54 protein-coding genes (1 of these 54 only partly in view) are annotated in these 55,380 nt (G+C 71.6%); 28 read left to right on the top strand and 26 right to left on the bottom strand.

Annotated elements, in window-relative coordinates:
* The 3 genes from pta to pyk all read left to right on the top strand — a co-directional run.
* Window positions 1-1,468: the 3' portion of a phosphate acetyltransferase gene (gene pta / locus G6W55_RS25820; protein ID WP_175523212.1), read on the top strand. It extends 623 nt beyond the left edge of the window; only the last 1,468 of its 2,091 coding nucleotides appear in the window; the start codon falls outside the window, past its left edge; it ends in the stop codon at window positions 1,466-1,468.
* Entirely contained in the window at window positions 1,465-2,676 is a 1,212-nt protein-coding gene (locus G6W55_RS25815; RefSeq protein ID WP_175523211.1) for an acetate kinase, read from the top strand. Before pta ends, G6W55_RS25815 begins: the two co-directional genes overlap by 4 nt.
* An 89-nt stretch (window positions 2,677-2,765) precedes the next feature.
* Window positions 2,766-4,196: a pyruvate kinase gene (gene pyk / locus G6W55_RS25810; protein WP_030784765.1), complete on the top strand. Its 1,431-nt coding sequence runs from the start codon at window positions 2,766-2,768 to the stop codon at window positions 4,194-4,196.
* A 156-nt stretch (window positions 4,197-4,352) separates the two neighbouring features.
* Here pyk and G6W55_RS25805 read toward each other — a convergent pair whose 3' ends face one another.
* The 4 genes from G6W55_RS25805 to G6W55_RS25790 all read right to left on the bottom strand — a co-directional run bounded on the left by G6W55_RS25805 (window position 4,353) and on the right by G6W55_RS25790 (window position 8,753).
* Window positions 4,353-5,759: a hypothetical protein gene (locus G6W55_RS25805; RefSeq protein WP_175523210.1), complete on the bottom strand. Its 1,407-nt coding sequence runs from the start codon at window positions 5,757-5,759 to the stop codon at window positions 4,353-4,355.
* A complete protein-coding gene (locus G6W55_RS25800) occupies window positions 5,749-6,375 on the bottom strand; it encodes a DUF6114 domain-containing protein (protein ID WP_175523209.1) in 627 nt (208 codons plus the stop codon). Before G6W55_RS25800 ends, G6W55_RS25805 begins: the two co-directional genes overlap by 11 nt.
* A 115-nt stretch (window positions 6,376-6,490) precedes the next feature.
* The gene (locus G6W55_RS25795) at window positions 6,491-7,126 is read right to left on the bottom strand and encodes a DUF6230 family protein (protein ID WP_175523208.1); all 636 of its coding nucleotides are present in this window, start codon (window positions 7,124-7,126) and stop codon (window positions 6,491-6,493) included.
* Window positions 7,127-7,775: 649 nt separating this feature from the next.
* The gene (locus G6W55_RS25790; protein ID WP_175523207.1) at window positions 7,776-8,753 is read right to left on the bottom strand and encodes a tetratricopeptide repeat protein; all 978 of its coding nucleotides are present in this window, start codon (window positions 8,751-8,753) and stop codon (window positions 7,776-7,778) included.
* A gap of 263 nt (window positions 8,754-9,016) precedes the next feature.
* On the opposite strand from G6W55_RS25790, the gene G6W55_RS25785 reads away from it, so the two are divergent.
* On the top strand, window positions 9,017-9,634 hold the full coding sequence (locus G6W55_RS25785; RefSeq protein ID WP_175523206.1) for a TetR/AcrR family transcriptional regulator: 618 nt from the start codon (window positions 9,017-9,019) through the stop codon (window positions 9,632-9,634).
* Window positions 9,635-9,701: 67 nt separating this feature from the next.
* Here the strand turns inward: G6W55_RS25785 and G6W55_RS25780 are convergent, their stop codons facing one another.
* Entirely contained in the window at window positions 9,702-11,402 is a 1,701-nt protein-coding gene (locus G6W55_RS25780; protein ID WP_175523205.1) for a methylmalonyl-CoA mutase, read from the bottom strand.
* 142 nt (window positions 11,403-11,544) lie between these two features.
* Here G6W55_RS25780 and G6W55_RS25775 point away from each other — a divergent pair, with 142 nt between their 5' ends.
* Complete coding sequence (locus G6W55_RS25775; RefSeq protein WP_175523204.1) at window positions 11,545-12,027, top strand: hypothetical protein; 483 nt, start codon at window positions 11,545-11,547, stop codon at window positions 12,025-12,027.
* 18 nt (window positions 12,028-12,045) lie between these two features.
* Here the strand turns inward: G6W55_RS25775 and G6W55_RS25770 are convergent, their stop codons facing one another.
* The 3 genes from G6W55_RS25770 to G6W55_RS25760 all read right to left on the bottom strand — a co-directional run bounded on the left by G6W55_RS25770 (window position 12,046) and on the right by G6W55_RS25760 (window position 14,184).
* Window positions 12,046-12,390, bottom strand: a complete 345-nt coding sequence (locus tag G6W55_RS25770) for a DUF3817 domain-containing protein (RefSeq protein ID WP_175523203.1) — start codon at window positions 12,388-12,390, stop codon at window positions 12,046-12,048.
* Between the two features lie 70 nt (window positions 12,391-12,460).
* Window positions 12,461-12,934 carry a hypothetical protein gene (locus G6W55_RS25765; RefSeq protein WP_175523202.1) on the bottom strand — a complete coding sequence of 158 codons (474 nt, stop codon included), beginning with the start codon at window positions 12,932-12,934 and terminating at the stop codon, window positions 12,461-12,463.
* Window positions 12,868-14,184 carry a helix-turn-helix transcriptional regulator gene (locus tag G6W55_RS25760; protein WP_254876445.1) on the bottom strand — a complete coding sequence of 439 codons (1,317 nt, stop codon included), beginning with the start codon at window positions 14,182-14,184 and terminating at the stop codon, window positions 12,868-12,870. The genes G6W55_RS25765 and G6W55_RS25760 overlap by 67 nt, the downstream gene beginning before the upstream one ends.
* A gap of 147 nt (window positions 14,185-14,331) precedes the next feature.
* Between G6W55_RS25760 and G6W55_RS39620 the strand changes: the two genes are divergently transcribed.
* From G6W55_RS39620 to G6W55_RS25740, 4 genes are read left to right on the top strand one after another with little or no spacing between them, the layout of a single operon-like run.
* Window positions 14,332-14,901, top strand: coding sequence for an ATP-binding protein (locus G6W55_RS39620; protein ID WP_375372471.1), 570 nt, complete (start codon window positions 14,332-14,334; stop codon window positions 14,899-14,901).
* Between the two features lie 46 nt (window positions 14,902-14,947).
* Window positions 14,948-15,976, top strand: a complete 1,029-nt coding sequence (locus G6W55_RS25750; RefSeq protein ID WP_175523200.1) for a radical SAM protein — start codon at window positions 14,948-14,950, stop codon at window positions 15,974-15,976.
* Window positions 15,973-16,611 carry a thymidylate kinase gene (locus G6W55_RS25745; protein ID WP_175523199.1) on the top strand — a complete coding sequence of 213 codons (639 nt, stop codon included), beginning with the start codon at window positions 15,973-15,975 and terminating at the stop codon, window positions 16,609-16,611. The genes G6W55_RS25750 and G6W55_RS25745 overlap by 4 nt, the downstream gene beginning before the upstream one ends.
* Window positions 16,608-17,042 (top strand): NUDIX hydrolase, encoded by a 435-nt coding sequence (locus G6W55_RS25740; protein ID WP_175523198.1) that lies wholly within the window; start codon window positions 16,608-16,610, stop codon window positions 17,040-17,042. Before G6W55_RS25745 ends, G6W55_RS25740 begins: the two co-directional genes overlap by 4 nt.
* A gap of 16 nt (window positions 17,043-17,058) precedes the next feature.
* Here G6W55_RS25740 and G6W55_RS25735 read toward each other — a convergent pair whose 3' ends face one another.
* Both G6W55_RS25735 and G6W55_RS25730 read right to left on the bottom strand, forming a co-directional pair.
* Window positions 17,059-17,568, bottom strand: coding sequence for a MarR family winged helix-turn-helix transcriptional regulator (locus G6W55_RS25735; protein ID WP_030784727.1), 510 nt, complete (start codon window positions 17,566-17,568; stop codon window positions 17,059-17,061).
* 11 nt (window positions 17,569-17,579) lie between these two features.
* Entirely contained in the window at window positions 17,580-18,839 is a 1,260-nt protein-coding gene (locus G6W55_RS25730) for an MFS transporter (protein WP_175523197.1), read from the bottom strand.
* 100 nt (window positions 18,840-18,939) lie between these two features.
* Here G6W55_RS25730 and G6W55_RS25725 point away from each other — a divergent pair, with 100 nt between their 5' ends.
* Complete coding sequence (locus G6W55_RS25725) at window positions 18,940-19,932, top strand: DUF5937 family protein (RefSeq protein ID WP_175523196.1); 993 nt, start codon at window positions 18,940-18,942, stop codon at window positions 19,930-19,932.
* A 21-nt stretch (window positions 19,933-19,953) separates the two neighbouring features.
* Here the strand turns inward: G6W55_RS25725 and G6W55_RS25720 are convergent, their stop codons facing one another.
* The 3 genes from G6W55_RS25720 to G6W55_RS25710 form a co-directional block, all read right to left on the bottom strand.
* The gene (locus tag G6W55_RS25720) at window positions 19,954-20,946 is read right to left on the bottom strand and encodes a matrixin family metalloprotease (RefSeq protein WP_030784718.1); all 993 of its coding nucleotides are present in this window, start codon (window positions 20,944-20,946) and stop codon (window positions 19,954-19,956) included.
* A gap of 345 nt (window positions 20,947-21,291) precedes the next feature.
* Entirely contained in the window at window positions 21,292-21,585 is a 294-nt protein-coding gene (locus G6W55_RS25715; protein ID WP_175523195.1) for an MTH1187 family thiamine-binding protein, read from the bottom strand.
* Window positions 21,582-21,926 (bottom strand): DUF3817 domain-containing protein, encoded by a 345-nt coding sequence (locus tag G6W55_RS25710; protein ID WP_175523194.1) that lies wholly within the window; start codon window positions 21,924-21,926, stop codon window positions 21,582-21,584. Before G6W55_RS25710 ends, G6W55_RS25715 begins: the two co-directional genes overlap by 4 nt.
* 210 nt (window positions 21,927-22,136) lie before the next feature.
* Between G6W55_RS25710 and G6W55_RS25705 the strand changes: the two genes are divergently transcribed.
* From G6W55_RS25705 to G6W55_RS25690, 4 genes are all read left to right on the top strand, one after another.
* On the top strand, window positions 22,137-22,769 hold the full coding sequence (locus G6W55_RS25705; protein WP_030784710.1) for an AIM24 family protein: 633 nt from the start codon (window positions 22,137-22,139) through the stop codon (window positions 22,767-22,769).
* Between the two features lies 1 nt (window position 22,770).
* Complete coding sequence (locus G6W55_RS25700) at window positions 22,771-23,421, top strand: AIM24 family protein (RefSeq protein WP_175523193.1); 651 nt, start codon at window positions 22,771-22,773, stop codon at window positions 23,419-23,421.
* On the top strand, window positions 23,418-24,212 hold the full coding sequence (locus G6W55_RS25695; protein WP_175523192.1) for an AIM24 family protein: 795 nt from the start codon (window positions 23,418-23,420) through the stop codon (window positions 24,210-24,212). The genes G6W55_RS25700 and G6W55_RS25695 overlap by 4 nt, the downstream gene beginning before the upstream one ends.
* A 92-nt stretch (window positions 24,213-24,304) precedes the next feature.
* Window positions 24,305-24,781, top strand: coding sequence for a MarR family winged helix-turn-helix transcriptional regulator (locus G6W55_RS25690; protein ID WP_030784701.1), 477 nt, complete (start codon window positions 24,305-24,307; stop codon window positions 24,779-24,781).
* A gap of 27 nt (window positions 24,782-24,808) precedes the next feature.
* On the opposite strand, the gene G6W55_RS25685 is transcribed toward G6W55_RS25690, so the two are convergent.
* Window positions 24,809-26,200 carry a HAMP domain-containing sensor histidine kinase gene (locus tag G6W55_RS25685; RefSeq protein WP_175523191.1) on the bottom strand — a complete coding sequence of 464 codons (1,392 nt, stop codon included), beginning with the start codon at window positions 26,198-26,200 and terminating at the stop codon, window positions 24,809-24,811.
* Complete coding sequence (locus tag G6W55_RS25680) at window positions 26,197-26,874, bottom strand: response regulator transcription factor (protein ID WP_175523190.1); 678 nt, start codon at window positions 26,872-26,874, stop codon at window positions 26,197-26,199. Before G6W55_RS25680 ends, G6W55_RS25685 begins: the two co-directional genes overlap by 4 nt.
* Before the next feature lie 116 nt (window positions 26,875-26,990).
* On the opposite strand from G6W55_RS25680, the gene G6W55_RS25675 reads away from it, so the two are divergent.
* Window positions 26,991-27,587, top strand: coding sequence for a PepSY domain-containing protein (locus tag G6W55_RS25675; RefSeq protein ID WP_175523189.1), 597 nt, complete (start codon window positions 26,991-26,993; stop codon window positions 27,585-27,587).
* A gap of 13 nt (window positions 27,588-27,600) precedes the next feature.
* Here the strand turns inward: G6W55_RS25675 and meaB are convergent, their stop codons facing one another.
* Window positions 27,601-28,557 carry a methylmalonyl Co-A mutase-associated GTPase MeaB gene (gene meaB, locus G6W55_RS25670; RefSeq protein ID WP_175523188.1) on the bottom strand — a complete coding sequence of 319 codons (957 nt, stop codon included), beginning with the start codon at window positions 28,555-28,557 and terminating at the stop codon, window positions 27,601-27,603.
* A gap of 36 nt (window positions 28,558-28,593) precedes the next feature.
* Window positions 28,594-29,793: an acetyl-CoA C-acetyltransferase gene (locus tag G6W55_RS25665; RefSeq protein ID WP_030784688.1), complete on the bottom strand. Its 1,200-nt coding sequence runs from the start codon at window positions 29,791-29,793 to the stop codon at window positions 28,594-28,596.
* Between the two features lie 149 nt (window positions 29,794-29,942).
* Between G6W55_RS25665 and mce the strand changes: the two genes are divergently transcribed.
* The 7 genes from mce (at window position 29,943) to G6W55_RS25630 (ending at window position 39,846) form a co-directional block, all read left to right on the top strand.
* Window positions 29,943-30,383 (top strand): methylmalonyl-CoA epimerase, encoded by a 441-nt coding sequence (mce, locus tag G6W55_RS25660; protein ID WP_030784686.1) that lies wholly within the window; start codon window positions 29,943-29,945, stop codon window positions 30,381-30,383.
* Window positions 30,384-30,617: 234 nt separating this feature from the next.
* Complete coding sequence (scy, locus tag G6W55_RS25655) at window positions 30,618-34,499, top strand: polarized growth protein Scy (RefSeq protein WP_175523187.1); 3,882 nt, start codon at window positions 30,618-30,620, stop codon at window positions 34,497-34,499.
* 183 nt (window positions 34,500-34,682) lie between these two features.
* On the top strand, window positions 34,683-35,621 hold the full coding sequence (locus tag G6W55_RS25650) for a cellulose-binding protein (protein WP_030784683.1): 939 nt from the start codon (window positions 34,683-34,685) through the stop codon (window positions 35,619-35,621).
* A 125-nt stretch (window positions 35,622-35,746) separates the two neighbouring features.
* Window positions 35,747-36,709 (top strand): ABC transporter ATP-binding protein, encoded by a 963-nt coding sequence (locus G6W55_RS25645; protein ID WP_175523186.1) that lies wholly within the window; start codon window positions 35,747-35,749, stop codon window positions 36,707-36,709.
* A 3-nt stretch (window positions 36,710-36,712) separates the two neighbouring features.
* On the top strand, window positions 36,713-37,483 hold the full coding sequence (locus tag G6W55_RS25640; RefSeq protein ID WP_030784679.1) for an ABC transporter permease: 771 nt from the start codon (window positions 36,713-36,715) through the stop codon (window positions 37,481-37,483).
* Window positions 37,484-37,594: 111 nt separating this feature from the next.
* Window positions 37,595-38,956: an ABC transporter ATP-binding protein gene (locus G6W55_RS25635; protein ID WP_175523185.1), complete on the top strand. Its 1,362-nt coding sequence runs from the start codon at window positions 37,595-37,597 to the stop codon at window positions 38,954-38,956.
* A complete protein-coding gene (locus G6W55_RS25630; protein ID WP_175523184.1) occupies window positions 38,953-39,846 on the top strand; it encodes an ABC transporter permease in 894 nt (297 codons plus the stop codon). The genes G6W55_RS25635 and G6W55_RS25630 overlap by 4 nt, the downstream gene beginning before the upstream one ends.
* A 34-nt stretch (window positions 39,847-39,880) precedes the next feature.
* Here G6W55_RS25630 and G6W55_RS25625 read toward each other — a convergent pair whose 3' ends face one another.
* Complete coding sequence (locus G6W55_RS25625) at window positions 39,881-40,222, bottom strand: ATP/GTP-binding protein (protein ID WP_175523183.1); 342 nt, start codon at window positions 40,220-40,222, stop codon at window positions 39,881-39,883.
* 222 nt (window positions 40,223-40,444) lie between these two features.
* On the opposite strand from G6W55_RS25625, the gene G6W55_RS25620 reads away from it, so the two are divergent.
* Window positions 40,445-41,473, top strand: coding sequence for an LLM class flavin-dependent oxidoreductase (locus tag G6W55_RS25620; protein WP_175523182.1), 1,029 nt, complete (start codon window positions 40,445-40,447; stop codon window positions 41,471-41,473).
* Window positions 41,474-41,562: 89 nt separating this feature from the next.
* Here G6W55_RS25620 and G6W55_RS25615 read toward each other — a convergent pair whose 3' ends face one another.
* Window positions 41,563-41,955, bottom strand: coding sequence for an SCO5389 family protein (locus G6W55_RS25615; RefSeq protein WP_030784666.1), 393 nt, complete (start codon window positions 41,953-41,955; stop codon window positions 41,563-41,565).
* 313 nt (window positions 41,956-42,268) lie between these two features.
* Here G6W55_RS25615 and nucS point away from each other — a divergent pair, with 313 nt between their 5' ends.
* Window positions 42,269-42,940 (top strand): endonuclease NucS, encoded by a 672-nt coding sequence (nucS, locus tag G6W55_RS25610; RefSeq protein WP_175523181.1) that lies wholly within the window; start codon window positions 42,269-42,271, stop codon window positions 42,938-42,940.
* Between the two features lie 91 nt (window positions 42,941-43,031).
* On the opposite strand, the gene G6W55_RS25605 is transcribed toward nucS, so the two are convergent.
* Complete coding sequence (locus G6W55_RS25605) at window positions 43,032-45,548, bottom strand: ATP-binding protein (protein ID WP_175523180.1); 2,517 nt, start codon at window positions 45,546-45,548, stop codon at window positions 43,032-43,034.
* 235 nt (window positions 45,549-45,783) lie between these two features.
* A complete protein-coding gene (locus tag G6W55_RS25600) occupies window positions 45,784-46,107 on the bottom strand; it encodes an STAS domain-containing protein (protein WP_030784659.1) in 324 nt (107 codons plus the stop codon).
* A 443-nt stretch (window positions 46,108-46,550) separates the two neighbouring features.
* On the opposite strand from G6W55_RS25600, the gene G6W55_RS25595 reads away from it, so the two are divergent.
* Window positions 46,551-47,123, top strand: coding sequence for a cob(I)yrinic acid a,c-diamide adenosyltransferase (locus G6W55_RS25595; RefSeq protein ID WP_030784657.1), 573 nt, complete (start codon window positions 46,551-46,553; stop codon window positions 47,121-47,123).
* Between the two features lie 20 nt (window positions 47,124-47,143).
* On the opposite strand, the gene G6W55_RS25590 is transcribed toward G6W55_RS25595, so the two are convergent.
* Window positions 47,144-47,692, bottom strand: a complete 549-nt coding sequence (locus tag G6W55_RS25590; protein ID WP_175523179.1) for a hypothetical protein — start codon at window positions 47,690-47,692, stop codon at window positions 47,144-47,146.
* Window positions 47,693-47,845: 153 nt separating this feature from the next.
* On the opposite strand from G6W55_RS25590, the gene G6W55_RS25585 reads away from it, so the two are divergent.
* The 3 genes from G6W55_RS25585 (at window position 47,846) to G6W55_RS25575 (ending at window position 51,675) form a co-directional block, all read left to right on the top strand.
* Window positions 47,846-49,084 carry a sensor histidine kinase gene (locus G6W55_RS25585; RefSeq protein ID WP_175523178.1) on the top strand — a complete coding sequence of 413 codons (1,239 nt, stop codon included), beginning with the start codon at window positions 47,846-47,848 and terminating at the stop codon, window positions 49,082-49,084.
* Entirely contained in the window at window positions 49,081-49,731 is a 651-nt protein-coding gene (locus tag G6W55_RS25580; RefSeq protein WP_175523177.1) for a response regulator transcription factor, read from the top strand. The genes G6W55_RS25585 and G6W55_RS25580 overlap by 4 nt, the downstream gene beginning before the upstream one ends.
* 120 nt (window positions 49,732-49,851) lie before the next feature.
* Window positions 49,852-51,675: a glycoside hydrolase family 18 chitinase gene (locus tag G6W55_RS25575; protein ID WP_175523176.1), complete on the top strand. Its 1,824-nt coding sequence runs from the start codon at window positions 49,852-49,854 to the stop codon at window positions 51,673-51,675.
* 94 nt (window positions 51,676-51,769) lie between these two features.
* Here the strand turns inward: G6W55_RS25575 and G6W55_RS25570 are convergent, their stop codons facing one another.
* From G6W55_RS25570 to G6W55_RS25555, 4 genes are all read right to left on the bottom strand, one after another.
* On the bottom strand, window positions 51,770-52,216 hold the full coding sequence (locus G6W55_RS25570; protein WP_085210278.1) for a DUF2550 domain-containing protein: 447 nt from the start codon (window positions 52,214-52,216) through the stop codon (window positions 51,770-51,772).
* Window positions 52,217-52,357: 141 nt separating this feature from the next.
* The gene (locus G6W55_RS25565; RefSeq protein WP_030784643.1) at window positions 52,358-52,732 is read right to left on the bottom strand and encodes a F0F1 ATP synthase subunit epsilon; all 375 of its coding nucleotides are present in this window, start codon (window positions 52,730-52,732) and stop codon (window positions 52,358-52,360) included.
* A gap of 121 nt (window positions 52,733-52,853) precedes the next feature.
* A complete protein-coding gene (atpD, locus tag G6W55_RS25560; protein WP_030784641.1) occupies window positions 52,854-54,290 on the bottom strand; it encodes a F0F1 ATP synthase subunit beta in 1,437 nt (478 codons plus the stop codon).
* Complete coding sequence (locus G6W55_RS25555) at window positions 54,290-55,207, bottom strand: F0F1 ATP synthase subunit gamma (protein ID WP_175523175.1); 918 nt, start codon at window positions 55,205-55,207, stop codon at window positions 54,290-54,292. The genes atpD and G6W55_RS25555 overlap by 1 nt, the downstream gene beginning before the upstream one ends.
* Window positions 55,208-55,380: the final 173 nt, after the last annotated feature.

Below are 55,380 nucleotides of genomic sequence, written 5' to 3'. Positions count from 1 at the left end.
GCAGGTCGCGCAGGCGCTCGGCGCGAAGGTGCTGCTCGGCGACGACTCGGGGCTCGCCCGGGACGCGCTGGGCTTCGTCTTCGGCGGCGCGATGCTCCCGAACTTCCTGCACGCCCTGACGCCGGGCTGTCTGGTCGTCACCCCGGGCGACCGGGCCGACCTGGTGATCGGCGCGCTCGCCGCGCACAGCGCCGGCACCCCGCCGATAGCCGGGGTGGTGCTCACCCTGAACGAGGTGCCCTCCGACGAGGTCCTCACCCTGGCCGCCCGGCTCGCCCCGGGCACCCCGGTGATCTCGGTGCCGGGCCTCAGTTTCCCCACCGCCGAGCAGTTGTTCGCGCTGGAGGGCAAGCTGAACGCGGCCACCCCGCGCAAGGCGGAGACCGCGCTCGGGCTGTTCGAGCGGCATGTGGACACCGGCGGGCTGCTGAGCCGGGTCTCGGCGCCGAGCAGCGACCGGGTGACGCCGATGATGTTCGAGCACAAGCTCCTCGAACAGGCCCGCTCCGACCGGCGCCGGGTGGTGCTGCCCGAGGGCACCGAGGAGCGGGTGCTGCACGCCGCGGAGGTGCTGCTGCGGCGCGCCGTCTGCGACCTCACCCTGCTCGGTCCGGTCGACCAGATCCGCAAGAAGGCCGCCGACCTGGGCATCGACCTCGGCGACTGCCAGTTGATCGACCCGGCGACCAGCGGGCTGCGCGACTCCTTCGCCGAGAAGTACGCCGCCGTCCGCGCCCACAAGGGCGTCAGCGTCGAGCTGGCGTACGACGTGGTCTCGGACGTGAACTACTTCGGGACGCTCATGGTGCAGGAGGGTCTGGCCGACGGCATGGTCTCGGGGTCCGTGCACTCCACGGCCGCGACCATCCGGCCCGCCTTCGAGATCATCAAGACCAAGCCGGACGCCGACATCGTCTCCTCGGTGTTCTTCATGTGCCTCGCGGACAAGGTGCTGGTCTACGGCGACTGCGCGGTGAACCCGGACCCGGACGCCGAGCAGCTCGCCGACATCGCCATCCAGTCCGCCGCCACCGCCGAGCAGTTCGGGGTCGAGCCGCGGATCGCGATGCTGTCGTACTCGACCGGCACGTCCGGGTCGGGCGCCGACGTGGACAAGGTGCGCGAGGCGACCGAACTGGTGCGGCAGCGGCGCCCGGACCTCAAGATCGAGGGGCCGATCCAGTACGACGCGGCGGTGGAGCCGACCGTCGCCGCCACCAAGCTGCCCGAGTCCGACGTCGCGGGCCAGGCCAGCGTGCTGATCTTCCCGGACCTCAACACCGGCAACAACACCTACAAGGCCGTGCAGCGTTCGGCCGGCGCGATCGCCGTCGGGCCGGTGCTCCAGGGTCTGCGCAAGCCGGTCAACGACCTGTCCCGGGGCGCCCTCGTCCAGGACATCGTGAACACCGTCGCCATCACCGCCATCCAGGCCCAGACCCCGATCGAGAGGCCCACCGCCCCGTGACCGCCAGCCGTGTCCTCGTCCTCAACTCCGGCTCCTCGTCGGTGAAGTACCAGCTCCTCGACATGCGCGACAACAGCCGGCTGGCCGCGGGGCTCGTCGAGCGCATCGGTGAGCGCACGTCCCGGCTGAAGCACACACCGCTGGCCACCGGTGGGGAGAGCCGGGAGTGGAACGGCCCGATCGCCGACCACGACGCCGCCCTCAAGGCCGTAGCCGAGGAGCTGGCCAAGGACGGGCTCGGGCTCGACTCGCCCGAACTGGCCGCCATCGGCCACCGGGTGGTGCACGGCGGGCAGACCTTCACCCGGCCGACCGTGATCGACGACGCGGTGCTCGCCGAGATCGAGCGGCTGATCCCGGTCGCCCCGCTGCACAACCCGGCCAATCTCACCGGGATCCGGACCGCCCGCGCGCTGCGCCCCGACCTGCCGCAGGTCGCGGTGTTCGACACCGCCTTCCACACGACGATGCCGGAGTCGGCCGCCCGCTACGCGATCGACGTGGAGACCGCCGACGCGCACCGCATCCGGCGCTACGGCTTCCACGGCACCTCGCACGCGTACGTCTCCCGGGCGACGGCGAAGCTGCTGGGCAGGGCACCGGAAGAGGTGAACGTGATCGTGCTCCATCTGGGCAACGGGGCGTCCGCCTCGGCCGTGCGGGGCGGCGTCTGCGTGGACACCTCGATGGGGCTGACCCCCTTGGAGGGCCTGGTGATGGGTACGCGTTCGGGCGACACCGACCCGGCCGTCATCTTCCATTTGGCCCGCGTCGGCAATATGTCCATCGACGAAATCGACACTCTTCTCAACAAGAAGAGCGGGCTCATCGGGCTGTGCGGCGACAACGACATGCGGGAGATCCGGCGCCGTATCGACGAGGGGGACGCACGGGCAGAGCTCGCGTTCGACATCTACATTCACCGGCTGAAGAAGTACATCGGCGCGTATTGCGCGGTGCTCGGGCGGGTGGACGCGGTGGCGTTCACCGCCGGGGTCGGCGAGAACTCCGCCGAGGTGCGCGCGGCGGCCGTCGCGGGCCTGGAGACCCTGGGCCTGGCGGTGGACGACGCGCTGAACGCCGTACGCGGCGACGAGCCCCGGCTGATCTCGCCGCCGGACGCCCGGGTGGCGGTCGCGGTGGTGCCGACGGACGAGGAACTGGAGATCGCCACACAGACCTACGCATTGGTGGAAAGGACAAACTGAGCCGGAAAACAACTGAGCACCGAGCCGCCCATTTGTATCTTCCGCCAGACGGAATATTCCGGAGCGAAACAAACCGATAGGATCGCCCCATGCGCCGTTCGAAAATCGTCTGTACTCTCGGCCCCGCGGTCGACTCCCACGAGCAGCTCGTGTCCCTGATCGAAGCCGGCATGAACGTGGCCCGCTTCAACTTCAGCCACGGCACGCACGCCGAGCACCAGGGCCGGTACGACCGGGTCCGGGCCGCCGCCAAGGAGACCGGCCGGGCCATCGGTGTGCTCGCCGACCTCCAGGGCCCGAAGATCCGCCTGGAGACCTTCGCCGAGGGCCCGGTGGAGCTGGTGCGCGGTGACGAGTTCACCATCACCACCGACGACGTCCCGGGCGACAAGACGATCTGCGGCACCACGTACAAGGGTCTGCCCGGCGACGTCTCGCGCGGCGACCAGATCCTGATCAACGACGGCAACGTCGAGCTGAAGGTCCTGGACGTCGAGGGCCCGCGGGTGCGGACCATCGTCATCGAGGGCGGGGTCATCTCCGACCACAAGGGCATCAACCTGCCCGGCGCGGCCGTCAACGTGCCCGCGCTGAGCGAGAAGGACATCGAGGACCTGCGGTTCGCGCTGCGCATGGGCGCCGACCTGGTCGCGCTGTCCTTCGTCCGCGACGCCAAGGACGTGGCCGACGTCCACCGGGTGATGGACGAGGAGGGCCGCCGGGTCCCCGTCATCGCCAAGGTGGAGAAGCCGCAGGCCGTGGAGAACATGGAGGACGTCGTCGCGGCGTTCGACGCCGTCATGGTGGCCCGTGGCGACCTGGCCGTCGAGTACCCGCTCGAGAAGGTCCCCATGGTGCAGAAGCGCCTGATCGAGCTGTGCCGGCGCAACGCCAAGCCGGTGATCGTGGCGACCCAGATGATGGAGTCGATGATCACCAACTCCCGTCCGACCCGCGCCGAGGCGTCCGACGTGGCCAACGCGATCCTGGACGGCGCGGACGCGGTGATGCTGTCCGCCGAGTCGAGCGTGGGCGCGTACCCGATCGAGACCGTGAAGACGATGTCGAAGATCGTCACCGCGGCCGAGCAGGAACTGCTCTCCAAGGGCCTCCAGCCGCTGGTGCCGGGCAAGAAGCCGCGCACGCAGGGCGGTTCGATCGCGCGCGCCGCGTGCGAGATCGCCGACTTCCTCGGCGGCCGGGGCCTGGTGGCCTTCACCCAGTCCGGCGACACCGCGCGCCGGCTCTCCCGCTACCGCGCGGGCCAGCCGATCATCGCGTTCACCACGGACGAGAACACCCGCAACCAGCTCGCGCTGAGCTGGGGCGTGGAGTCGCACATCGTGCCGTTCGTGAACAGCACCGACGAGATGGTCGAGCTGGTGGACCAGGAGATCCTCAAGCTCAACCGCTTCAACCCGGGCGAGATCGTCATCATCACCGCCGGTTCGCCCCCCGGCGTCCCCGGCACCACCAACATGGTCCGGGTGCACCACCTGGGCAACGGCGCGAACGACTGACCGCCGCAGCACGTCCCCTCGGCGGTCCCGACCCCGCCGAGGGGCCTTGTACGACGCCCGAGCGGCCTTGTACGACACCGAGGGCGCCCCTTGTTGCAGGGGGCGCCCTCGGTGTTTGTGCGGCTCCCGGACGGGTCCTTCCCGGCTCCCGGACGGTCAGTCCGTGTAGACGTGCATTCCGGGGATGTGCAGGTTGCCGCCCATCTGCGCGGCCTGCACGACCTTGACCTTGGTGAAGTAGATCAGCGGGATGTTCAGCGGCGGCGGGTTGTCCGGGTCGAAGGTGACCGGGATCAGACCGAACAGGTTCCCCGAGATGCTCTGGGTGTACATGATCGTGTCGCCGTCGCGGATCGTGGACGTGCTGCCCGAGGACGCCTGGACGTGGTACGTCTTGCCGGCCTGCTTGTCCTCGACCGTCTGGTGCAGGTCGCCGATGTCGGTGCCGCCGGAGATGACGTACTTCAGGACCTTCTTCTTGGTCCCGTTGGCCGTCTTCACCTCGACGACGCCCTTGTAGTCGGCGCCCTTCAGCAGCAGCGAACTGGCGTTGAGGTACCAGGGGTCGTCCGCGATCGGCGTCTTGTTGTCGACGCCGCTCTCGTCGAGGGTGGCGACCGGACAGTCGTCGACGATGTCGTCCGCGCTCTCGGACGGGCTCGCGCTCGGCGAGGCGGTGGCCTCGTCGGCGGCGTCCTCGGCCGCGTCCTTCACGGCCTCGGTGACCGTGTCCTTGGTGTCGCCGGCGTCCTTGGAGTCCTTGGAGTCCTTGCTGTCCTTGTCCTTGGACTCCCCCGCCGAACCGGAGCCGCCCGACGAACCGGAGCCGGAGGAGCCCGAGCCGGAGTCCGAGGAGCCCGTGCCCGGGTCCGACGTGGCGTCGTCACCGGTGCCGGCCGAGGCCGAGGGGGTCTCCGTCGGGGCCGGGGTCTCGTCGGCGGACTTGCCGCCGTCGAAGAGGTCCCCGATCGCGTCCCCGATGGTCTCCAGGACGTTCTTCTTCTCGGTCTCGGTGGCCGACGGGGTCGCCGTGGCCGTGTCGCCCGAGGACGAGGCCGGCTTGCCGGCCGACGCCGCGGGCGCGGAGGACGCGGACGGCGCGGGCTCGGCCTCTTCGTCGGAACCTGAATCCGACGACGAGCCACCCGAACCGCTCGGCGTGTCCTTCGAACCGCCCGTGGCGGAGTCGGAGCCCTTGTCCTCGGAGTCCTTCGAGCCCTCGGAGTCCTTGTCGTCCTTCGCGTCGTCGGTGGACGCGGAGGCCGACGGCGACGGCGAGGCCGACGCGGAGGCGTCCGCGTCCTCCAGGGCCGCCACGCACTCCTTGTACTCGTCGATCGTGAGGCTCTTCGACGTGGGCTGGTCCTCGGCGTTGGCGAGGGTGGGCGTGAATCCCATGCCCATGAGGACCGCGGTGGGCATGGCCGCCAGGGCTATCGCCTTGCCGGCGGGCATGTGGAACCTGGTGAACAGCGGCTTCTTCGGTGCCGCGTGGCGGGGACCGGTCCTCACCGGGGTCGACGCCTCCACGTCGGTCCCGTGAGTCACCTCGTCAGCCGGCACTGTGCCTCCCGTTCGCCCCGTTTCCCGGGCTCGTTCCTGACAGATCGTTCGGCTCGCCCGCGGCCTCGTCGCCCGCTGCGGGGGACGGGTCCTTGGTGAGGGCGGGGCCCGTGCTGTACGGGTTCTCGGTCACGTCGCCCGCGGGGGCGGGGTCGGTGGAGTAGGCGCCTTCCGGCGCTCCCCCGGCGGCCGGTCCGGCCGTCGCCGTCTCCGGCGCGGACGGGGCGCCCGGCGCCCAGGACACGGCCATCGCTCCGCCGATCAGCGCGAAGAGGAAGCCGATGAGGAATCCACCGAGGTTGGCCACCGGGATGGACACCAGGCCGAGCAGGATCGCGGCGACACCCGCGAAGGTCCGCACATGCTTCTGGAACCACAGGCTCACGCCCAGTACGCCCAGCAGCACACCGATGATCAGGGAACCGGCGCCCGCGGTGGTCGCCATCGCCAGCGTCAGATGGCCCACCTGGAGGTGCGCGTAGGGGAAGTAGGCGATGGGGAACCCGCTGATGAGGACGAACAGTCCGGCCCAGAACGGCCGGGTGCCCCGCCAGGCGCGGAACTGCTGCCTCCGGAGGGTGAACTGGCCGGGGGCGACAGGAGTCTCGGCGCTCATGGAAAACAGCTCCCTGGTGCGGCTTTGCTGTGGAGATGAGGGCCGCGGTGGAACGCGCGGCCGTCAGAAGGGACGGGCGGGGGAGCCAGTGGCGCCCCCGCCCGTCACGGAGTGCTTAGTAGCACTCCTTGACACCCGTCGACAGCGACATCTTCAGGCCGCTGAGCTTGAAGGTTCCGGCGGTGGTCGCCCACGCCGTCTGCTTCACACCGGTGAGCACGGCCGAGTCCGCCTGCTGGCCGAAGCCGTAGGGGTTCGCCTGCTCGCCGCCGCCCTTCATGCCCGGACCCTTGGTGAGGTCCTTGGCGGGGACACCGATCTCGATGTTGTTGAACGTGGCGTCGGCCGCCAGGTCCTCGACGTCGATGTACAGGTTGTCGGCCTCGACCGGCTTGCTGCCGCCGCCGGCCTTCAGCGTGAGGCTGACCGAACCGAGCAGCGGGATGTCCGGGGTGACCACGGACTGGCACATGTTCGTGATCGTCGCGCTCTTGAACGACGAGACGGCGACGGGGTGAGCCGTCTTCTTGCCGTCCAGGGTGTAACCCGTGTCGAGCGCGCCGTACTGCGCGAAGCCCGTGCCGACGAGCTTGTCGGCCGTGACCTTGAACGACTGGCCCGACACGCTGAAGGACGCCGCGAGGGCGCCCTGCGCGAGGGCGACGCCTATACACGCCGTGGCGGCCACGCTGGGCACCATGACGACGGCGAACCGCTTCCATCTGGTCCCGCCACGCACCTGGGACTCCATATTTCCTCCTTCTCGGACGTACATCTCCTGCCCCCGACTCACCACCGAGGCGGCGGCTCAGCCGGGCAGGGATGGGAGAAGTGCTACGTCCTCGGGAAGGGGAGCGCCCGTGTTCCGAGGCGCTGTCCGCGCACCGATCACCGGCGATCACCCCCGAGCGACAACCACTGGTCGCGCCTGACACGCATCACGCACAACCTTGCTGGACAGGCTCCACCGAGCGGTGAAGACCCCCCTGCCCCAGAGCCGGCGTCACAGCCGCCGGCCCTGCTCGGTGGGGACCCAGGAAAACCCGTTGACCCAACCGGCTGTCGGGGTACGGCATTGGACCGAGCGTGGCCGATCGTGGTGCATTCTCGCCGCCCGCACAAGGGGGTTCGTTACTCGCTAGTAACGGCCGGATAACCGAACAACGACCCACAGGTCTCGGGCGGCGACGCAGGGTGGCAGACAGGCCCGGAACAAAACTGTTGATCGAGGGACAGAACCCGACACTTCCGCGGCCTGGACTTACTTCAAGTAACAGCGGCCGCGATTACCAAGATTTGGTAAAGCGCGGCCGCAGAAGAGCCTCTTCGGCAAAATTTTCACTCGGGAACCACATGCCCCGACGTTTAGCGACTGGTCAGGAACAGGGCCCCCGCCCCGCTCAGAACAGCGCCCTGGCCAGCGCCCGCCGCGCCGCGCCCACGCGCGGGTCCTCCGGGCCCACGACCTCGAACAACTCCAGCAGCCGCACCCGTACGGCGTCCCGCTCGTCGCCCGCCGTGCGGCGGACGGTGTCGATCAGCCGCCCGAAGGCGTCCTCGACATGACCGCCCACCAGGTCCAGGTCGGCGGCGGCGATCTGCGCCGCGGCGTCCTGCGGCTTCTCGGCGGCGTCCTTGCGCACCTGCTGCGGGTCCAGTTCCTGCACCCGGTGCAGCAGTTCGGCCTGGGCCAGACCCAGCTTCGCCTCTGTGTTCGCCGGGTCGTCCGCGAGGACGTCGCGGTACGCCTGTACGGCGGCGCCGAAGTCCCCCGCATCCAGGGCGTGCACGGCGGCCTCCAGCAGGGCGTCGTGCGGGCCGGCCGGGACCTCGGCGGGCTCGGGCCGGCCGCCGCCGGGCGCGGCGTCGGGGTCGACGGTCAGGCCGGTCAGCCCGAAGCGCTGCTCGGCGACCTGCACCAACTGGTCGAGGGTCTGCCGGATCTGCTCCTCGCCGGCGGCCCCCTGGAAGAGCGGCAGGGCCTGCCCCGCGACGACCGCGAAGACGGCCGGGATCCCCTGGACCCCGAACTGCTGCATCAGCATCTGGTTGGCGTCGACGTCGATCTTCGCGAGCAGGAAGCGGCCGTCGTACTCGACGGCGAGCCGCTCCAGGACCGGGCTGAGCTGCTTGCAGGGCTGGCACCACTCGGCCCAGAAGTCGATGACGACGGGCACCTCGGCGGAGCGCTGGAGGACGTCCCGCTCGAATCCCGCCTCGTCGACGTCGATGACGAGATCGGCCGGGGAGACGGCCCCCGCGCCGCCCTGCCGGGCCGTTTCGGCGCGCGTCTGCTCCGCCTTCGCCTTGGCCTCCTGGGCCGCCTTCACCGCGGCGAGGTCGACGACTCCGCTCATGGACATGTTCCGTGGCTGCATGCGTCTATCCTCCCCCGTCCGCGCGTGTGCGTGAAAAGCGTTCCCGAAAGCCGTCTCGACGGGCGCCTGGTCGGGCGCCCGTTCGGGCGCCGGGGTCCCCACCCCACGCCCTGCGGTCGCGGCCCGCGCACGTCCAGCGCGAGCTTTCGCTACGAGTCGTAGCGTAATGGCACGGGGTGCCTCCGCGGGGCGGACGCCGGGTGATCTCCCTCACGGCTCCCGGCAAGACAGCGCGGCGCAAAAGGGCGGTTATGGTCTTGGGCATGCAGACCCGCACCCCTCTCGGCCGTACCGGCCGCCCGCGCAGTGCCGCCGCGGACACCGCGATCCTGGCCGCGACCCGGGCGGCGCTGGTCGAGCTGGGCTGGTCGAAACTCACCCTGGGGGACGTGGCGACCCGCGCCGGGGTGGCGAAGACGACGCTCTACCGCCGCTGGGCGGGCAAGAACGAACTGGTCGTGGACGCGGTCGCGGAGCTGTTCCACGAGCTGGAGCTGCCCGACCGGGGCAGCCTGGCCGCCGACATCGAGGGCGTCGTCCTCCAGTTCGCGGCGATCCTGGCCCGCCCGGAGGCCAAGAGCGGGCTGATGGCGGTGGTGGCCGAGTCCACCCGCGACGACGCTTTGCGGGCGCGCATCCGGGCCTCGATCGTCGAACCGCAGAAGGACCTCGTGCTGGAGGGCCGCGCCCGCGCCTGGACGCGCGGCGAACTCCCCCCGGAGACCGACCCCGAGGAGGCCGCCCGCACGGTCGACCTCATCTTCGACGTCGTCGCGGGCGCGGTGGTGCACCGCACCCTGGTCAGCGCGGAGCCGGCCGACGAGGAGTGGGTGCGGGGCTTCACCCGGGTCCTCCTCCACGGCCTGACGGCGGCGGGCTGAGGGCGGCGGGCTGACGGCGGGTCTGACGGCTCCCTGAGGCCAACCGGCTCTCAGGGAACCGGACTTGCTAGAAACCGGGCGGCTCGGTGTAGACCCCCCACTCCTCCCGCAGGACGTCACAGATCTCACCGAGGGTGGCCTCGGCGCGGACGGCGTCCAGCATCGGCCCGATCATGTTCGAGCCGTCCCGGGCGGCGGCCAGCATCGCGGCCAGCGCGCTCCGCACCCGGGCGTCGTCCCGGGCGGTCCTGCGCTCGCCGAGCACCCGCACCTGCTCGCGCTCCACCTCGTGGCTGACCCGCAGGATCTCCAGGTCGCCGGTGACCGAACCGGTGTGGGCGTTGACGCCGACGACCCGCTTCTCGCCCTTCTCCAGGGACTGCTGGTAGCGGAACGCCGACTCGGCGATCTCACCGGTGAACCAGCCGTCCTCGATCCCGCGCAGGATGCCGGAGGTGATCGGCCCGATCGGGTGCCGGCCGTCGGGGTGCGCCCGCAGTCCGCGCTCCTTGATCTGCTCGAAGATCCGCTCGGCGTCGGCCTCGATCCGGTCGGTGAGCTGCTCGACGTACCACGAACCGCCCAGCGGGTCGGCCACGTTGGCGACGCCGGTCTCCTCCATCAGCACCTGCTGGGTGCGCAGCGCGATCTCGGCGGCCTGCTCGCTCGGCAGCGCGAGGGTCTCGTCCAGGGCGTTGGTGTGCAGGGAGTTGGTGCCGCCGAGCACCGCGGCGAGCGCCTCCACCGCCGTACGCACGACGTTGTTGTACGGCTGCTGGGCGGTCAGCGAGACACCGGCTGTCTGGGTGTGGAAGCGCAGCCACTGCGCCTTGTCCGACTTCGCGCCGTAGACGTCCCGCATCCAGCGGGCCCAGATCCGGCGCGCGGCACGGAACTTGGCGATCTCCTCGAAGAAATCGAGGTGCGCGTCGAAGAAGAAGGACAGACCGGGCGCGAAGACGTCGACGTCGAGCCCGCGGCTGAGGCCCAGTTCGACGTAAGCGAAGCCGTCCGCGAGGGTGTACGCCAGCTCCTGCGCGGCCGTCGCCCCGGCCTCGCGGATGTGGTAGCCGGAGACCGACAGCGGCTTGTAGGCGGGGATGTTGACGGCGCAGTGCTCCATCAGGTCGCCGATCAGGCGCAGATGGGGCTCGGGCGGGAAGAGCCACTCCTTCTGCGCGATGTACTCCTTGAAGATGTCCGTCTGGAGCGTGCCGTTGAGGACGCCCGGGTCGACGCCCTGGCGTTCGGCGGCGACGAGGTACATGCAGAAGGCGGGGACGGCGGGGCCGCTGATCGTCATCGACGTGGTGACGTCACCGAGCGGGATGTCCTTGAACAGGACCTCCATGTCGGCGGCCGAGTCGATGGCGACCCCGCAGTGGCCGACCTCGCCCAGGGAGCGGCGGTCGTCGGAGTCGCGGCCCATGAGCGTCGGCATGTCGAAGGCGACGGAGAGGCCGCCGCCGCCGTTGGCCAGGATCATCTTGTAGCGCTCGTTGGTCTGCTCGGCGTTGCCGAACCCGGCGAACTGCCGGATGGTCCACGTACGCCCCCGGTAGCCGGTCGGGTACAGGCCGCGGGTGAAGGGGTACTCACCGGGCCAGCCGATCCGCTCGAAGCCCTCGTACCGGTCCCCGGGCCGGGGCCCGTACACCGGCTCCACGGGGTCCCCGGAGAGCGTGGTGAAGTCCGCGTCGCGCTTGCGCGAAGCGTCGTACCGGGCCTGCCAGCGACGGCGGCCCTCCTCGATGGCGTCAGCGTCCATGCTTCGAATTTACTAGGACGTCCTAGTAAATGTCGATGGGGGACCGCCTCGAGTAAGCCGTACGGCGGTAAGGACACGCCACACGACCGGTGCGCCGGCATCGCCTAGCCTGGCGCCGTACGGCGGACGAGGGGGAGCCGGGATGAACGTGAACGGGGTACGCACGGTGGGTCTGCTCGGGGCGGGGGCCCTGATGCTGCTCGCCGGAGGCGGGGTGACCGCCGTCGGGGCCGGGGCACCGGGGCTGGACACACGGACCTTCACCCGTATCTCGTGCAACGAAAAACACACCGCCAAGGGCGGCAGCGTATGGCACTGCTTCGGCATGACCGCCGCCCAGATCGAGGCGGCCGAGGGGCAGGAGCGCCAGGCCCGGGAGGACGCGCTGCGCGGCAGCTATCCGGACCCGGAACCCGTCCCGCGCACCCGGCTCACGTTCGTCGACCACGACGGCCGGCAGGACCCCGCCGAGGTCACCGCGACCCGGGTCGGCTCACGGTGGATCGCCCACGCGCCGGGCGTGGTGGGCACGGGTGCCGCACTCCTGGCGGTGGGAGCCGGGCTGGCCGCCGCGGGCGTCGTACGACTGCGGGCGGCCACCCGCCCGCCCGCGGAGCAGCGGTGAAGGCGCACGTCCGAGCGGTTAAGCCTTGGCGGGGGCGGTAGAGGCGTCGACGCCGTCCCCCGCCGCCTCCAGCTCCCGGCTGATCCTCCGCTCCACGAAGAACGCGGCCGTCGGGATCGTCCCCGCGAGCAGCACCCAGAGCTGCTTGGCGACCGGCCACTTCGCCTTGGAGCCGAGGTCGAAGGCGAAGACCAGGTAGACGACGTAGAGCCAGCCGTGCGCGATGGACACGGCACGGGTCGCGTCCGCCGCGCCGTCCAGATCCAGGACGTACTTGCCGATCATGCACAGGCACAGGAGAACCAGCAGCACACCGGTCACATAGGCCAGGACGCGGTAGCGGGTCAGCACGCTTCTCTTCATGCAGCGAGCGTAACGGGCTGTTCCGGGCGATCTTGCCGGGGGTCGGTCCGTTCGCCGCGAGGGCGCCGGATCAGCGAGTGGCGCCCTCCGGCCACAGGATCCGCACCGGGGTGCCGTGACGCTCCGCGTACGCGACCACGTCCGCCGTACCGCCGAACCCCCGGGCGGGCTCGCCGTCCCACACCGCCAGGAGTTCGTCGGCCAGGCCCACCAGGATCTCCGAGCCGGCCATGTGCGCCTCGGGCGTCGACTCGTCCATACCGGTCACATGGGTGGCGGACGCCTTCCCCAGCAGGGCGTCGAAGGTCGCGTGGTGCCACTCGGGAAGCGCGTCGCGGTATCCGACAGCCGGAACGACCACCTCAAGACGGCCACCGTGCTCCACCACGGCCTCGGCGAACCATGCGTCGGGGCCGTCCGCGATGCACGAAACACCGACCAGCTCGGCAGCGTCGTAGGCACGCACCGCCGCCACGATCATCTCCCGCACACTCCGCCCCACGTCCGCCCCGAGCCCCCGGTGCCCGGTGATCCCCACCCGCATGACTGTCCTCCTAAAGATGAACGCCGTGCAGGCGCTCGTCGAAGTCGCGCACCACCCTGGGCGGCGAGCCGGTCGTGAGAGTACGGCGCACCGCGCGAGCCTGCTCCACGATGCGCCCGGACCTGTACGTCAGCCCGGTGTCGAGTGCCCGCCGGGCGAGTGCGAATGCCGATTCGACGCGTCCACCGGCGAGGTGTCCGGCGGCGATGTCGAGCACCAGGAGCGCGCTGCTTCGCGTGGCCGACGGTGAGGGCCTCCACGTCGTCCGACAGCACCCAGTCCGCCCGGCCGAGCCGCGCCCCACAGGTCACCCGGCACGCGGTCACCTTCTCCGGGCCGAAGGAGAACACCCAGGGCCAGGGCGGCGGGTCCTCGGGCAGCGCCTCGGCCGCCGTACGGCTCGCGACGAGCGCCCTGTCGGCCGAGCGGCCGTCGCCGTGGGCGGCATGGGCGAGGGCTTCCACGGACAGCAGCCACGCGTCTGCGACCGGTGGCCGACGGTCCCCGAGCACGCGTCGGGCTCGCCTTGCCAGGTTCAGAGCCTCGGCGCCGTTGCCCGCGTGCGCCTCGAACTGGGCCAGGCTGCCTGCCTGATAGGCCGTCAGGAGCGGATCCCCGGCCGTCCGTGCCGCTTTGACGGCCGAGCCGTACCAGGCACGCGCAGACCCGTGGTCGCCCATGTCCCAGGCCAGCCACCCGGCGAGACTCGCGGCCTCGCTGCCGACCGCTGCGAGACGGTTGCGGTCGCCTTCGCCCGTCGCTGCGACGGTGACGCTCTGGATGAGCCGCATGTGCGACTTCACGGCCTCGGAGAGATCTCGGGACGGCGTGGAGGCGTCGAGTCGCCGGTACGCCGAGGTCGGCAGCCGCAGCGCGGCGATCTGACCGCCTGCCGCACCGGCCCTGTCGGGCAGTGCCGCCAGTACCGGTGTCGCCGCTGTCGCCGCGACGCCCCCGAGAAATTTTCGTCGGTCCACGTCGTCATCACCGTTCGCATGCCCCTGTGGGCGACTGTCCGCGAGCCCCACCAATGTCGGCGGAATGCCCAGGTGTGCGGACGCCGCTGCCAGGACGTCCGTGCCGTACGTACGCGTGCCACGCTTCTCCAGCCGGGAGACGGCCGACTGCGAAAGACCGATCGCCCCGCCGAGCTGCGCCTGAGTCATGCGCCGGTCCTGCCGGACAAGTTCGATGACCTTGCCGTAGTCCCCGGCCCGGGACGCCTCCCGGATCGCTGTCGCCTGCCACATCACCGCACACCCCCACGTTACGAGTCCCCATGGCGCCGAACGCCTGCCCGTACCGCACGGCTCATATCCGTATGCGGGTGCCGCATCTGTGATGGTCCCACAGCACTGAGTAACCGTTCACTGGTCGTCAGGACAGCAACGCGCCCCATGCCAGGGGCCGTTCTGGACCGGGCGGCCGCCCCGCACCCCTTCGTGGGACGGCCGCCGCATCCCCAGCCGCCCGAACGTGAGGCCGCGATGACCAACATGACTTCTAGAGGACCGGCGTCCGCCGTCCCGCAACCGCACGCCCACGGGGGCGGCGACGGGGGCGGACATCCCCGCCATGACGTGGGACTCGTCTGCCTCCCTTCGAGCGCGACCCGGGCACGCAGGACAGCGCGGACCACGGTGGAGCGCTGGGGTCTTCCGGCAGAGCTCGTCGCGGACGTCGAGCTGGTCACGTGCGAGCTGGTCACCAACGCGATCCGTCATTCCGGCGCACACAACCCGAAGGAACCCGGGCGCTGCCGTCTGGCCCTGGAGCGACCGACTCCGGACACCGTCCGGATCGAGGTCACCGACCGTTCCCCGGCCCGGCCGGTGAAACGCGAGCCCGGCAAGAGCGAGACCGGCGGCCGCGGCCTGGCCCTTGTGGAGGCACTCGCCCTCGACTGGGGCGTGACCCTGCGCCCGGTCGGCAAGTCCGTCTGGGCCGTGCTGAGAGCCCGGACGTGAGCTCGGCCAACACCATCAGCTCGACACGACCATCGGAGGACAGCACATGACCATCCCGATCCTGTCGGCCTCGTCTCCGCACGCCACCGACTGGACGGCACTGCGGAACTTCGCCGCGTTGCGCGGGCAGTTCCGGGTGTCCCTGACCCCGCTCTGCAACGAGGCATGCTGGTTCTGCCACAACGAGGGAGACGTACCGCCGCCCCGCACCCGGCTGCACCGCGAGGACCGCCCGCGCCCCGGAGAGCTCAGGCCCGACGACTACCTCAGGGTGCTCCATGACGTGATCGCCGCGGGGCTGAAGCGCGTCTACTTCACCGGCGGTGAACCGCTCCTCTCCCCGCTCGCCCGGCCGGTCCTCACGGGACTGCCCGACGCGGGCGCCGACGGTTCGTACACGCTAATCACGAATGGCAGTCTCATCCGCCGCAACGCGGCGTGGCTGGCCACCACACGCGTGGACAAGGTGAAGGTCTCCCTTCACTACTTCTCCGACGCCAGCCTGTACGAGATCGCGGGCGTGCGTTTCGGCATCGGCCGGATCCTCGACGGCATCGACGCGGCCCGGGAGATGTTCGAACGGGTGGAACTGAACACTCTTCTCCAGCGCGAGAACGCCCACGAGATCCTGCCCATCCTGGCCTACGCCTTGGAACGACGGCTCCCGGTGCAGTTCATCGAGCTGGTGGACACCGACTTCAACGACTCCCGCCGTCACTCGGCCGTCCCGGCCGACGGGCTTGTCCAGCACCTTCGGACCCTCACCACCGACGAGCGCACCGAGATCGCCGGAGTCGGCCAGGGCCGCCGCGTCTTCCGCATCGACGGCGTGGAGATCGACGTCATCCAGCGGGAGCTGGGGCGCCATCACGTCGGACAGTGCGGTACCTGCCCTCTCAAGCCGCGGTGCGTCGAAGGGTTCTGGTCGCTGCGACTGGACCACGCCGGCGGCGTACAGCCGTGCCTGCTGCGCGACGATCTGCGCCTGGACGTCCGGCCCCATCTCGCCCAACAGCACGACATCGCTTCGGTGGTCGCCCGCCACCTGACCTCTTTCACCGAGGGCACCCTGTGAGCCGCCTGCACGGCGCCCACAGGCCCGGCGCGCCCACCCGGAGGAACGGCCCGTTCATCGTCCTGGAAGGAATCTCCGGCATCGGGAAATCCACCCTCGCCCGCCTTCTCACAGAGCGCCTGGACGCCGGAACCCTGCACACCGTGCCCGACTTCTACATGCCGTGGGCACCGGTCATGAATGCGCGCACGCGTGCCCTGCCGCAGTTCGCCTTCTATCTCTCCGGTGTCCTCCACGCCGCCGATGTCATCCGGAACCACGGGGAACGCGGGCCCGTCGTCGCCGATCGCTTCGTCTCGTCGGTGCTCGCGTACCACTCCGCCGTCCACGAACTCGACATGGCGCAGGTCGCCGATCTGCTCGTCCCGTTCCGCCCGTATCTCCCCACCCCCGACCGCACGTTCTACCTGCGGTGCACGGACCGAACACTCCACGCCCGCATGGCCGGCAAGAAGGACTACAACCAGGACGACCACGACATGATCACGGTCCCCGGGCGTCTCGAACGGCTCCGCTTCAATTTCGACAAGGTGGCAGCGGACGATCCCACGGCGGTCATCATCGACACGGACGACCGCACTCCCGGCGAACTGGTCGACACCGTCACCGCACACCTGGCAGAACTGAGTGCATGACCGACAGCCCGAACCTTCAGAACGCGTCCGTCGTCGTCGCCCTCGACGAGGGCGGACGCGTCGCCGTACTCAGTTCGCGCGACGCCCGGCACGGGGAGGTGTTCCTTCCCGGCGGCAGGCAGGACCCGGGCGAGGACGCCGAGCAGTGTGCGCGCCGTGAGCTTCGGGAGGAAGCGGGGGTCACCGCCACGAAGTGGCGTCACCTCGGCACCTACGCCATCACTCTCGGCAGTGAAGCGAGGATCTCCCTCTACCTCGCCGAAGAGCTCACGCTCGGCCCCCAGGAACTCAACGACACCGAGAGGGACTTCAAGCTCACCTGGTGGCCCCTGCCCGACGCGATCGCCGCGGCCGCCGAGGGCCGCTTTCTGCTGCCCGCGGGCCCCCTCGCGCTGCTGCTCGCCGACCGGCTGCTCAGGACGAGCGGCTGACGCGTCGGCGGGCCCTCTACTCGTCCTCGAAATCCCGTGCCGCCACCCGCAAGGGGCGCAGCATTGCGAAGATTTCTGCGCATTCCTCCGCGTCGTACGCGCCGAGGCCGAAGTCCATGGCCATCAGGTCGCGGGTGGCGGACTCGACGACCTCTCGGCCCTTGTCCGTGATGACGGCGAGGGTGCCGCGGCCGTCGTTGGGGTTGGGGCGTCGGGCGACCAGGCCGGAGCGGACCAGGCGGTCGACGGTGTTGGTCACCGAGGTGGGGTGCACCTGGAGCCGTTCGCCGATCTTCGACATGGTCAGCTCGCCCTCCTTGGAGAAGGTGAGCAGCACCAGCGCCTCGTAGCGGGCGAAGGTCAGCCCGTACGGCTTGACGACCGCGTCCACCTCGGCGAGGAGGATCTGGTGGGCGCGCATGATCGAGGTGATCGCGGCCATGGACGGCACGCTGCCCCAGCGCTGCTTCCAGAGCTCGTCGGCGCGGGCGATGGGGTCGAAAGGAAGGCTGAGCGGCTTCGGCACGGCACCAGACCCTACCCGCCGGTCATATCCTGGTCAGCCCCGTCTCGGCTTTCGGTCCGCCGGGCCTCCCGGGCCAGCAGCAGACAGCACAGGGTGCCGAGGGCACCGGCCCCGGCGACCGCCGCCCGTACGCCCGCCAGCTCCGCCGCGACGCCCGCCAGCGCCATCCCGACGCCCTGGAAGGTCATGAGCCCGGCGGTGAGCAGGGTCATCGCCCGGCCGCGCAGTTCCTCCGGGACGGCCCGCACGAACCACTGGTCGACCCCGAGGGTGTACGCCGTCCCGGCGCCGGAGACCACCAGCAGCAGGAGGGAGACGGCGAGGCCGGGGCGCAGGGCGAAGCCGAGGTAGGGCAGCAGGGTGAGGCAGACCAGCGGCAGGGCGATCCGCTCGCGGGCGGCGGGGCGGAGCCGGGACCCCGCGTACAGCTCGCCCGCGATCGTGCCGACCGGCAGCGCGCACATCAGCAGGCCGAGCGCGATCGGCCCGGCGCCCAGCTCGTCGGTGTACGGCGCCGCCAGGGCCTCCGGCGCGACCGAGAACACCGGCGGGATCCAGGTGAGCAGGAGCAGCACCCGTACCCGCCGGTCGACCAGCACCAGCCGGGCGCCCTTGAGCGAGTCCCGGACCAGCGTGCCGTCGGCGCGGGAGCGGGCGGGGCGACGGCGGGTGCCCAGGCGCAGGATCGCGGCGGAGGCCAGGAAGGTGCCGACGGTCACCAGCAGGGCCTGGCGCGGCGCGGCGACGGTGAGCAGCAGACCGCCGAGCCCGTAGCCGGCCAGCAGCGCGCTCTGCGAGACGATCCGCAGCAGGGAACGGCCGAGGACGAACAGGTCGCCGTCGCCGAGGATGTCGGCGAGCGTCGCCATCCGGGTGCCGCCGAACACCGGGGAGACGACGGCCAGGGCGCAGCGCAGGGCGAGCAGCACGGCCAGCGGCGCCCCCGGCACGGCCATCGGTACGACGCACAGCGCGCACACCAGATCGCAGACCACCAGTACCCGGCGGGCCGGGAAGCGGTCGGCGACGCCCGCGAGCAGGGTGCCGCCGACGACGTAGGGCAGGAAGCCCAGGGCGAAGGTGAGCGCGCTCATCAGCGGGGAGCCGGTGAGGTCGTAGACGAGGACCGCGAGGGCGATCTCGGCGACGACCACGCCGAGCAGGGAGAGCGTGTGGGCGGCGAACACGGCGCGGAACTCGGGGACGGCGAGGACGCGCGCGTACCCGGTCGGGGGTGCGGCCTGCGGGGCGGGGGTGGTGACCTCTGGCATGTCGGGCAGCGTGCTCAATGAGGGCCGCGCGGCCTATAGTTTCGGCCCTGGCCGAATGTTCCGGCCGGCACCCGACTCCCGTCGCCCCGGAGGAGGCCCCGTGCCCTCGCGTCTGCACTTCGGCGAGGACGACTTCCTGCGCTGCCGTTTCGCCGTGTCCCCGCTCTGGGAGACGCAGGAGGTGGTGCGGATGCTCAAGCGACCCGAGCGGCACGGCTATCACGCGCCCTGGCTGCGGCGCGCGGCGTCGGTGGCGGCGGGCCTGGACCTCGCGGGGCTGTGGCTGCTGATGCCGCGGCGGGGCCACTCCCCCGACTGGCTGTGCCCGCCCCCGGTCGGTCCCGCCGCCTCCTTCGAGGAGGAGATCGCCGCCGTGCGGGCGAGCGATCCGGCGGCGGCGCGCACGGACACCGCCCGGTCGCTGGCCGACACCCCGGGCGCCCTCGGTTCGGCGCGCGGGCGGCGGTGGCTGGCGGACCCCGCCGGCATGGTCCGGGAGCTGGCGGACGCCCTGGAGGAGACCTGGCACACCCTGGTGGCGCCGGACTGGCCGCGGCTGCGGGCCCTGCTGGAGGCGGACGTGGCGTTCCATTCGCGCCGGCTGGCCGAGGTGGGGCTCGGCGGGCTGCTGCCGGAGATCAGCCGGCGGTTCGGCTGGCGGGCCGGGACGCTGACCGTCGAGTCCCGCGTCGTGCACGAACGGCGGCTGGACGGGCAGGGGTTGGTGCTGATGCCGAGCGTGTTCATCTGGCCGGACGTGGTGAGCACCTGGGACCCGCCGTGGCAGCCGACGCTCGTCTACCCGGCGCGCGGCATCGCCGGTCTGTGGGCCGAGCCCGAGGACCGGACCGCCCCCGAGGTGCTCGTACGGCTCCTCGGGCGCGGCCGGGCCGGGGTGCTGGCCGCGCTCGACGAACCGGCCGGCACCGTCGCCCTCGCCCACCGCCTCGGTCTCGCGCCGTCGTCGGTCTCCGCGCATCTGACACTGCTGCGGGACGCGGGACTGCTCGTCGCGCGGCGCTACGGCCATCAGGTGCTGTACGAGCGGACCCCGCTGGGGATGGCGCTGGCGACGGGCGGGACGGCCGGCTGAGTCCTCCGCACATCAAGCCGCTCAGTACAGCCGGCGCAGCCCGAGCACGTCCCCCTTGCCCAACGTGCGGGCGCTGGTGGAGCAGATGTACGAGTTCGCGTACATGGTGAGGTTGCCGTGCCCGGGGCCCGCGTGGCCGAGGCCGAAGACATGGCCCGCCTCGTGCGTGGCGACGCTGCGGATGTCGTAGGCGTTGTCGCAGGTGTCGCTGTGCGGGTTGTTGGTGAAGCGGTAGTGGCGGATGTTGAAGCGGACGTCCGCCTCGATGAGCTGGTCGGGGCGCGGTCCCGGCACCGGGTTGCTCCAGGAGCAGGTGGTGGCGACGACCCCGCTGCTGAGGTCGCCCGCGTCCCAGACGTTCAGGCCGTCGCGGGTGGTGCAGCGGGCCTCGGCGTCGACGTCGGCCTCGTGATGGGTGGCGGCCACGAACCGCGCCTTGGCCCGGACGGTGTCGGCGAAGCCGCAGTCGTTGCGGCTGGTGGTGATGGTGGCGATGGCGTCCTCGAAGGCGCGGCGGGCCTCGGCGCGGGAGATCCCGCCGGGCATCGGGCCGTCCCCGATGAACCAGTCGTAGGTGTTGTACTCCTTGCGGTCCGCGGTGGTGAACGCGGAGTCGTCGCAGGCCGCGGGCGAGTCGGCGCGGCTGCCCGCGCCCGTCGCCGCACGGTCGCCGGGTGCGGTGTGGTCGTCGTCGTAGGAGACCGTGCCGTCGGCGGCGACCCGTACGGTGAGGCCGCGGGCGGCGCCGTCCACGGTCAGCGCCTCGACGGCGACCGTGACGCCCGGTTCGGGTACGGCGACGCCGACGCCGTCCCGGGTGAGGAGCCGGCCGACGGCGGCGCAGCGGATCACCGAGGATCCGGCGGGCAGGTCGTCGACGGTGAGATCGCCCCGGGCGGGCCCGCAGCCCGGCACCCGGCCGGAGTCACCTCCGCCGGCGACGGACAGCAGCGCCGTCAGTACGAACGCCGTGACCGCCCTGCCGAGAAGTCCCGGCCCGCGCCACCCAGTCACGCATCCTCCCGCTGAACGCCAGGCCCGTCGCCTGTGATCGATCCGGGGAGACATTAACCATGGCGGGGGTGGCGAAACCCGTCACCCGGTCGCCCTATTGAGGGACTGATCAAACGGGTGTACCGTCCGCGCGGTTTCGCCGGGCGGACGCCCAAGTGCCGTGCGGGCTTTGCGGTTTGACGACTCGACAGCACACAGGTGTGCGGATCCGCGCCGGGCCGGTGGGGGCGCGGACACCCGGCCGGGCCCGTCGCGGGGCACCGGCACGGGGGCCCGGGAGGCGCCGAGATTCACCGGGATCGCCTACCTGCGGCGGTGCGGAGGCGGGCGGCGGGGTCCGGCGGGCTACTCCGCCAGGTACCGCTCCACCGTCTCCACCTTCGACGTCAGCCCGTCCGTGACGCCGGGGCGGATGTCCGCCTTGAGGACCAGGGAGACCCGCGGCGCGCGTGCCTCGACGGCGGCGACGGCGCGCCGGACGACGTCCATGACCTCGTCCCACTCGCCCTCGATCGAGGTGAACATGGCGTCGGTGCGGTGCGGCAGGCCGGACGCGCGGACCACCCGGACGGCGTCGGCGACGTACTCCCCGACGTCCTCGCCGACCCCCAGCGGGGTGACCGAGAAGGCGACGATCACGCGTTCACGACCCCGGTCCTGCGGGCGCGGGAGGCGATGACCGCGTCCTCGGCCTCACGGCGCAGCCGGCGGTCGGCGAAGAAGCCGCCGGCCGGGAGGACGGAGAACAGGAGGTAGAGGGCCGACGTCCCCAGCGACCACTTCGCGCGGTACCAGGCGAACGCCCAGAGGACCACGTAGAGGACGAACAGCACGCCGTGGATCATGCCCATGACGGGTACCGCGTTGAACTCCGTGGTCCGCTTCAGCACCGAGCAGACGAGCAGCAGCAGGAAGGACACCGCCTCGGGGGCGGAGACCAGGCGGAGGCGGCGGAGGGCGGAGGCGGTCTTCAGGTCCACGGGTCACCTTCGGGGGGTCGGCGGGGGTCAGCGAGGATCGGACAAGTCGGGCGTCATCGGCGCGGCGACTTGTGAACGCACGCACAAGCGCTCGCCCCATTGAAGCAAACGGCCACCCCGAGACCGCCCTCAGGGTCCGGTCGGGGTCGGTATCCACCCGTGGGCCCTGTTCCATCCACCCCCGCGAGGGCTACCTTTCGTCGCGTGGCGATGTTCCGACTGCAAGGCAGCAAGGTGCTGGCCGTCGACATGACCGGGGACGCCGTGAAGGCGAAGAACGGCTCGATGGTCGCGTACGACGGTCAGATGACCTTCAAGAAGCTCAGTGGCGGCGGTGAGGGCATCCGGGGGATGGTCACCCGGCGGCTCACCGGCGAGCAGATGACGGTGATGGAGGTGACAGGGCAGGGCACGTGCTGGTTCGCCGACCGCGCGTCCGAGATCAACCTCGTCCGCCTCCAGGGCGACACGCTGTACGTCGAGTCCAGCAACCTCCTCGCGACGGAGTCGGGGCTGCGCACCGGCACGAGCTTCACCGGCCTGCGCGGGGCGACCCAGGGCAACGGCCTGTTCACGACGACCGTCGAGGGGCACGGCCAGGCGGCGATCATGTCCGACGGCCCGGCCGTGGTGCTGCGGGTCAGCCCGCAGTACCCGCTGACCGTCGACCCCGGCGCGTACATCGCGCACCAGGGCGCGGTGCGGCAGTCCTTCCAGTCGGGGGTGACGTTCCGCACGTTCCTGGGCGAGGGCGGCGGCGAGGCGTTCCAGATCCGGTTCGAGGGGGACGGCTTGGTGTACGTCCAGCCGAGCGAGCGCAACACGATCGCGGGGGACGTCTGACATGGCCTTCCGAGAGATCAACTCCAAGATGCTCGAAGCCACGGTGGTTCCCGGGCAGCGGCTGTTCAGTCAGCGCGGCGCCATGCTGGCGTACCGCGGCGAGGTGTCCTTCACCCCGAACATGCAGGGCGGTCAGGGCGGGGTGATGTCCATGATCGGGCGCCGCCTGGCCAACGAGGACACCCCCCTGATGAGCGTCGAGGGCAGCGGCACGGTCCTGTTCGGGCACGGCGGCCACCATGTGCACGTGATCCGGCTCACCGGCGACACCCTGTACGTCGAGGCGGACCGGCTGCTGGCCTTCGAGGGCACGCTCCAGCAGGGCACCATGTTCCTGGGCTCGCAGGGCGGGGTGATGGGCATGGTCCGCGGCCAGGTCAGCGGCCAGGGCCTGTTCACCACGACCCTCAAGGGGCACGGCGCGGTCGCCGTCATGGCGCACGGCGGTGTCTTCGAGATCCCGATCACCCCGCAGCGCCCGGTGCACGTCGACCCGCAGGCGTACGTCGCCCACCAGGGAGACGTCCGCAACAAGCTGTCGACCGCGCTGGGCTGGCGGGACATGGTGGGGCGCGGCTCCGGTGAGGCGTTCCAGCTCGAACTGAGCGGTCATGGTGTGGTGTTCGTCCAGGCGTCGGAGGAGAAACTGTGAGCGGCTACCCCGGCGCGGGCCCCATCGTGCACGACCCCCTGACCCTCCCGGTCGACGACAACGTGAACGCGTACACCTTCTGTGTGGAGCTGAAGGGGAGCCAGTGGTTCCTCCAGAAGGGGAAGATGATCGCCTACTACGGCTCGATCGACTTCAACGGCGTCGGACACGGCCGGCTGGACCGTCTGGTGCGTACGTCGTTCCATTCGCCACTGCACGCGAGCGACTGGGTCGTGGCGGAGGGCTCGGGCAAGATGCTCCTCGCCGACCGGGCCTTCGACGTGAATTCCTACGATCTGGACGACGGCAACCTGACCATTCGCTCCGGCAATCTGCTCGCTTTTCAGCCAAGTCTCGCGTTGAAGCAATCCATCGTCCCGGGATTCCTCACGCTGATCGGAACCGGAAAGTTCGTCGCCGCGTCTAACGGTCCGGTGGTGTTCATGGAACCTCCGATCCGGGTGGACCCGCAGGCGCTCGTCGGCTGGGCCGACTGCCCCTCCCCCTGCCATCACTACGACCATGGGTACATGACCGGCGTCATGGGCGGTCTACGTGCACTGACGGGGCTGGGCGGGGCCTCCGGCGAGGAGCATCAGTTCGAGTTCGTCGGCGCCGGGACGGTGCTGCTCCAGTCGTCCGAGACGCTCATGGCCGAGCAGGCGGCGGGGGTCGTTCCGCACCAGCCGGGGGTGCCCGGCGGCGGGATGGCCGGCGGGCACGGCGGGCAGTCGGCGGGACCGCGCCTTCCCGGACAGCTCGGAGACCTCCAGCGTCGCTTCGGGCTGTGAGCGGTAGTCTGCGGAGTGTGACATCGAACGCCTGCCCACCGTCACACGACCTTCGCTAGTACGCATTTCAACATTTTAGGTAGACTTCATTCATGGAGACCGAAACGGCCACTCGCTGGCTGAACGACGCGGAGCAGTGCGCCTGGCGCACCCACCTGGAGGTCAACCGCCTGTTGACCTACCAGCTCGAAAAAGACCTCCAGCCGTTCGGCCTCACGATGAACGACTACGAGATCCTGGTGAACCTCTCCGAGTCGGACGACGTCCGTATGCGGATGAGCGACCTCGCGTCCGCCACCCTCCAGTCCAAGAGCCGTCTCTCGCACCAGATCACCCGCATGGAGAACGCGAACCTGGTACGCCGTGAGAACTGCGAGTCCGACCGCCGCGGTCTGTACGCGGTGCTGACGGAGCACGGCATGGAGACGATGCAGAAGGTCGCACCCCACCATGTGGCGTCGGTGCGGCGCCACTTCATCGACCTGCTCTCGCCCGAGGCGCTCCTCGAGCTGGACAAGTCCCTCAAGCCCATCGCGGAACACCTCCGCGGACAGCGCGGACGCCCCTAGGACCCAGGGGCCCAGGGGCGGCAGGGCCTAGACGTCCCGCGCGTCCCGGAAGACCGGCAGGCGGAGCTCGAACCGGGCCCCGCCTGCCGGCGCGTCACCCACCGTGAGCGTGCCGCCGTGCCGCACGGCCACGTCCCGGGCGATGGCCAGCCCCAGGCCCGCGCCGCCGTCGTCCCGGGCCCGCGCGTCGTCCAGCCGCACGAACCGCTCGAAGATCCGCTCCCGGTCCGCCGCGGGCACCCCGTCCCCGTCGTCGTCGACGGTGACGACCGCCCGGGCGTCCTGCCCGCGCCCCTCCGCGCGCACGGTCACCGAGACCCCGCTCCGGGCGTGCCGCCGCGCGTTGTCCAGCAGGTTGGCCAGCACCCGCCCGAGCTGCCCCCGCGAGCCGCCCGCCTCCACCGGCCCGGCGGCGGACACGGTCACCCCGGGCCGCCCCGCCGCCTCCTCCCGGGCCAGCGCCACGAGGTCGACCCGGGCGCCGGGCACCGGCCCCTCCCCCGCGTCCAGCCGGGCCAGCAGCAGCAGATCGGCGGCGAGCCGCTGGAGCCGTACGGTGTCCTCGACCGCGCCCGCCACGTCCAGCAGACCGGGATGCGCGGCACCCACCTCCAACTGGGTGCGCAGCGAGGCGATCGGGCTGCGCAGCTCGTGGGAGGCGTCGGCGACGAACCGGCGCTGGCGCTCCACGGACGCCTCCAGCGCGGCCAGCGTCTCGTTGGTGGTCCGCGCCAGCCGGGCGATCTCGTCATGGGTGTCCGGCTCGGGCACCCGGCGCCCGAGGTCGGCGGAGGCGGTGATCGCGGCCATCTCCCGCCGGATGCCCTCGACCGGCCGCAGCGCCCGCCGGGTGACCAGCCAGGTCACCCCCGCCACGACCGCGAGCAGCAGCGGGAAGCCGATCAGCATGGCGGTGAGGGCGGTGCCCACGGCGCCGCGCTCGGCGTCCAGCGGGGCGCCCGCGTACACGGTGACGGGACCGCCGTCGGGCCCCCGCACCGCGACGGCGGCGAACCGGTACGAGGCGGTGTCGCCGTCGACCGTGGCGGTGCCGTCGAGATAGCGGGTCTCGTCGTCGGTCTCCCCGGGGTCGAGGTCGTCGCCCGCGTCGTCGTCGGGGTCCGGCACGTCGATGCGCTCCAGATCCTCGCTGGAGGCGACCGCCCGGCCGCCGGTGTCCACGATCCGCACCGGCCGCTCGTCGTCGTCCATCGCGGACAGCCGGTCGTACGGCGTCCCCACCGCGAGCTGGGCGGCGACCGCCCGCGCGGAGCGCTCCGCCCGGCCGTCCGCCTGGTCGGTCAGGCTGGAGCGCAGCGCCAGCAGGACGGCGGTGCCGGCCGCGAGGAGCGCGACGGCGACGACGAGGGTGGCGCCGAGCGTCGCCCGGGCCCGCACCGAACCGAACCGGGCGCTCATCGCGCCGCCGCCGGCCGCTCCAGCCGGTACCCGGCGCCGCGCACGGTGCCGATGAGACCGGCGCCCAGCTTGCGGCGCAGGGCGCTGACGTACACCTCGACGATGTTGAGGTCGCCCTCGTAGGCGAAGTCCCAGACGTGCTCCAGGATCTCCGCCTTGGACACCACCTCCCCGGCCCGCACCACGAGCTGCTCCAGGACGGCGAACTCCTTGGCGGTGAGCACCACTTCGGTGCCGGAGAGCAGCACCCGCCGGGCGGCGGTGTCCACATGCAGCTCGCCGAGGACGTGCACGGGCGACGCCCCGGCGCCCTGGGCGCGGCGCCGCAGCAGCGCCTTGATCCGGGCGACGAGGACGACGTACGAGAAGGGCTTGGTCAGATAGTCGTCGGCGCCCGTGTCCAGGCCCTCGGCCTCGTCGTACTCGCCGTCCTTGGCGGTGAGCATCAGGATCGGCACGTCGTGGCCGGCGGCGCGCAGGGCGGCGCAGACCCGGTAGCCGTTCATCCCGGGCAGCATGATGTCGAGGACGACCAGGTCGTACGGCGTCCCGCTCGCCCGGTGCAGCCCCTCCAGGCCGTCGTGGACGACGTCCACGGCGTAGCCCTCGGCGGTCAGTCCCCTGGCCAGGGAGAGGGCGAGGCGGCGTTCGTCCTCGACGATGAGCAGGCGCATGGGGTTCAGGGTGCCAAATCCAAGCTGAAGCGGTCTTCAGGTGGCTTCAGCGTGCCTTCAGGAGGGTTCGGGCAGCGTGGGTCCCGTCGAGAAGACACCGACTCGGGAGGAACCCCATGAAGCGCACGTTCGCCGTCGCCGCCGTCGTCACGTCCCTCGCGCTCGCCGCCGCCGGCGGTACGGCGCTCGCCCTCGCGGACGACGAGCCGGACACCGGCACGGCCCGGACCGCCCACACGGTGACGGCCGCCCAGGCCGACACGACCGCCAAGGCAGACAAGGCGGACAAGGCCGACACCGCTCAGCAGACCGGCATCGCCAAGGCCCTCGCCGCCGCGCTGGCGCACACCCCCGGCACCGCCGTGGCCGCCGACCGCGAGGACGACGGCCGGGACGCCGGCGCCTGGGAGGTGGACGTGGTGACCGCCGACGGCACCGAGTACACCGTCATCGTCTCCCCCGACAGCACCGAGATCCTCGGCGCCCATCGCGACGGCGGGGACGACGACGGCCGCGAGGACCTCGCCGCCCTGAAGGGCACGACGGTGGACGCCCGCGAGGCCGCCGAGGCCGTGGCCGCCAAGGGCACGGTCACCGATGTCGAGCTGGACGACGACGGGGGCACGGCCGCCTGGAGCGTGGAGACCGCGAAGGCCGGCGCATGGACCGTCGACGCCCGCACGGGCGACGTGGCCCGGGACCTGGACGACTGAGCCGCCGGAACCGTCAGCCCTCGGTGAGGCCCGCCACCAGCTCGTCCGCCGCGCGGTACGGGTCCAGCTCGCCGGTGACGATGCGTTCCGCGAGGGAGCTGAGACGGCGGTCGCCGTGCAGGTCGCCGATGCGTTCGCGCAGGGCGGTGACGGCGATCGTCTCCACCTCGCGGGAGGCGCGGGCCCGGCGGCGCTCGGCCAGGACGCCGCGCTCCTCCATCCAGGCCCGGTGCTTCTCCAGCGCCTCGACGACCTCGTCCACGCCCTCGGCGCGGGCCGCGACCGTCTTGACGATCGGCGGCCGCCAGTCGCCCGGGGCACGGGACTGGCCGAGGCTCAGCATGTGGTTCAGCTCGCGGGCGGTGGCGTCGGCGCCGTCCCGGTCGGCCTTGTTGACGACGTAGACGTCACCGATCTCCAGGATGCCCGCCTTGGCGGCCTGGATGCCGTCGCCCATGCCCGGGGCGAGCAGCACCACCGAGGTGTCGGCCTGGGAGGCGATCTCCACCTCCGACTGGCCGACGCCGACCGTCTCGACCAGGATCACGTCGCAGCCGGCCGCGTCCAGGACGCGGATGGCCTGCGGGGCGGCCCAGGCGAGACCGCCCAGATGGCCCCGGGTGGCCATGGAGCGGATGTAGACGCCGGGGTCGGACGCGTGGTCCGACATCCGGACGCGGTCACCGAGCAGGGCGCCGCCGGAGAACGGCGAGGACGGGTCGACGGCCAGCACCCCGACCCGCCGGCCCTGCTTGCGGTAGGCCGTCACCAGCGCCGAGGTGGACGTCGACTTGCCGACGCCCGGGGAGCCGGTGAGGCCCACCACGTACGCGTTGCCCGTGAGCGGCGCGAGGGCCGCCATCACCTCCCTGAGCTGCGGGGACGCCCCCTCCACCAGGGAGATCAGCCGGGCCACGGCCCGCGGCCTGCCTTCCCTGGCCTGGGCGACCAGCGAGGGGACGTCCTGCATCACAGCTCCGTTCGAGGAAGGGTCGGACAGCTCGGGTCAGCCCTTGGGCACCCGCACGATCAGGGCGTCGCCCTGGCCGCCGCCGCCGCACAGGGCGGCCGCGCCGACGCCGCCGCCGCGCCGCTTCAGCTCCAGCGCCAGGTGCAGCACCAGCCGGGCGCCGGACATGCCGATCGGGTGGCCCAGGGCGATCGCGCCGCCGTTGACGTTCACCTTGTCCGTGGTGACGCCCAGGTCCTTCATGGACTGGACGGCGACGGCGGCGAACGCCTCGTTGATCTCGATCAGGTCGAGGTCGGCGGCCTCCAGGCCCTCCTTGCGCAGGGCGTGCGCGATGGCGTTGGACGGCTGGGACTGGAGCGAGTTGTCCGGGCCCGCGACATTGCCGTGGGCGCCGATCTCGGCGATCCAGGCCAGGCCCAGTTCCTGCGCCTTGGCCTTGCTCATCACGACCACGGCCGCCGCACCGTCCGAGATCTGCGAGGAGGTGCCGGCGGTGATCGTGCCGTCCCGGGTGAACGCCGGGCGGAGCTTGCCCAGGGAGTCCACCGTGGTGTCGCCGCGGATGCCCTCGTCCTTGCTGAAGACGACCGGCTCGCCCTTGCGCTGCGGGATCTCGATCGGGGTGATCTCGGCCTCGAAGACGCCGTTCTTCTGGGCGGCGGCGGCGCGCTGGTGGGACAGGGCCGCGATCTCGTCCTGCTCGGCGCGGCCGATGCCCAGGCGGGTGTTGTGCTTCTCGGTGGACTCGCCCATCGCGATGTTCTCGAAGGCGTCGGTCAGGCCGTCGTGCGCCATCGCGTCGAGCACCTCGACCGCGCCGTACTTGTAGCCCTCACGGGACTTGGGCAGCAGGTGCGGGGCGTTGGTCATGGACTCCTGGCCGCCGGCCACCACGATGTCGAACTCACCCGCGCGGATGAGCTGGTCGGCGAGCGCGATGGCGTCGAGGCCGGACAGACACACCTTGTTGATCGTGAGCGCCGGGACGTTCATCGGGATGCCGGCCTTGACCGCGGCCTGCCGGGCCGGGATCTGGCCCGCGCCGGCCTGGAGCACCTGGCCCATGATCACGTACTGCACCTGGTCGCCGCCGATCCCCGCACGGTCGAGGGCGGCCTTGATCGCGAAGCCGCCGAGGTCGGCTCCCGAGAAGGACTTCAGCGAGCCCAGCAACCGCCCCATGGGCGTCCGGGCACCCGCGACGATCACCGAGGTGTTCGTTCCAGAAGACATGAGCTGTGATCCCCTTACCGGCCTGCACAGCCGAGGAGTGAACGAGGGTTTACTTCGAATGTACTGAGCGGTACCGCAACCCGTCACCGGCCCTTCGGTGTGATCGCGCGCACGTTGCGTAACCACCCGAGGAGCGCTCCACTAACAGCATGCTGACGCGAATCGACCACATCGGGATCGCCTGCCACGACCTCGACGCGACCGTCGAGTTCTACCGCTCCACGTACGGCTTCGAGGTGTTCCACTCCGAGGTCAACGAGGAACAGGGCGTGCGCGAGGCCATGCTCAAGATCAACGATACGTCCGACGGCGGTGCCTCGTACCTCCAGTTGCTGGAGCCCACCCGTCCGGACTCCACCGTCGCCAAGTGGCTCGACAAGAACGGAGAGGGTGTCCATCACATCGCTTTCGGTACGGCGGATGTCGACGCGGAGTCGGCGGACATCCGGGACAAGGGCGTACGGGTGCTGTACGAAGAGCCGCGACGCGGCTCCATGGGGTCACGAATCACCTTCCTGCACCCCAAGGATTGTCACGGTGTACTGACGGAACTGGTCACATCGGCGCCGGTTGAGTCACCTGAGCACTGACCCTCGTACATATGGGCCGGTAGGGTTGGGGGCGGTCGCCGCGCAGCCAGGGCGACCGGTCCTGCTGCCTTGCCCGGCGGGATCTGGCCGGGGTCCGGGTTTCGGGGGGCGAGCGTCGGGGCAGCAGCCCGTGCTCCGCCGTTGATCTGACACCATTCCCCGGGGACCCCGTTCGGCGGATGGACGGGGGCTCGTTCGGGAAGCATGCGACCAGGGACGGATGGGACTCGCGCAGTGCGGGGCTACGAGAGCCAGGAGCGGGAGCCGGCGGCTGACGTCGACCACCTGACTCGGTTCGAAGCCGAGATGAAACGGCTGAAGACCGAGCGGGAAAAGGCGATCCAGCATGCCGAGGACCTCGGCTACCAGGTCGAGGTGCTGCGCGCCAAGTTGCACGAGGCGCGCCGCACCATCATGTCCCGGCCCGCCTTCGACGGCGGCGACCTCGGGTACCAGGCCGAGCAGTTGCTGCGGAACGCGCAGATGCAGGCCGACCAGCTCCGGCAGGACGCGGAGCGGGAGCTGAGCCAGGCGCGGGCGCAGACCCAGCGCATCCTCCAGGAGCACGCCGAGCAGGCGGCCCGGCTCCAGGCAGAGCTGCACCAGGAGGCGGTCACCCGCCGCCAGCAGCTCGACCAGGAGCTGGCGGAGCGCCGTCAGACCGTCGAGTCGCACGTCAACGAGAACGTGGCGTGGGCCGAGCAGCTCCGCGCCCGCTCCGAGACCCAGGCCCGCCGCCTCCTGGAGGAGTCGCGCGCCGAGGCCGAGCAGGCCCTGGCCGCCGCCCGCGCGGAGGCCGAGCGGGTCGCGGCGGAGGCCCGTCAGCGGCTCCAGGCCGACTCCGAGGCGGCCCGCGCCGAGACCGAGCAGTTGCTGCTGCGCGCCCGTACCGACGCCGAGCGGCTGCTGAACGCCGCGTCCTCGCAGGCGCAGGAGGCCACCGACCACGCGGAGGCGATGCGCAGCTCGACGGCGAACGAGTCGGACGCGGCCCGTCGGCAGGCCGGTGAGCTGAGCCGGGCCGCCGAGTCCCGGATGGCCGAGGCGGAGGAGGCGCTGCGCAAGGCGCAGTCCGAGGCCGAGAAGCTGGTCGCCGAGGCCAAGGCCGCCGCCGAGAAGGCGCTCACCAGCGCCGAGTCGGCCAAGGAACAGCGCATCCGGACGGCGAAGGAGCAGGTCGCCCGGCTGGTCAGCGAGGCCACCAAGGAGGCCGAGACCACCAAGGCGGACGCCGAGCAGGTCGTCGCCGACGCCCGCGCCGAGGCCGAGAAGATCGTCGCGGAGGCCGCGGAGAAGGCCCGTACGCTCACCGCCGAGGAGAGCGCCACCCAGCTCTCGAAGGCGGCGAAGACCGCCGAGGACGTCCTCATCAAGGCGCAGGAGGACGCGCAGCGCACCACCCGGGCCGCCGCCGAGGAGGCCGAGCGGATCCGCCGCGAGGCGGAGACCGAGGCCGACCGGCTGCGCGCCGAGGCGCACGACATCGCCGAGCAGCTCAAGGGCTCGGCGAAGGACGACACCAAGGAGTACCGGGCCAAGACGGTCGAGCTCCAGGAGGAGGCCCGCCGGCTGCGCGGCGAGGCCGAGCAGCTCCGGGCCGACGCGGTCGGCGAGGGCGAGAAGATCCGCGCGGAGGCCCGCAAGGAGGCCGTCCAGCAGATCGAGGAGGCGGCCAGGACCGCCGAGGAGCTGCTGTCCAAGGCGAAGGCCGACGCGGACGAGCTGCGCCAGAAGGCCACCACGGACAGCGAGAAGGTCCGTACCGAGGCCATCGAGCGCGCCACCACGCTGCGCCGGCAGGCCGAGGACACCCTCGACCGCACCCGCAAGGAGGCCGAGCGCCACCGCGACGAGGCGGTGGAGCAGGCCGAGGGCATCAAGGCGGACGCCGAGCGGGCCGCGCTGGAGCTGCGCGAGGAGACCGAGCGCGGCATCGAGGCCCGGCGGGCCGAGGCGGCCGACGAGCTGACCCGGCTGCACACCGAGGCGGAGACCCGGCTCGCCTCCGCCGAGCAGGCGCTCACGGAGGCCCGCGAGGAGGCCGCCCGGATCCGCCGCGAGGCGTCCGAGGAGGCCGAGCGGCTGCGCACGGAGGCCGCCGAGCGGATCCGTACGCTCCAGCAGCAGGCCGCCGAGGAGGCGGACCGGCTGCGTACCGAGGCCGCCGCCGACGCGTCCGCGTCCCGCGCGGAGGGCGAGGCCGTCGCCGTACGGCTGCGTTCGGACGCGGCCGCGGAGGCCGAGCGGCTGAAGTCGGAGGCGCAGGACACCGCCGACCGGGTGCGCGCGGAGGCGACGGCCGCCGCGGAGCGGCTGGCCACCGAGGCGTCCGAGACGCTGGCCGCCGCCCAGGAGGAGGCCGTCCGCCGGCGCCGCGAGGCCGAGGAACTCCTCGGCTCCGCCCGCCAGGAGGCCGACCAGGAGCGCGAGCGGGCCCGCGAGCAGAGCGAGGAACTGCTCGCCTCGGCGCGCAACCGCGTGGAGGAGGCGCAGGCCGAGGCGGTCCGGCTGGTCGAGGAGGCCGACCGGCGCGCCACCGAGATGGTCTCCGCCGCCGAACAGCACGCCCAGCAGGTGCGGGACTCCGTGTCCGGGCTGCACGAGCAGGCCCAGGAGGAGATCACCGGGCTGCGCAGTGCCGCCGAGCACGCGGCGGACCGTACCCGCCGGGAGGCCGAGGAGGAGGCGGACCGGGTCCGCGCCGACGCCTACGCCGAGCGCGAGCGGGCCTCCGAGGACGCGGGCCGGCTGCGCCGCGAGGCGGCGGACGAGACGGACGCCGCCCGTACGCTCGCCGAGCGCACCCTCGCCGAGGCCGCCGCGGAGGCGGAGCGGCTGCGCTCCGAGGCGACCGCGCACGCCCAGCGGGTGCGCACCGAGGCGTCGGACGCCATCGCCCAGGCCGAGCAGGACGCCTCGCGCAGCCGGGCCGAGGCCCGGGACGACGCCAACCGCATCCGTTCGGACGCGGCGACGCAGGCCGACACCCTGATCACCGAGGCCCGCAACGAGGCCGAGCGGCTCCAGACGGAGACCCTCGCCGAGGCGGAGCGGCTCCAGTCGGACACCATCGCGGAGGCCGAGCGGGTCCGTGCCGAGTCGGTCGCCAAGGCCGAGAAGCTGATCCAGGACGCCACCGGGGACGCGGAGCGGCTGCGCGCCGAGGCCGCCGAGACGGTCGGGTCCGCGCAGCGGCACGCCGAGCGCATCCGGATCGAGGCGGAGCGGGTCAGGTCGCAGGCGGCGGCGGAGGCCGACCGCATGCTGAGCGTCGCCCGCGACGAGGCCGACTCGACGCTGGACGAGGCCCGCAAGGAGGCCAACAAGCGGCGTTCCGAGGCGGCCGAGCAGGTCGACACCCTGATCACGGAGACCACGTCCGAGGTCGACAAGCTGCTCACCGAGGCGCAGGAGCAGGCGCTCCAGACCACGGCGGACGCCGAGGCGCAGGCGGACACGATGGTCGGCGCGGCCCGCAAGGAGGCCGAGCGCCTGGTGTCCGAGGCGACGGTCGAGGGCAACGCCCGGGTGGAGAAGTCCCGTACGGACGCGGACGAGCTGCTCGTCGGCGCGCGCCGGGACGCGACGGCCATAAGGGAGCGGGCGGAGGAGCTGCGCGACCGCATCACGGCGGAGATCGAGGCGCTGCACGAGCGGGCCCGCCGGGAGGCCGCCGAGACGATGAAGTCGACCGGCGACCGCTGCGACGCGCTCATCAAGGCGTCCGAGGAGCAGCTCACCAAGGCGCAGGCCAAGGCGAAGGAGCTGGTGTCGGAGGCGAACTCCGAGGCGGGCAAGGTCCGGATCGCCGCGGTGAAGAAGGCGGAGGGGCTGCTCAAGGAGGCCGAGCAGAAGAAGGCGACGCTGGTGCGCGAGGCCGAGGAGCTGAAGGCCGAGGCGATCCGCGAGGCGCGGCGCACGGTCGAGGAGGGCAAGCGCGAGCTGGAGGTCCTGGTGCGCCGGCGCGAGGACATCAACGCCGAGATCTCGCGGGTGCAGGACGTCCTGGAGGCGCTGGAGTCGTTCGAGGTGCCGAACGGGGGCAAGGACGGAGGGGTTCGGGCCGGGGCCACGATCGGGGCCCCCCGATCGGGTGGCAAGTCGACGGACAGCTAGCGAAATGTGTGATTTGGGTTAAAGTCTGGGGACTTTGACTGAGGATTTGGCAAGTGGCACGCCGCTCGGCCACCCAAAAGGGGTGTCATTCTCCAGATCAAACACGTATCCGCTCGATGACACACCGCTTCGGCCCCTAGGATTCCCCCTATCACCTCACCGGTCTCATTCGACAGGAACCCCATGAGCGACACTTCCCCCTATGGCTTCGAGCTAGTGCGGCGTGGGTACGACCGCGCTCAGGTGGACGAACGGATCTCCAAGCTCGTCTCCGACCGTGACAGCGCGCTCGCCCGCATTACCGCCCTGGAGAAGCGCATCGAGGAGCTCCACCTCGAGACGCAGAACGCCCAGGCGCAGGTGAGCGACGCCGAGCCGTCGTACGCCGGTCTGGGCGCGCGGGTCGAGAAGATCCTTCGCCTCGCCGAGGAAGAGGCCAAGGATCTGCGCGAGGAGGCCCGTCGCGCGGCCGAGCAGCACCGCGAGCTCGCCGAGTCGGCGGCCCAGCAGGTCCGTAACGACGCGGAGTCGTACGCCGCGGAGCGCAAGTCCAAGGCCGAGGACGAGGGCGTCCGGATCGTCGAGAAGGCCAAGAGCGACGCCTCGCAGCTCCGCGCCGAGGCGCAGAAGGACGCGCAGTCCAAGCGCGAGGAGGCGGACGCCCTCTTCGAGGAGACCCGCGCCAAGGCCGCGCAGGCCGCCGCCGACTTCGAGACCAACCTGGCCAAGCGCCGCGAGCAGTCCGAGCGCGACCTGGCGTCCCGTCAGCAGAAGGCCGAGAAGCGCCTCGCGGAGATCGAGCACCGCGCGGAGCAGCTCCGGCTGGAGGCGGAGAAGCTGCGCACGGACGCCGAGCGCCGCGCCCGCCAGACCGTCGAGACGGCGCAGCGCCAGGCCGAGGACATCGTGGCCGACGCCAACGCCAAGGCGGACCGGATCCGTTCGGAATCGGAGCGCGAGCTGGCGGCTCTCACCAACCGCCGCGACAGCATCAACGCCCAGCTCACGAACGTGCGCGAGATGCTCGCCACGCTCACGGGCGCCGCGGTCGCCGCGGCCGGTTCGCCGGCCACGGACGACGAGCCGGTCTCCCGCGGGGTGCCGGCGCAGCAGTCCCGGTAACCGTTCGGTGCGTGTGAGGGGCGGTGGGACCCGGTCCCACCGCCCCTTTCGTGCGCCCGCGTACGGGGGGACGCCCCGGGTGCCTCCGGTGGCAGGGGCCGCGCACCGGTCATAGCGTGGCCCGCATGATCGAGGTCGAGGGGCTGACGAAGCGGTACGGCGACAAGGTGGCGGTGAACGACCTCAGCTTCACCGTCAGACCCGGTATCGTCACGGGCTTCCTCGGGCCCAACGGGGCCGGCAAGTCCACCACCATGCGGATGATGCTCGGCCTCGACCGGCCCACCGCGGGGGACGTCCGGATCGACGGCACGCACTACGACCGGCTCAAGGACCCGCTCACCTACATCGGCGCCCTGCTGGACGCCAAGGCCGTGCACGGCGGCCGCAGCGCCTACAACCATCTGCTGTGTCTGGCGCAGAGCAACGGCATTCCGCGCGCCCGGGTCGACGAGGTGCTGGACACCGTCGGGCTGACGGCCGTGGCGCGGAAGAAGGCCAAGGGGTTCTCGCTGGGCATGGGCCAGCGCCTCGGCATCGCGGGCGCGCTCCTCGGCGACCCCCGGATCCTGATGTTCGACGAGCCGGTCAACGGCCTCGACCCCGAGGGCATCCACTGGATCCGCACCCTGATGAAATCGCTGGCCGCGCAGGGGCGGACGGTGTTCGTCTCCAGTCATCTGATGAGCGAGATGGCGCTGACCGCCGAGCATCTGGTGGTGATCGGGCAGGGCCGGCTGCTCGCCGACACCTCGATGGCCGACTTCATCGCCCGCAACTCCCGGTCCTTCGTCCGGATCCGCACCCCGCAGCGCGAGCGGCTCCTCGATCTGCTGCGCGGCGCCGGGCTCACCGTCGTGGAGAGCGGCAGCGGGGTGCTGGAGGCGGACGGCGGCACGTCCGAGCAGATCGGGGAGCTGGCCGCGCGGCACCAGATCACGCTGCACGAGTTGAGTCCCCAGCAGGCGTCCCTGGAGGAGGCGTTCATGCGGCTGACCGCCGAGTCGGTGGAGTACCACGCGCATTCGGACCGCCCGCCGCAGCAGGAGCGGCGGGCGTGGGGCGAGGACTGGGCGGGGAGGAGCTGAGCCATGGCCGCGATCCAGGTCGTACGGTCCGAGTGGACCAAGATCCGGTCGGTGGCGTCCACGGTGTGGACGCTCTCGCTGGCCGTCGTCGTCACCGTCGCGCTCGGCATGCTGATCGCCGCGCTGTCGAAGAACGAGTTCGACAACCTCAGCGCCCGCGACCGGCTCTCCTTCGACCCGACCTACATCAGCTTCGCCGGGATGAGCCTCGGCCAGCTCGCGATGATCGTGTTCGGGGTGCTGGTGGTGTCCAACGAGTACAGCACCGGCATGATCCGCACCTCGCTGGCGGCCGTGCCGCAGCGCGGGACCTTCCTGTTCAGCAAGATCGCGGTGGCGGCCGGGCTGGCGCTGGCGGTGGGCCTGGTCACCAGCTTCGTGACGTTCTTCCTGGGCCAGTCGATGCTGGGCTCGCTCCGGGCGGAGATCGGCGACCCGGGGGTGCTGCGCGCGGTGATCGGCGGCGGCCTCTACATGACGCTGATCGCCCTGTTCTCGATGGGCGTGGCCGCGATGCTGCGCTCGCCGATGCTGTCGCTGGGCATCCTGATGCCGTTCTTCTTCCTGATCTCCAACATCCTCGGCAACGTCGGCGCGACGAAGAAGGTCGGCCGCTATCTGCCCGACCAGGCCGGCAGCAAGATCATGCAGGTGGTCACCCCGGTCGACGACGACACCCCCTACGGCCCCTGGGGCGGGCTCGCGATCATGGTGGTGTGGGTGGTGGCCGCGCTGCTCGGCGGGTATCTGCTGCTGAAGCGACGTGACGCGTGACGCTTTCGTTCTTTGCTTTCATTTGAGCGGAACCGTCAGCGCCTCGATAAGCTCCTAACCCTTACGGGGGCGTGTGCCCTGCTGTCCTGATCCTTTCGATGGGTGCGGAGCATGATCGAGGCTGTCGGCCTGACCAAGCGCTACGGCGACAAGACCGCCGTGTACAACCTTTCCTTCCAGGTGCGGCCGGGTGCCGTCACCGGCTTCCTGGGGCCCAACGGCTCGGGCAAGTCGACGACCATGAGGATGATCCTCGGCCTGGACAATCCGACCGCGGGCTCGGTCACGATCGGCGGCTACCCCTACCGCAAGCTGCCGAACGCGCCCCGCCAGGTCGGCGCCCTGATCGACGCCAAGGCCGTGCACGGCGGCCGCAGCGCCCGCAACCACCTGCTGTCGCTGGCCCAGCTCTCCGGCATCCCGGCCCGCCGGGTGGACGAGGTGCTCGGGGTGGTCGGCCTCCAGGGCGTGGCCAAGAAGCGGTCCAAGGGCTTCTCGCTGGGCATGGGCCAGCGGCTCGGCATCGCCGCCGCGCTGCTCGGCGACCCCCAGGTGCTGCTCTTCGACGAGCCGGTCAACGGCCTCGACCCCGAGGGCATCCTCTGGGTGCGCAACCTGATGAAGTCCCTCGCGGCGGAGGGCCGCACGGTCTTCGTCTCCTCGCACCTGATGAGCGAGATGGCGCTGACCGCGGACCACCTGATCGTCATCGGGCGCGGGCAACTGCTCTCCGACATGAGCGTGAAGGACTTCATCTCGGCGAACTCGGCCGACTTCGCCCGGGTGCGCACCCCGCACACCGAGCCGCAGGTCCGCGAGAAGCTGGCCGCCGCGCTCACCGAGGCGGGCGGTCATGTCCTGCCCGAGCAGGACGGCGCGCTGCGGGTGACGGGACTGCCGCTGCCCCGCATCAGCGACATCGCCCACGACGCCGACGTACGGCTGTGGGAGCTGTCGCCGCACCAGGCGTCGCTGGAGGAGGCGTACATGCGGATGACGCAGGGCGCCGTGGACTACCGCTCCACCGTCGACCAGAAGGCCGGGCTCCAGCAGCCGCTGCCGCCGGGCGCCCAGCCGCCGATGCCGGTGCCGGGACAGGGCCAGCCGGGCTGGTACGCCCCGCCGCCCCCGCAGACGGGCTACGCGCCCCCGCAGCCGGGCCAGGGGCCCGCCGCGGGCGCCTACGGCGCTCCCCAGGCCCCGGGCGCCCCGACGGCCCCGCAGGGGGCGTACAGCGCCCCGGGCGCGCCCTCGGCCGCCGACGCCAACCCGTACGCCCAGGCGGCCCCGCAGGCGCCTCAGGCCCCTCAGACACCGGCACAGGCCCCGGCCCAGCCGCCGGCGGCCCCCGCGGCCGCCCCGGGGACCCCGCCCGCCGCCGCGCCCTCGCTCGACAAGGCGCCGGCCGCGCCCGCCACCCCGTCCGCCCCGGCCCCCGCCGCCCCGACCACCCAGCCCGAGGACGCCCGATGAGCACCCCGCAGCACCCCGCGCCGCAGGCCGCCGCGCCCGCCTGGCAGGCAGGGCAGCCCGGACCCGGGTACGCCGCCCCCGGCGGCCACCCCGGCTACACCTCGCCGATCCCGGTCGTGCGCACCCACCTCGGGCACGCGCTCGCCTCGGAGTGGACGAAGATCCGCTCGGTGCGCTCCACGATGTGGACGCTCGGCGTGTTCGTCCTGCTGGTGGTCGGCATCGGCCTGCTGACCTCCCTGCTGGTCGCCGCGAACACCACCGAGGGCGACCTCGCGGGCGAGAACCCGCTGTCCTTCGGCTTCTTCGGACTGCTGCTCGGCAGCATGTGCCTGATCACGCTCGGCGTGATGACGACGGCCTCCGAGTACGGCACCGGCATGATCCGCACCACGATGGTGGCGTGCCCGTCGCGCGGCCGGGTGCTCGCGGCGAAGGGGATCGTGTTCTTCTCGGTCGCCTTCGTGGTGACGCTGGTCTCGGCCGGGATCATCGCCATGGTGGACGTGGCGCTCTTCACCGACGCGCGCGAGCCGTCCGCCGGCGAGTGGCTCAAGGGCACCGTCGGGGTGTCCCTGTACATGGCGCTGCTCGGCCTGCTGTCGCTCGCCGTCGGCTCGGTCATCCGGCACTCGGCCGGCGCCATCACCATCATGATCGCCCTGGTGCTGGCCCCGCTGGTGATCGCGCTGTTCATGTTCTCGTCCTCGCTGGAGGACCTGCGCCAGGCCCTGTTCGAGTACTCGATCCCGAACCAGCTCAGCGTCTTCTACTCCAACTCCCTCACCGAGTCCGGCCCTTCGGGCTGGGACCCGCTGTGGATCGCGCTCGGGGTGACGGCCGCCGCCTTCGCCGCCGCCTTCACCCTGCTGGAGAAGCGCGACGTGTAGGAGGCCGCGGACCGGCCGGGGCGGCGAGCCCCGGTCAGAAGCGAGGCGCGTGACGAGACCGCCGCACCCCCGGGTCGCGGCGGTCTCGCGCGTTCCAGCACGCCTTGTGCCAGTGCCGGCGGTCGTCGACCCCCGCGTGCTCGGGCCAGGCGACGACGTGCGGGACGCCGTCCGGGATCATCTGGTCGCAGCCGGGGCACCGGTACGACTTCCCCTGCGCGCTCGCGCCCGCCACGTGCCGTACGCTCCACTCCTCGCCGCGCCAGGTCTCCGAGGACTGCCAGCCGCCGTAGCGGCTCGAGCGGTCGTCCTCGGCACCGCGGCCGGACGAGTCCGCTGGGCCGCCGCCCTTGGGTCGGTTGCGACGCGGGGACACAGGACACCTCACGGGGCTATACAGGAAGCAGGGTTCGCGTCCAGCCTACGCGGCGCGGACGAGGGCACCCGTACGTCACCGATCCCCACAAGTCGCCCTCCCTGACCCCCCATTCTCCAGACAATCGGCAAATCTCTCCGCCAGGCCGTGTCCTCGGCACGTGTCAGACGGTTATGCCGGGTGGGGGAGCTCCGCGTCGGAGCCAAGGAAGCAGGAAAGTCCATGCGCGTTGGTAGTTTCGTGTTGGGTGCCCAGTTCCCCGGGCAGGGCCAGGGGGAGGCGCTGCACCGGGCGGTGCGTTCCGCCGAGGTCGCCGAGGAAGCGGGTCTCGACTCGGTCTGGCTGGCCGAGCACCACTTCGTGCCGTACGGCACCTGTCCGTCGGCGGTGACGCTCGCGGCGTTACTGCTGGGCCGCACCCACCGGATCCGGGTCGGCACCGCGGTCAGCGTGCTGCCCACCGTCCATCCCGTCGCCCTCGGCGAGCAGGCGGCGCTGCTGCATCTCACCAGCGGCGGCCGCTTCTCGCTGGGCGTGGGGCGCGGCGGGCCCTGGGTCGACCTGGAGGTGTTCGGCTCCGGCCTCGCGGCGTACGAGCGGGGGTTCCCGGAATCACTCGATCTGCTGGTGCGCTGGCTGCGCGAGCCCTCGGTCGGGGCGGACGGCGAGCGGTTCCGGTTCCGCGAGGTCCCCGTCGTACCGCGCCCCGCGGAGGCGCTGACGGACACCGAGGGCCCCGAGGTCGTCGTGGCGTGCACCTCGCCGTCGACCGTGCGGCTGGCCGCCGAGCGCGGCCTGCCGATGCTGCTGGGCATGCACGTGGGGGACGAGGAGAAGGCCGAGATGGTCGCCCTGTGGCGCCGCCACGCACGCGCGGCCGGCCGCTCCGAGGACGAGATCCGGGCCGCCGCCCATGTCTCGGCGGGCGTCTGCCAGATCGCCGACCGGCGCACGGACGCCGTCGAGACCCTGGTCAAGGCGATGCCGGGCTGGCTGAAACAGGGGCTCGACGCCCATGTGACGGTGGACGGCCGGGCCCGCTCGATGCGGGACCCGGTGGCGTACACCGAACTCCTCTGCGGGCTGCACCCGGTGGGCACCCCCCGGCTCTGCGCCGACCGCCTCGCGGCGACCGGCGAGCGCACCGGCATCACGCGCTTCGCCCTGCTCGTCGAGGGCTCCGGCGATCTGGCGGCCACGGAGGAGAACGTCCGGCGGCTGGGCGCGGAGGTGCTCCCCCACCTCCGCTGAACGGCCCGGCACACCGGGGAGCTTGCCGCTCCCGTACTGATGGCACCTCCCGCGTGAGGAGCGGCAAGCGACAGGCTCACACTGCTGCCTCAGCAGTCCCGGAACTCCGGTGACTGGTTGAGCACTTGGCTGCGGACCGAGGTGAAGCGGGCCAGCTTGTCGTCGACCGACGGGTCCACCGGGAACACCGCCACCCGATGGCAGTTCTGGAAGGCGAGCCGCACACCGAAGTGCCGCTGGAGCGCACCGCGAATGGCGTCACTCGCCAGCGCTCGCAGCAACTGCCCGCGTGCCTGCTCGTTCGGCGGGGGCGTCTGGTTGTCGGCGAAGGCTCCGCCGTCCACCTTCAGCTCGGCCACCAGGGAGCTGATCATCTCCCATGCGTAGGGCAGGGAGGTCCGGACGCAGTCGACGAATTCAGCTTCGTCGACCTCGCCTCGCTCGGCCTGTTCGAGTAGGGCCGGTGAGACGTCGAGCGACATGGGTACTCCTCTCGCACCCCCGGGTGGGACAGGGGGTTGCCGGACAGGGAAAGGGAGTTCGGCATGACGAAGTACCGCACACGCTGAGTACACGCATCGCGACCTCCCGTTTACTACGGTAGGCAACGGCCGGTGGCGGCACCAGGAGAATGGGCACATAGGGAACTCCCGGTAGGCGCACAATCGGCCAGGTCCGAACAGCGGTTTTCCCGATCAAAAGGGGCGGGGCACAAGGGGCCCGGGTGACGGGTGGGGGCCGGAGCGGGTCGGGCGAATCGCGTGCGGTGCGAGGCGTCGGATAGCGTTGCCGACCATGCGTCTCGTCATCGCCCGGTGCTCCGTCGACTACGCCGGCCGGCTCACCGCCCATCTCCCCTCCGCGCCCCGTCTGATCCTGGTCAAGGCGGACGGCAGTGTCTCGATCCACGCGGACGACCGGGCCTACAAGCCCCTGAACTGGATGTCGCCGCCCTGCACGCTGAAGGAGGGCACGGGCGACGAGGACGGCGTCTGGACCGTCGTCAACAAGGGGGGCGAGAAGCTCATCATCACGATGGAGGAGATCCTGCACGACTCCTCGCACGAACTGGGCGTCGATCCCGGCCTGATCAAGGACGGCGTGGAAGCGCACCTCCAGGAGCTGCTCGCCGACCGCATCGAGACCCTCGGCGAGGGCTACACCCTGATCCGGCGCGAGTACATGACCGCCATCGGGCCGGTGGACATCCTGTGCCGGGACGCCGAGGGGCAGACCGTGGCGGTCGAGATCAAGCGGCGCGGCGAGATCGACGGCGTCGAGCAGCTCACCCGCTATCTGGAGCTGCTGAACCGCGATCCGCACCTCGCGCCGGTCCGCGGGGTCTTCGCCGCGCAGGAGATCAAGCCCCAGGCCCGCGTCCTGGCCACCGACCGCGGCATCGGCTGCCAGGTCCTGGACTACGACGCGATGCGCGGCATCGAGGACGACAAGCTGCGGCTGTTCTGACGTCGGGTACGGCGTTCGTACGGTGTTCCCGTACGACGGTGAGGGCCGGGTCCCCGGGTGGGGAACCGGCCCTCGGTGCTGTGCGGGGTGCTCAGATCAGCGTGTCCGGGGTGGACTCCCCGGAGGAGACGTCGACGCTGCTCGGTGAGACGGGGGTGCCGGAGGTCGTGCCGCTCGCCGAGGTCTCGGTCGCCGGGTCCGTGCTCTCCGACTCCGTCGGGGTGTCCGTCGGGGTCGTCGGGTTCTCGGTGGGCGTCGTCGGCTGCTGCGTCGGCGTGGTGGGCCGCTGCGAGGGCGTCGTCGTCGGGCGGGACGACGAGCTGGACGACGACGGCCGCGGGGAGCCGCTGGAGCCCCCGGTGCCGGTCCCCGGCGTGCCGCCGGTTCCCGTCGAGGCGGAGGGGGACACCGTCGGCGTCGGGTCGTCCGACGTCCCCATCGTCCCGTCGGGACCCGGGTCCGTCGGCCTGCTGGTCGCCGTGCCCGTGTCGCCGGTGGCGGTGTCGTCGCCCGGGATGTCGGAGTCGAGGCCGCCGTCGCCGAGGTCGCTTCCGGCGGACGGGTTGACGCCGACCCGCTCGGAGGGGTCGTTGGCGTCGTTGTTGGAGGTGGCGCCGAGCGTCACGACCGTGCCGAGCACGGCGACCAGGAGCGCGCCCGCGCCGGCCGCGACCAGGTTGCGCCGGGCGAGTCCCTTGAGACCGGCGGCGTACGACCGGCGGGCCGGGGCCGCGGCCGACGGCACCGGGCGGTGGACGAGGGTCTCGGCCTCCGTGGCGTAGACGGCCGGGAGCACCGCCTGGACGGCGCGCGGCGGGGACACCGGCTCCTCGGGGCGGGCCTCGACGGCTTCCTCGCCGGTGCCCGCGAGGGCGAGGCCCGGGATGTCGCCGGAGGCGTCGGCGACCAGGGCGAGGGCGCGGCGGCCCGCGACGGTGCCGCGCTTGTCGGTGAGGGTGCCGCGCAGGGCGAGCGACGCCTCCAGTTCGGAGCGGGCGCGGTCGAGGTCGCCGCCGCAGAGCGCGAGGACGCCCATCTCGTGGTGGAAGTAGGCGCGGTCGGCGGACTCCCCCGCCAGCCGGGCGGCCTCGGCGCCCTCGCGCAGGGTGATGTCCCAGGCGCTCCACCGCAGTCCCGCGGCGAAGGCGGGGGCGGCGGCGCGGGCGAGCTGGACGGCGGTGGCCTCCTCGCCCTCGGCTGGCGGGGTGGTGACGGGGCCGACCAGGGCGAGCGCGGCGAGGACGGCGGCGGACTCGGCGCAGACCCGCTCGGGGGTGACCGAGGGGTGCGCGGCCCACCAGGCGTAGTGCTGGGCGGCGGTGGCGGCGCGGGCGGAGACGTCGTCGTCGTAGCCGGCGGCCTCCAGTTGGGTCTTGATGCCGGCGGCGAGCCGGTAGCCGGTGCCGGCCGGGGAGACGAGTCCGCAGGCGACGAGTTCGCCGAGGGCCGCGTCGGCGTGGGTGTCGCCGACCAGCGCGGGCAGATGGGCCTGGTGCGGCACCTCGCCGCCGAGGGCGACGGCGAAGCGCAGGGTGGCGCGGGCGGAGGCGCTCAGCCGGGCGGCGAGCAGCGGGGCGGGCGCGGCGGCCTCGCCGAGGGAGGGCAGCGGTATCTCCTCGGCGTCCCCGGCACCGGAGTCGACGGGTTCGGGCGAGGGCGGGGCGTCCTCGAAGACCCCGAAGGCGTCGACCGCGTCGACCTCGGCGCGCAGCCGGTCGCGCTGGGCGAGCAGGGCACCGGCCTGGACGAAGCGCAGCGGGAGTCCCTCGGACTCGAACCAGAGGTCACCGGCCCAGTTCTCCTCCTCGTCGGTGAGGTCGCGGCCGAGGGCGTGCTCGATGACCTCGACGCCGGCCGCGCGGTCCAGGCCGCTGAGGGCGACCTCGTCGACGGCGGCGTCGGCGGAGGGGGCGGGGACGTCGGGGGTGGCGCCGAGCAGGAAGGCGCACTCGGGGGTGGCGTCCAGCAGTTTGTCGAGGTCGGTGCCGCCGAAGCCGAGGTCGTCGACGACGACGACCGCGCCGATCTCCCGCACCAGGGCGAGGAGTTCCTCGGTGCCGGGGTGGTACCGGTCGGCGTCGTGGACGGTGTGGAAGAGGTCGAGCAGCAGGTCGGCCGCGGTGCGGTGCAGTCCGGAGAGGCGGACGACGCCGTCGGGGGCGAGGTCGTCGCAGTCCTCGGCGACGAGGTCGAGGAGGCTGGTGCGGCCGGAGCCGGCCGGGCCGGTGAGGCGTACGGAGCGGCCGCGGGCGAGCAGCCGGACGAGGTGCTCGCGCTCCTCCTGGCGGCCCAGCAGGGGCTGGGCGGGCCGGGCGGGTCCGGCGGGGGCGGGCGGCCGGGCGGCGCGCTCGGCCTCGGCCCGCTGCTCGGGGGTGCGCTTGGCGGGGCGCTCGGGCACCTCGGTCGGCGGGCACAGCTCGATCTCGCTGCCGTCGACGGGGTTGACCGTCAGCAGGTGCTCGCCGGCGACGATCCGCACGGTGCGGGCCGGGCCGGGGGTGTGCTGGGCGAAGTCGGGCGTGAGGGGGTCCCTGGACGGGCGCGGGCGCGACGCGCGGCCGTCGCCGTCATGGCCGTGGTCCTCGGGAACCGGGTTCGTCGGATCCATGGGTCAAGCCCCCCAAAAGCGTCGTGTGGCGGTAGCCCCTCCCGGCCTTGCTGCACACTGGGCTGTCGCTTCTGGTCCGGTGCCCGCTCGAGGGCTGAGGGCGGCGGGCAGACGAACCGTAAACCTTCGCACAGTATCTACGACAGTCCGGGGGGCCGTCCGGTCCGAGACATCACGGTCCGGTGAGGATTGCGCCCGCCGTACCTTTTCCACCGCAGGCCACACAGGGTGCGGGTCAGACGCGGGGCAGGGACTCCACGCCGATGCCGCCCTCGATGGCGAGGATCCGGTGCAGCCGGGTGGCGACCAGGAGGCGTTGCATCTGCGGAGGGACGCCGCGCAGCACCAGGCGGCGGCCGCAGCGGCCGGCGCGGCGGTGGACGCCCATGATGACGCCGAGTCCGGTGGCGTCCCAGGAGTCCAGCTCGGACAGGTCGAGCACCAGGTCGCCGACGCCGTCGTCGACGGCCGAGTGCAGGGTCGTCCGGGCGTCGGCCGCGCAGCGCACGTCGAGACGGCCCCCCACGACCAGCTCGGCGTGGTCGCCCCTGATGTGCATAGCGCTCCCCTAGGCGTGCGTCGTGTGCTCCGCGGTGTGATGTCCGGTGTTGCATGCTCTGACTGCGGTAAGCAGCCGGAGGTTGCCGTCTGTGAGCGAACCGATACCGAATTCACCCGCAGGGGTGAGGCAGGTGGGGCCTGTGCGGTTTCGGTGCCTCTGAAGCCCTGCCCGCTCGGGCGTCCGATGTCACCGGCGTCAACCATCCGGCGCATCCGCGCTGTCCGCTCCGTCTGGCCTCTCGGCCGGAGATTAGCGGGCGTGAGGCGCTGTGTGACCGGTTAGTAACGCGTCTCACGTCTCATGAGGTGAGACACCGGTCACGTCGTCAAATCCCGCCCGATTCAGTCGCTTTCAGACCGTTTCAGTCCACCGGTGCACGGGTCGGGAGCGGGTGACGAACGGAACGGAGCGGATCCGGTCGGACCGTCTAGATTGGCCGCATGGTCAATCTGACGCGCATCTACACCAGGACCGGCGACCGGGGCACCACCGCGCTCGGGGACATGAGCCGGGTCGCCAAGACCGACCTGCGGATCTCCGCCTACGCCGACGCCAACGAGGCGAACGCGGTGATCGGCACGGCCGTCGCGCTGGGGGGCCTGGACGAGGAGATCGTCACGGTCCTCACCCGGGTCCAGAACGACCTGTTCGACGTGGGCGCGGACCTGTCGACGCCGGTGGCGGAGAACCCGGAGTTCCCGCCGCTGCGGGTCGAGCAGTTCTACATCGACCGGCTGGAGGCGGACTGCGACCGGTTCAACGCGGAGCTGGAGAAGCTGCGGTCGTTCATCCTGCCCGGCGGCACCCCGGGCGCCGCCCTGCTGCACCAGGCGTGCACGGTCGTACGCCGGGCCGAGCGCTCCACCTGGGCCGCCCTGGAGGTGCACGGCGAGGTGATGAACCCGCTCACCGCGACCTACCTCAACCGGCTGTCGGACCTGCTGTTCATCCTCGCCCGCACCGCCAACAAGGAGACCGGGGACGTGCTGTGGGTACCGGGCGGGGAGCGCTGAGCCCGACCCCTCTCACGGCATCACCGCCGTACGGCGCTCTCCGGCTCCCGCTTCGGCCAGAGCGTGTAGGTCAGCGCCACCAGGCCGTGGATGCCGGCGGCCCTGAGGGCCACCCACTGGAAGGACCGCAGCGACGAGGTGTCGCCGTCGCCGACGTACCAGACGGCGGCCTGGAGCAGGGCGCAGGCGACGGCGGCCGCCAGCACGGTCCGCAGCCACAGCGCGCCCTCGTGCCGGGCCCGGGCGCCGCCGTAGCGCGGCGGCTTCGGGGGCGGGGGGCCGCCGGCCAGCCGGTGCGCGGCGTGGCCGTCCAGCCAGCGGATCGTGTAGTGGCCGTAGGCCACGGTGTAGCCGATGTAGAGCGCGGCCAGGCCGTGTTCCCAGCCCGGTTCGGCGCCGTTCCTCAGGTCGATCGCGGTCACGGCGAACAGGAACAGCTCCAGGACCGGCTCGCACAGCAGCAGCACCGCGCCGGTACGGCGCATGCCCAGCAGGTACCGGACGGCCAGGCCCAGCGCCAGCAGCACCCAGAAGGCCACCTCGCACACGACGATCAACGTGACGACCACGACTCGCTCCTCTCGCTCACCCCTCCAGACTCCCGCCGGACCGGGCCGCTTTCGTCGTCGGCGCTGACGACCTCCGGGTACATCGAAAGATGCAGCGCGGAAACGTCCCCGGGGTGAAGGCGCCCGCCGCGGACGCCGTGTTGGATGGAGGACATGGCCGCAGCACTCCCCCGCCCCCACCGCTTCGACGTGTACGTGGCGTGCGGCGGACTGCTCGGCGGGCTGGTGCTGATGGCGCTCGGTCTGGCCCTGCGTCCCGCCGACGAGCCGCTCGTGCTGCTGCCCGGCGCCTGGGCGGTGCTGCCGCCGCTGGTGGTGATGTCCGGCTGCGAACTGCTGCGCCGGACGGCCCCGCGCACGGCGCTGCTGACCGGCACCGCCGCGCTGACCCTGGACACCGTCACCCAGGGCAGTGTGGCCACGGTGCTGATGTTCACCGACGTGGTGTACGCGGCGGTCCTGTACGGCCCGCCCGCCTCGGCCCGCCGTATCCCCCGGATCACGGGGCTGCTCACGGTCGCCGGGACCGTGGTGCCGTACGCGGTGTGGCGGGTGCCGGAGGCGCTGCTGATCGGGGTGGTGATCGGCGCCGTCGCGTACGGTCCGGCAGCGACCGGCTGGATCGTCCGCGACCACCGGGACGCGGCGATCGCGGCCCGGCTGCACGCCGAACAGACCACACTGCTCGCCGAGATGGACCGCCGCGAGGCGGTGGTCGCCGAACGGGCCCGGATGGCACGGGAGTTGCACGACATGGTCGCCAACCACCTGTCGGCGATCGCCATTCACTCCACGGCCGCGCTCTCCATCGACGATCCGAAGACCTCCCACGAGGCGCTCGGGGTGATCCGGGAGAACAGCGTCGACGGGCTCGCGGAGATGCGCCGGCTCATCGGGATCCTGCGGGACGGCGGCGGGGACCGGGAACCGGCGGCGGCACCGACCCTCGACGGGCTGGAGACGCTTGTGGACGGCGCCCGCGCCAACGGACTCGACGTCACCCTCGACATCGACATCGACATCGACATCGGCACCGGCACCGGCACCGGCCGGATCCCGGCGCCCGTCGAGCTGGCCGCCTACCGGATCGTCCAGGAGTCGCTGACCAACGCCCTCAAGCACGCCCGCCCCGGCCCGGTGACCGTCGTCCTCGCCCGGCGCGACGGCCCCCGGGTGCTCGACGTCGAGATCGGCAGCCCCTGCGGGCGCGAGGACGGGCCGCGCGCCCCCGGCTCCGGGGCGGGCCTGGTGGGGATGCGGGAGCGGGCGACGCTGCTGGGCGGCACCTTCACCGCCGGTCCGCACGGCGGCCGGTGGACCGTGCACGCCGCGCTGCCGCTCGCCGAGGCCGAGCCGGGCCACGGCAAGGACCCCGAAGGAGACCGTCCATGAGCCCGACCGTCCGTGTCCTGGTCGCCGAGGACCAGTCCGCCGTGCGCGCGGGGCTGGTGCTGATCCTGCGCAGCGCGCCCGGCATCGAGGTGGTCGGGGAGGCCGCGGACGGTGAGCGGGCGGTGGAACTGGCCCGGGAACTGCGGCCGGACCTGGTGCTGATGGATGTGCAGATGCCGCGTCTCGACGGGGTGGCGGCGACCCGGAAGGTGGTCGCGGAGAACCTCGCCGACGTACTGGTGCTGACCACCTTCGACCTCGACGAGTACGTGTTCGGGGCGCTGCGGGCCGGGGCCGCCGGTTTCCTGCTGAAGAACACCGAGGCACGGGATCTGATCACGGCGGTGCGGACCGTCGCCGCCGGTGAGGGGCTGATCGCCCCGGCCGTGACCCGGCGGCTCATCGCGGAGTTCGCGGCGGGCCCCGCGCGCGGACCGGCCGCCGATCCGGCGGTCCTGGACGCCCTCACCCGGCGCGAGCGCGAGGTGCTGTCCTGCCTCGGGGAGGGGCTGTCCAACGCGGGGATCGCCGAGCGGCTCGACATGGCGGAGGCGACGGTGAAGACCCATGTCAGCAGGCTGCTGGGGAAGCTGGAGCTGCGCAGCCGGGTGCAAGCGGCGGTGCTCGCACAGGAGTTGGGAATCTAGTCCAACCGTATACAAGAGTGGTCCAGACCTATTGACCCGTGGTCCAGACCTTTCTATTCTCGCGGCACTGTGGGCGTGAAGGCTCAGTCACGCCCCCCAACTCCCCATAGGAGGCGCAGAATGCGCTTCAGACACAGAGCCGCGGCAGGATTCGCGACCCTGTTGCTCCCGCTGGCCGGTCTCGTCGGCCTCGCGAGCCCCGCCCAGGCCGCCACCTCCGCCACCGCCACCTACACCAAGGCGTCGGACTGGGGTACGGGCTTCGAGGGCAAGTGGACGGTGAAGAACACCGGCACCACCTCCCTCAGCTCCTGGACCGTCGAATGGGACTTCCCCTCCGGCACGTCCGTCACCTCCGCCTGGGACGCCGACGTCACGTCCTCCGGCACCCACTGGACCGCCAAGAACAAGTCCTGGAACGGCACGCTGGCCCCCGGCGCCTCCGTCTCCTTCGGCTTCAACGGCGCGGGCAGCGGCTCCCCGTCCAACTGCAAGCTCAACGGCGGCGGTTGCGACGGCACCACGGTGCCCGGCGACTCCGCCCCCTCCGCTCCGGGCACCCCCACCGCCTCGGACATCACCAACACGTCGGTGAAGCTCTCCTGGAGCGCCGCCACCGACGACAAGGGCGTCAAGAACTACGACGTGCTGCGCGACGGCACCAAGGTCGCCACCGTGACGACCACGTCGTACACCAACACCGGGCTGACCGCCGGGACCACCTACTCCTACTCGGTCCAGGCCCGCGACACCGCCGACCAGACCGGTCCGGTCAGCGGCGCGGTCTCGGTGCGCACCACCGGCGGCACCACCGACCCGCCGCCCACCGGCGACAAGGTCAAGCTCGGCTACTTCACCGAGTGGGGCGTCTACGGCCGCAACTACCACGTCAAGAACCTGGTGACCTCCGGCTCCGCGTCGAAGATCACCCACATCAACTACGCGTTCGGCAACGTCAAGAACGGCCAGTGCGTCGTCGACGACACCTACGCCGCCTACGACAAGGCGTACACCGCCGACCAGTCCGTCAGCGGCCAGGCCGACACCTGGGACCAGCCGCTGCGCGGCAACTTCAACCAGCTCCGCCAGCTCAAGGCCAAGTACCCGCACATCAAGGTGCTCTACTCCTTCGGCGGCTGGACCTACTCGGGCGGCTTCGCCCAGGCGGCGGCCAACCCGACCGCCTTCGCGAAGTCCTGCAAGGCCGTCGTGGAGGACCCCCGCTGGGCCGATGTCTTCGACGGCATCGACATCGACTGGGAGTACCCGAACGCCTGCGGTCTGACCTGTGACAGCAGCGGCTTCGCCGCGTTCAAGAACCTGTCCCAGGCGCTGCGCACCGAGTTCGGCTCCAACTACCTGGTCACCGCGGCCATCACCGCCGACGGCTCCAGCGGCGGCAAGATCGACGCGGCCGACTACGGCGGCGCCTCCGCGTACCTCGACTGGTACAACGTGATGACGTACGACTACTTCGGCGCCTTCAACGCGCAGGGCCCCACCGCCCCGCACTCGCCGCTGACCTCGTACTCCGGCATCCCGCAGGCGGGCTTCAACTCCGCCGACGCGATCGCCAAGCTCAAGTCCAAGGGCGTTCCGTCCGCCAAGCTCCTGCTCGGCATCGGCTTCTACGGCCGCGGCTGGACCGGAGTCACCCAGGCCGCCCCCGGCGGCTCGGCGACCGGCGCGGCCCCGGGCACCTACGAGCCGGGCATCGAGGACTACAAGGTCCTCAAGTCGTCCTGCCCCGCCACCGGCACCATCGCGGGCACGGCGTACGCCTACTGCGGCAACAACTGGTGGTCCTACGACACTCCCGCCACCATCGCCGGCAAGATGACCTGGGCCAAGAACCAGGGCCTGGGCGGCGCGTTCTTCTGGGAGTTCAGCGGTGACACCGGAAACGGTGAGCTGGTGACGGCCATCAACAACGGCCTCGCGTAAGCAAGTTCGAAGAGTTACCAGCAGAGTCACTAAGCGACATTGACGCTCCCCCAGACTTCGTCCGGGGGGACCCCCACACAGCGAGTGAATGCGGCTACGCCACATTCACTCGCTGTCCGGGCGGGGCTGCTTCCAGCCACGCGAGAAATCCGGTCAGCGCGTCTTCGCTCATCGCCAGTTCGAGCCGGGTGCCCTGATGGGAACAGGCGAGGATCACCGCGTCGGACAGCAGCGCCAGCTCCTCCTCGCCCTCCGGGAGCCGTCGGCCCGCCACCTCGATCGAGGCCCGCTCCAGCACCCTGCGGGGCCGGTAGGCGTAGGAGAAGACGCGGTACCACTCGATGCGGTCGCCGTTGTAGCGGGCGACGCCGTAGCTCCAGCCCTTGCCGCTGGCGTCCGGTTTCTCGGGTACGTCCCAGCGCAGGGAACAGTCGAAGGTGCCACCGGAGCGCTGGATGAGTCTGCGGCGCAGACCGAAGACGAACAGCCCGAGCACCACCAGGGCCACGACGATTCCGCACACAGTCAGAGCGAGGACCATCGACACCGACCTCCTCGTCTCCTAGGTACCGAAAATAGGTAACGGAACGGAAAAAACATCCAGATCTGCCTCAGCCGCGGCCGGCTCCGGAGGACTCCGGGCCGGCCGCGGCTGAGTGACGTCATACGGCTCCGCGCTGGGTCAGCGCGTCGCCGCCGCACGCAGTCGTACGTCCGCGCGGCGTTCGGCGAGGGCGTCGCCCTCGGCCTTCGCGCGCTCCAGCTCACGCTCCGCGCGCTGGACGTCGATCTCGTCCGACAGCTCGGCGATCTCGGCCAGCAGCGACAGCTTGTTGTCCGCGAACGAGATGAAACCGCCGTGCACCGCGGCGACGACCGTTCCACCATCACTCGTACGGATGGTCACCGGGCCCGACTCCAGCACACCGAGCAGCGGCTGGTGACCGGGCATGACGCCGATGTCGCCGGACGTGGTGCGCGCGACGACCAGGGTGGCCTCGCCGGACCAGACCTCTCGGTCGGCCGCGACCAGCGCGACGTGCAGCTCAGCAGCCAAGGTGGCTCCTCGGGTCACCACCCGGCGGATCTGCCGGGTGTTGGTTACTAAGTCTAGTGGGCGTGGCGAAGGGGGCGGGACGCGCCCGCCCCCTCACACACGAACTCGGAGAGTTCCGAGATCAGGAGACGCCCAGCTCCTTGGCGTTGGCCTTCAGGTCCTCGATGCCACCGCACAGGAAGAACGCCTGCTCCGGGAAGTGGTCGTACTCGCCGTCGATGATCGCGTTGAACGCGGCGATCGACTCGTCCAGCGGCACGTCCGACCCGTCGACGCCGGTGAACTGCTTGGCGACGTGGGTGTTCTGGGACAGGAAGCGCTCGACGCGACGGGCACGGTGGACGGTGAGCTTGTCCTCCTCGCCCAGCTCGTCGATACCGAGGATCGCGATGATGTCCTGAAGGTCCTTGTACTTCTGGAGGACCGTCTTGACGCGCATCGCCGTGTTGTAGTGGTCCGCCGCGATGTAGCGGGGGTCCAGGATCCGGGACGTGGAGTCCAGCGGGTCCACGGCCGGGTAGATGCCCTTCTCGGAGATCGGACGGGAGAGCACCGTCGTCGCGTCGAGGTGGGCGAAGGTGGTGGCCGGGGCCGGGTCGGTCAGGTCGTCCGCGGGGACGTAGATCGCCTGCATCGAGGTGATCGAGTGACCGCGGGTCGAGGTGATGCGCTCCTGGAGGAGACCCATCTCGTCGGCCAGGTTCGGCTGGTAGCCCACCGCGGAGGGCATCCGGCCGAGCAGGGTCGAGACCTCGGAACCGGCCTGCGTGAAGCGGAAGATGTTGTCGATGAAGAACAGCACGTCCTGCTTCTGCACATCGCGGAAGTACTCCGCCATGGTCAGACCGGCCAGGGCCACGCGCAGACGGGTGCCCGGGGGCTCGTCCATCTGACCGAAGACCAGGGCGGTCTTGTCGATGACGCCCGACTCGGCCATCTCCTCGATGAGGTCGTTGCCCTCACGGGTGCGCTCACCGACACCGGCGAACACGGAGACACCGTCGTGGTTGTTGGCGACGCGGTAGATCATCTCCTGGATGAGCACCGTCTTGCCGACGCCGGCACCGCCGAACAGACCGATCTTGCCGCCCTTGACGTACGGGGTCAGCAGGTCGATGACCTTGACGCCGGTCTCGAACATCTCGGTCTTCGACTCGAGCTCGTCGAAGTTCGGGGCCTTGCGGTGGATGGACCAGCGCTCGCCCGTGTACTTCTCGTCGACGTTCAGCACCTCACCAAGGGTGTTGAACACCTTGCCCTTGGTGAAGTCGCCGACCGGGACGGTGATGCCCGTGCCGGTGTCGGTGACCGGGGCCTGGCGGACCAGACCGTCGGTGGGCTGCATGGAGATGGTGCGGACCAGGCCGTCACCCAGGTGCTGGGCGACCTCCAGGGTCAGCGTCTTCTTCGCGCCGTCCTGGGCCGGGTCGGCCACCTCGACGTGAAGGGCGTTGTAGATCTCCGGCATGGCGTCGACGGGGAATTCCACGTCGACGACCGGGCCGATGACCCGGGCGACGCGGCCCGTGGCAACGGCCGTCTCAACTGTCGTCGTCATTACCTGTCACTCCCCGCGGTCGCGTCGGCCAGGGCTGCGGAGCCACCGACGATCTCGCTGATTTCCTGGGTGATTTCGGCCTGGCGGGCCGCGTTGGCAAGGCGGGAGAGCGTCTCGATCAGCTCTCCGGCGTTGTCGGTCGCCGACTTCATCGCGCGCCGCGTGGCGGCGTGCTTCGAGGCTGCCGACTGGAGAAGCGCGTTGTAGACGCGGCTCTCCACATAGCGCGGCAGCAGGGCGTCGAGGACGTCCTCCGCCGAGGGCTCGAAGTCGAACAGCGGAAGGATCTCGCCCTTCGTCGTCGACTCCTCGACCACCTCGTCGAGGCTGAGCGGCAGCAGGCGGTCGTCGAGCGCCGACTGCGTCATCATCGACACGAACTCGGTGAAGACGATGTGGATCTCGTCCACCCCGCCGTCCGCCGTGTCCTTCTCGATGGCCTCGATCAGCGGGGCCGCGACCTTCTTGGCGTCCGCGTACGTCGGCTCGTCCGTGAAGCCCGACCACGACTCCGCGACCTTGCGCTCACGGAAGTTGTAGTGCGCGAGACCACGCCGGCCGACGATGTACGTGTCGACCTGCTTGCCCTCGGACTCGAGGCGCTCCGTCAACTGCTCCGCGGCCTTGATGGCGTTGGCGTTGAAGGCGCCGGCGAGACCGCGGTCGCTGGTCAGCAGCAGCACCGCGGACCGCACGACCGTGTCGGCCTGCGTGGTCAGCGGGTGCTGCGTGTTCGAGCCGGTGCCGACCGCCGTGACCGCGCGCGTCAGCTCGGCCGCGTAGGGCGTGGAGGCCGCCACCTTGCGCTGCGCCTTGACGACACGCGAGGCGGCGATCATCTCCATCGCCTTGGTGATCTTCTTGGTCGCGGTGACGGATCGGATGCGACGCTTGTAGACCCGGAGCTGGGCTCCCATGAGTCAGGTCCCTTCCTTACGTCACTTGGCGGCGGACGGGGCGTCCTCGCCGAGAAGCTTGCCGTCCGCGGTCTCGAACTGCTTCTTGAACTCGGCGATCGCGTCGGCGACGGCGGTCAGGGTGTCGTCCGACATCTTGCCGCCCTCCTTGATGGAGGTCATGAGGCCCTGCT

The sequence above is a fragment of the Streptomyces sp. CAI-85 genome (assembly GCF_013363615.1).
Classification (GTDB): domain Bacteria; phylum Actinomycetota; class Actinomycetes; order Streptomycetales; family Streptomycetaceae; genus Streptomyces; species Streptomyces antibioticus_B.
Note: the sequence above shows the minus strand (reverse complement) of the source record. Positions and strands in the feature narration are given on the sequence as shown.

Excerpts from the sequence above, each read along its gene's own strand:
- meaB (WP_175523188.1), bottom strand. The coding sequence starts at position 28,557 with ATGCAGGACGTCCCCTCGCTGGTCGCCCAGGCCAGGGAAGGCAGGCCG.
- G6W55_RS25580 (WP_175523177.1), top strand. The coding sequence starts at position 49,081 with ATGAGCCCGACCGTCCGTGTCCTGGTCGCCGAGGACCAGTCCGCCGTG.
- G6W55_RS25600 (WP_030784659.1), bottom strand. The coding sequence starts at position 46,107 with ATGCACATCAGGGGCGACCACGCCGAGCTGGTCGTGGGGGGCCGTCTC.
- G6W55_RS25605 (WP_175523180.1), bottom strand. The coding sequence starts at position 45,548 with ATGGATCCGACGAACCCGGTTCCCGAGGACCACGGCCATGACGGCGAC.
- mce (WP_030784686.1), top strand. The coding sequence starts at position 29,943 with ATGCTGACGCGAATCGACCACATCGGGATCGCCTGCCACGACCTCGAC.
- G6W55_RS25650 (WP_030784683.1), top strand. The coding sequence starts at position 34,683 with ATGAGCGACACTTCCCCCTATGGCTTCGAGCTAGTGCGGCGTGGGTAC.
- atpD (WP_030784641.1), bottom strand. The coding sequence starts at position 54,290 with ATGACGACGACAGTTGAGACGGCCGTTGCCACGGGCCGCGTCGCCCGG.
- G6W55_RS25760 (WP_254876445.1), bottom strand. The coding sequence starts at position 14,184 with ATGTGGCAGGCGACAGCGATCCGGGAGGCGTCCCGGGCCGGGGACTAC.
- G6W55_RS25740 (WP_175523198.1), top strand. The coding sequence starts at position 16,608 with ATGACCGACAGCCCGAACCTTCAGAACGCGTCCGTCGTCGTCGCCCTC.
- G6W55_RS25780 (WP_175523205.1), bottom strand. The coding sequence starts at position 11,402 with ATGGACGCTGACGCCATCGAGGAGGGCCGCCGTCGCTGGCAGGCCCGG.
- pyk (WP_030784765.1), top strand. The coding sequence starts at position 2,766 with ATGCGCCGTTCGAAAATCGTCTGTACTCTCGGCCCCGCGGTCGACTCC.
- G6W55_RS25645 (WP_175523186.1), top strand. The coding sequence starts at position 35,747 with ATGATCGAGGTCGAGGGGCTGACGAAGCGGTACGGCGACAAGGTGGCG.
- G6W55_RS25775 (WP_175523204.1), top strand. The coding sequence starts at position 11,545 with ATGAACGTGAACGGGGTACGCACGGTGGGTCTGCTCGGGGCGGGGGCC.
- G6W55_RS25630 (WP_175523184.1), top strand. The coding sequence starts at position 38,953 with ATGAGCACCCCGCAGCACCCCGCGCCGCAGGCCGCCGCGCCCGCCTGG.
- G6W55_RS25685 (WP_175523191.1), bottom strand. The coding sequence starts at position 26,200 with ATGAGCGCCCGGTTCGGTTCGGTGCGGGCCCGGGCGACGCTCGGCGCC.
- nucS (WP_175523181.1), top strand. The coding sequence starts at position 42,269 with ATGCGTCTCGTCATCGCCCGGTGCTCCGTCGACTACGCCGGCCGGCTC.
- G6W55_RS25615 (WP_030784666.1), bottom strand. The coding sequence starts at position 41,955 with ATGTCGCTCGACGTCTCACCGGCCCTACTCGAACAGGCCGAGCGAGGC.
- G6W55_RS25595 (WP_030784657.1), top strand. The coding sequence starts at position 46,551 with ATGGTCAATCTGACGCGCATCTACACCAGGACCGGCGACCGGGGCACC.
- G6W55_RS25690 (WP_030784701.1), top strand. The coding sequence starts at position 24,305 with ATGGAGACCGAAACGGCCACTCGCTGGCTGAACGACGCGGAGCAGTGC.
- G6W55_RS25665 (WP_030784688.1), bottom strand. The coding sequence starts at position 29,793 with ATGTCTTCTGGAACGAACACCTCGGTGATCGTCGCGGGTGCCCGGACG.
- G6W55_RS25705 (WP_030784710.1), top strand. The coding sequence starts at position 22,137 with ATGTTCCGACTGCAAGGCAGCAAGGTGCTGGCCGTCGACATGACCGGG.
- G6W55_RS25640 (WP_030784679.1), top strand. The coding sequence starts at position 36,713 with ATGGCCGCGATCCAGGTCGTACGGTCCGAGTGGACCAAGATCCGGTCG.
- G6W55_RS25555 (WP_175523175.1), bottom strand. The coding sequence starts at position 55,207 with ATGGGAGCCCAGCTCCGGGTCTACAAGCGTCGCATCCGATCCGTCACC.
- G6W55_RS25680 (WP_175523190.1), bottom strand. The coding sequence starts at position 26,874 with ATGCGCCTGCTCATCGTCGAGGACGAACGCCGCCTCGCCCTCTCCCTG.
- G6W55_RS25770 (WP_175523203.1), bottom strand. The coding sequence starts at position 12,390 with ATGAAGAGAAGCGTGCTGACCCGCTACCGCGTCCTGGCCTATGTGACC.
- G6W55_RS25635 (WP_175523185.1), top strand. The coding sequence starts at position 37,595 with ATGATCGAGGCTGTCGGCCTGACCAAGCGCTACGGCGACAAGACCGCC.
- G6W55_RS25675 (WP_175523189.1), top strand. The coding sequence starts at position 26,991 with ATGAAGCGCACGTTCGCCGTCGCCGCCGTCGTCACGTCCCTCGCGCTC.
- G6W55_RS25730 (WP_175523197.1), bottom strand. The coding sequence starts at position 18,839 with ATGCCAGAGGTCACCACCCCCGCCCCGCAGGCCGCACCCCCGACCGGG.
- G6W55_RS25790 (WP_175523207.1), bottom strand. The coding sequence starts at position 8,753 with ATGCAGCCACGGAACATGTCCATGAGCGGAGTCGTCGACCTCGCCGCG.
- G6W55_RS39620 (WP_375372471.1), top strand. The coding sequence starts at position 14,332 with ATGCCAGGGGCCGTTCTGGACCGGGCGGCCGCCCCGCACCCCTTCGTG.
- G6W55_RS25765 (WP_175523202.1), bottom strand. The coding sequence starts at position 12,934 with ATGCGGGTGGGGATCACCGGGCACCGGGGGCTCGGGGCGGACGTGGGG.
- G6W55_RS25800 (WP_175523209.1), bottom strand. The coding sequence starts at position 6,375 with ATGAGCGCCGAGACTCCTGTCGCCCCCGGCCAGTTCACCCTCCGGAGG.
- G6W55_RS25575 (WP_175523176.1), top strand. The coding sequence starts at position 49,852 with ATGCGCTTCAGACACAGAGCCGCGGCAGGATTCGCGACCCTGTTGCTC.
- G6W55_RS25785 (WP_175523206.1), top strand. The coding sequence starts at position 9,017 with ATGCAGACCCGCACCCCTCTCGGCCGTACCGGCCGCCCGCGCAGTGCC.
- G6W55_RS25795 (WP_175523208.1), bottom strand. The coding sequence starts at position 7,126 with ATGGAGTCCCAGGTGCGTGGCGGGACCAGATGGAAGCGGTTCGCCGTC.
- G6W55_RS25620 (WP_175523182.1), top strand. The coding sequence starts at position 40,445 with ATGCGCGTTGGTAGTTTCGTGTTGGGTGCCCAGTTCCCCGGGCAGGGC.
- G6W55_RS25570 (WP_085210278.1), bottom strand. The coding sequence starts at position 52,216 with ATGGTCCTCGCTCTGACTGTGTGCGGAATCGTCGTGGCCCTGGTGGTG.
- G6W55_RS25700 (WP_175523193.1), top strand. The coding sequence starts at position 22,771 with ATGGCCTTCCGAGAGATCAACTCCAAGATGCTCGAAGCCACGGTGGTT.
- G6W55_RS25585 (WP_175523178.1), top strand. The coding sequence starts at position 47,846 with ATGGCCGCAGCACTCCCCCGCCCCCACCGCTTCGACGTGTACGTGGCG.
- G6W55_RS25750 (WP_175523200.1), top strand. The coding sequence starts at position 14,948 with ATGACCATCCCGATCCTGTCGGCCTCGTCTCCGCACGCCACCGACTGG.